The organism is Acinetobacter sp. SwsAc5, from assembly GCF_013391485.1.
Classification (GTDB): Bacteria; Pseudomonadota; Gammaproteobacteria; order Pseudomonadales; family Moraxellaceae; genus Acinetobacter; species Acinetobacter towneri.
Genome location: NZ_JACAXD010000002.1, coordinates 57672 through 115342, shown reverse-complemented (window position 1 = coordinate 115342; position 57671 = coordinate 57672). Strand labels below are relative to the sequence as shown.

The 57671-nt window shown below is 41.0% G+C and carries 53 protein-coding genes (2 of these 53 cut by a window edge); 14 read left to right on the top strand and 39 right to left on the bottom strand.

The genetic code is table 11. The annotated features are described in order from the left end of the window. The 14 genes from cysE to HYG89_RS01640 form a co-directional block, all read right to left on the bottom strand. Positions 1-57, bottom strand: the beginning of a protein-coding gene (gene cysE, locus HYG89_RS01705; protein WP_178865789.1) for a serine O-acetyltransferase. It extends 741 nt beyond the left edge of the window; only the first 57 of its 798 coding nucleotides appear in the window; its start codon is at positions 55-57; its stop codon lies off the left edge, out of view. After that, the gene (locus HYG89_RS01700; protein ID WP_004973119.1) at positions 50-898 is read right to left on the bottom strand and encodes an RNA methyltransferase; all 849 of its coding nucleotides are present in this window, start codon (positions 896-898) and stop codon (positions 50-52) included. Before HYG89_RS01700 ends, cysE begins: the two co-directional genes overlap by 8 nt. 28 nt (positions 899-926) lie before the next feature. Then, positions 927-4490 carry a DNA polymerase III subunit alpha gene (gene dnaE / locus HYG89_RS01695; protein WP_178865787.1) on the bottom strand — a complete coding sequence of 1188 codons (3564 nt, stop codon included), beginning with the start codon at positions 4488-4490 and terminating at the stop codon, positions 927-929. 244 nt (positions 4491-4734) lie between these two features. Further along, entirely contained in the window at positions 4735-5430 is a 696-nt protein-coding gene (locus tag HYG89_RS01690; protein ID WP_004973122.1) for a methionine ABC transporter permease, read from the bottom strand. Further along, positions 5427-6452 carry a methionine ABC transporter ATP-binding protein gene (locus HYG89_RS01685; RefSeq protein ID WP_178865785.1) on the bottom strand — a complete coding sequence of 342 codons (1026 nt, stop codon included), beginning with the start codon at positions 6450-6452 and terminating at the stop codon, positions 5427-5429. The genes HYG89_RS01690 and HYG89_RS01685 overlap by 4 nt, the downstream gene beginning before the upstream one ends. A gap of 74 nt (positions 6453-6526) precedes the next feature. Further along, complete coding sequence (locus tag HYG89_RS01680; RefSeq protein WP_004973124.1) at positions 6527-7399, bottom strand: MetQ/NlpA family ABC transporter substrate-binding protein; 873 nt, start codon at positions 7397-7399, stop codon at positions 6527-6529. Between the two features lie 785 nt (positions 7400-8184). Next, a complete protein-coding gene (purD, locus tag HYG89_RS01675) occupies positions 8185-9468 on the bottom strand; it encodes a phosphoribosylamine--glycine ligase (protein ID WP_178865783.1) in 1284 nt (427 codons plus the stop codon). A 171-nt stretch (positions 9469-9639) separates the two neighbouring features. Further along, complete coding sequence (gene purH / locus HYG89_RS01670) at positions 9640-11214, bottom strand: bifunctional phosphoribosylaminoimidazolecarboxamide formyltransferase/IMP cyclohydrolase (RefSeq protein ID WP_096900914.1); 1575 nt, start codon at positions 11212-11214, stop codon at positions 9640-9642. A gap of 92 nt (positions 11215-11306) precedes the next feature. Then, positions 11307-11576, bottom strand: coding sequence for a DNA-binding transcriptional regulator Fis (fis, locus tag HYG89_RS01665; protein ID WP_001086304.1), 270 nt, complete (start codon positions 11574-11576; stop codon positions 11307-11309). 389 nt (positions 11577-11965) lie between these two features. Next, positions 11966-12820 (bottom strand): DUF3426 domain-containing protein, encoded by an 855-nt coding sequence (locus HYG89_RS01660; RefSeq protein ID WP_004973129.1) that lies wholly within the window; start codon positions 12818-12820, stop codon positions 11966-11968. Positions 12821-12836: 16 nt separating this feature from the next. Beyond that, entirely contained in the window at positions 12837-13739 is a 903-nt protein-coding gene (gene prmA, locus HYG89_RS01655) for a 50S ribosomal protein L11 methyltransferase (RefSeq protein ID WP_004973131.1), read from the bottom strand. 254 nt (positions 13740-13993) lie between these two features. Then, positions 13994-14875: a bile acid:sodium symporter family protein gene (locus tag HYG89_RS01650; RefSeq protein ID WP_178865780.1), complete on the bottom strand. Its 882-nt coding sequence runs from the start codon at positions 14873-14875 to the stop codon at positions 13994-13996. A gap of 88 nt (positions 14876-14963) precedes the next feature. Then, a complete protein-coding gene (locus HYG89_RS01645; protein ID WP_178865778.1) occupies positions 14964-15875 on the bottom strand; it encodes a bile acid:sodium symporter family protein in 912 nt (303 codons plus the stop codon). A 184-nt stretch (positions 15876-16059) separates the two neighbouring features. After that, on the bottom strand, positions 16060-16416 hold the full coding sequence (locus tag HYG89_RS01640; protein ID WP_004973135.1) for a hypothetical protein: 357 nt from the start codon (positions 16414-16416) through the stop codon (positions 16060-16062). A 242-nt stretch (positions 16417-16658) separates the two neighbouring features. On the opposite strand from HYG89_RS01640, the gene mnmG reads away from it, so the two are divergent. Beyond that, on the top strand, positions 16659-18539 hold the full coding sequence (mnmG, locus tag HYG89_RS01635) for a tRNA uridine-5-carboxymethylaminomethyl(34) synthesis enzyme MnmG (RefSeq protein ID WP_096900911.1): 1881 nt from the start codon (positions 16659-16661) through the stop codon (positions 18537-18539). Between the two features lie 347 nt (positions 18540-18886). Here mnmG and HYG89_RS15955 read toward each other — a convergent pair whose 3' ends face one another. Continuing rightward, a complete protein-coding gene (locus HYG89_RS15955) occupies positions 18887-19885 on the bottom strand; it encodes a YafY family protein (RefSeq protein WP_004973137.1) in 999 nt (332 codons plus the stop codon). 398 nt (positions 19886-20283) lie between these two features. Here HYG89_RS15955 and HYG89_RS01625 point away from each other — a divergent pair, with 398 nt between their 5' ends. Then, positions 20284-20883 carry a hypothetical protein gene (locus tag HYG89_RS01625; RefSeq protein ID WP_004973138.1) on the top strand — a complete coding sequence of 200 codons (600 nt, stop codon included), beginning with the start codon at positions 20284-20286 and terminating at the stop codon, positions 20881-20883. Positions 20884-21050: 167 nt separating this feature from the next. On the opposite strand, the gene HYG89_RS01620 is transcribed toward HYG89_RS01625, so the two are convergent. The 5 genes from HYG89_RS01620 to alr form a co-directional block, all read right to left on the bottom strand. Further along, positions 21051-22229 (bottom strand): acetyl-CoA C-acetyltransferase, encoded by a 1179-nt coding sequence (locus HYG89_RS01620; protein WP_178865776.1) that lies wholly within the window; start codon positions 22227-22229, stop codon positions 21051-21053. 82 nt (positions 22230-22311) lie between these two features. Continuing rightward, positions 22312-24084, bottom strand: coding sequence for a class I poly(R)-hydroxyalkanoic acid synthase (locus HYG89_RS01615; RefSeq protein WP_178865774.1), 1773 nt, complete (start codon positions 24082-24084; stop codon positions 22312-22314). 125 nt (positions 24085-24209) lie between these two features. Further along, positions 24210-24554, bottom strand: a complete 345-nt coding sequence (locus HYG89_RS01610; protein ID WP_178865772.1) for a phasin family protein — start codon at positions 24552-24554, stop codon at positions 24210-24212. Between the two features lie 51 nt (positions 24555-24605). Next, positions 24606-25352 (bottom strand): beta-ketoacyl-ACP reductase, encoded by a 747-nt coding sequence (locus tag HYG89_RS01605; protein ID WP_178865771.1) that lies wholly within the window; start codon positions 25350-25352, stop codon positions 24606-24608. Positions 25353-25882: 530 nt separating this feature from the next. Next, positions 25883-26959 carry an alanine racemase gene (gene alr / locus HYG89_RS01600; protein WP_096900907.1) on the bottom strand — a complete coding sequence of 359 codons (1077 nt, stop codon included), beginning with the start codon at positions 26957-26959 and terminating at the stop codon, positions 25883-25885. A gap of 467 nt (positions 26960-27426) precedes the next feature. On the opposite strand from alr, the gene HYG89_RS01595 reads away from it, so the two are divergent. Then, entirely contained in the window at positions 27427-27993 is a 567-nt protein-coding gene (locus HYG89_RS01595; RefSeq protein WP_026438364.1) for a hypothetical protein, read from the top strand. Positions 27994-28014: 21 nt separating this feature from the next. On the opposite strand, the gene dnaB is transcribed toward HYG89_RS01595, so the two are convergent. The 11 genes from dnaB to ppsA all read right to left on the bottom strand — a co-directional run bounded on the left by dnaB (position 28015) and on the right by ppsA (position 39586). Next, positions 28015-29460: a replicative DNA helicase gene (dnaB, locus tag HYG89_RS01590; RefSeq protein ID WP_004973149.1), complete on the bottom strand. Its 1446-nt coding sequence runs from the start codon at positions 29458-29460 to the stop codon at positions 28015-28017. 232 nt (positions 29461-29692) lie between these two features. After that, entirely contained in the window at positions 29693-30139 is a 447-nt protein-coding gene (rplI, locus tag HYG89_RS01585; protein WP_004973150.1) for a 50S ribosomal protein L9, read from the bottom strand. Positions 30140-30148: 9 nt separating this feature from the next. Beyond that, positions 30149-30376: a 30S ribosomal protein S18 gene (rpsR, locus tag HYG89_RS01580; protein ID WP_004719336.1), complete on the bottom strand. Its 228-nt coding sequence runs from the start codon at positions 30374-30376 to the stop codon at positions 30149-30151. Between the two features lie 11 nt (positions 30377-30387). Then, positions 30388-30777, bottom strand: coding sequence for a 30S ribosomal protein S6 (gene rpsF / locus HYG89_RS01575; RefSeq protein ID WP_004973153.1), 390 nt, complete (start codon positions 30775-30777; stop codon positions 30388-30390). Positions 30778-31131: 354 nt separating this feature from the next. Continuing rightward, positions 31132-32010, bottom strand: coding sequence for a heme o synthase (cyoE, locus tag HYG89_RS01570; protein WP_167846069.1), 879 nt, complete (start codon positions 32008-32010; stop codon positions 31132-31134). Between the two features lie 10 nt (positions 32011-32020). Beyond that, positions 32021-32347, bottom strand: coding sequence for a cytochrome o ubiquinol oxidase subunit IV (locus tag HYG89_RS01565; RefSeq protein WP_004973158.1), 327 nt, complete (start codon positions 32345-32347; stop codon positions 32021-32023). Next, the gene (gene cyoC / locus HYG89_RS01560) at positions 32347-32964 is read right to left on the bottom strand and encodes a cytochrome o ubiquinol oxidase subunit III (protein ID WP_004973159.1); all 618 of its coding nucleotides are present in this window, start codon (positions 32962-32964) and stop codon (positions 32347-32349) included. The genes HYG89_RS01565 and cyoC overlap by 1 nt, the downstream gene beginning before the upstream one ends. A gap of 3 nt (positions 32965-32967) precedes the next feature. Beyond that, positions 32968-34956 carry a cytochrome o ubiquinol oxidase subunit I gene (gene cyoB / locus HYG89_RS01555; protein ID WP_096900904.1) on the bottom strand — a complete coding sequence of 663 codons (1989 nt, stop codon included), beginning with the start codon at positions 34954-34956 and terminating at the stop codon, positions 32968-32970. 3 nt (positions 34957-34959) lie between these two features. Next, on the bottom strand, positions 34960-36033 hold the full coding sequence (gene cyoA / locus HYG89_RS01550; protein ID WP_004973169.1) for a ubiquinol oxidase subunit II: 1074 nt from the start codon (positions 36031-36033) through the stop codon (positions 34960-34962). A gap of 302 nt (positions 36034-36335) precedes the next feature. Beyond that, the gene (locus HYG89_RS01545) at positions 36336-37133 is read right to left on the bottom strand and encodes an RDD family protein (protein ID WP_178865769.1); all 798 of its coding nucleotides are present in this window, start codon (positions 37131-37133) and stop codon (positions 36336-36338) included. Positions 37134-37207: 74 nt separating this feature from the next. Beyond that, positions 37208-39586 (bottom strand): phosphoenolpyruvate synthase, encoded by a 2379-nt coding sequence (gene ppsA, locus HYG89_RS01540; protein WP_178865767.1) that lies wholly within the window; start codon positions 39584-39586, stop codon positions 37208-37210. Between the two features lie 155 nt (positions 39587-39741). Here ppsA and HYG89_RS01535 point away from each other — a divergent pair, with 155 nt between their 5' ends. Beyond that, positions 39742-40578 (top strand): pyruvate, water dikinase regulatory protein, encoded by an 837-nt coding sequence (locus HYG89_RS01535; RefSeq protein ID WP_004973178.1) that lies wholly within the window; start codon positions 39742-39744, stop codon positions 40576-40578. A gap of 114 nt (positions 40579-40692) precedes the next feature. Here HYG89_RS01535 and HYG89_RS01530 read toward each other — a convergent pair whose 3' ends face one another. From HYG89_RS01530 to HYG89_RS01515, 4 genes are all read right to left on the bottom strand, one after another. Beyond that, positions 40693-41247 (bottom strand): hypothetical protein, encoded by a 555-nt coding sequence (locus tag HYG89_RS01530; RefSeq protein WP_004973179.1) that lies wholly within the window; start codon positions 41245-41247, stop codon positions 40693-40695. Positions 41248-41491: 244 nt separating this feature from the next. Beyond that, positions 41492-42496 carry an LLM class flavin-dependent oxidoreductase gene (locus HYG89_RS01525; protein ID WP_178865889.1) on the bottom strand — a complete coding sequence of 335 codons (1005 nt, stop codon included), beginning with the start codon at positions 42494-42496 and terminating at the stop codon, positions 41492-41494. Positions 42497-42716: 220 nt separating this feature from the next. Further along, on the bottom strand, positions 42717-43214 hold the full coding sequence (locus HYG89_RS01520) for a hypothetical protein (RefSeq protein ID WP_004973185.1): 498 nt from the start codon (positions 43212-43214) through the stop codon (positions 42717-42719). 245 nt (positions 43215-43459) lie between these two features. Further along, on the bottom strand, positions 43460-43885 hold the full coding sequence (locus tag HYG89_RS01515) for a glycine zipper 2TM domain-containing protein (protein ID WP_004973189.1): 426 nt from the start codon (positions 43883-43885) through the stop codon (positions 43460-43462). A gap of 386 nt (positions 43886-44271) precedes the next feature. Here HYG89_RS01515 and prfA point away from each other — a divergent pair, with 386 nt between their 5' ends. Then, positions 44272-45360 carry a peptide chain release factor 1 gene (prfA, locus tag HYG89_RS01510; RefSeq protein WP_004973192.1) on the top strand — a complete coding sequence of 363 codons (1089 nt, stop codon included), beginning with the start codon at positions 44272-44274 and terminating at the stop codon, positions 45358-45360. Continuing rightward, a complete protein-coding gene (gene prmC, locus HYG89_RS01505) occupies positions 45360-46190 on the top strand; it encodes a peptide chain release factor N(5)-glutamine methyltransferase (protein ID WP_167846066.1) in 831 nt (276 codons plus the stop codon). The genes prfA and prmC overlap by 1 nt, the downstream gene beginning before the upstream one ends. A gap of 114 nt (positions 46191-46304) precedes the next feature. Here the strand turns inward: prmC and HYG89_RS01500 are convergent, their stop codons facing one another. The 3 genes from HYG89_RS01500 to HYG89_RS01490 all read right to left on the bottom strand — a co-directional run bounded on the left by HYG89_RS01500 (position 46305) and on the right by HYG89_RS01490 (position 49056). Beyond that, the gene (locus HYG89_RS01500) at positions 46305-47216 is read right to left on the bottom strand and encodes a bestrophin family protein (protein ID WP_004973196.1); all 912 of its coding nucleotides are present in this window, start codon (positions 47214-47216) and stop codon (positions 46305-46307) included. A gap of 203 nt (positions 47217-47419) precedes the next feature. Then, a complete protein-coding gene (locus tag HYG89_RS01495; RefSeq protein WP_104852119.1) occupies positions 47420-47770 on the bottom strand; it encodes a hypothetical protein in 351 nt (116 codons plus the stop codon). 260 nt (positions 47771-48030) lie between these two features. After that, complete coding sequence (locus HYG89_RS01490) at positions 48031-49056, bottom strand: AraC family transcriptional regulator (protein WP_178865887.1); 1026 nt, start codon at positions 49054-49056, stop codon at positions 48031-48033. A 142-nt stretch (positions 49057-49198) separates the two neighbouring features. Between HYG89_RS01490 and HYG89_RS01485 the strand changes: the two genes are divergently transcribed. The 8 genes from HYG89_RS01485 (at position 49199) to HYG89_RS01450 (ending at position 57320) form a co-directional block, all read left to right on the top strand. Further along, a complete protein-coding gene (locus HYG89_RS01485) occupies positions 49199-49969 on the top strand; it encodes a 3-hydroxyacyl-CoA dehydrogenase (protein ID WP_004973201.1) in 771 nt (256 codons plus the stop codon). A gap of 148 nt (positions 49970-50117) precedes the next feature. Further along, positions 50118-51254 (top strand): acyl-CoA dehydrogenase family protein, encoded by a 1137-nt coding sequence (locus tag HYG89_RS01480; RefSeq protein ID WP_004973203.1) that lies wholly within the window; start codon positions 50118-50120, stop codon positions 51252-51254. A 276-nt stretch (positions 51255-51530) separates the two neighbouring features. Further along, positions 51531-53177 carry an AMP-binding protein gene (locus HYG89_RS01475; RefSeq protein WP_131260808.1) on the top strand — a complete coding sequence of 549 codons (1647 nt, stop codon included), beginning with the start codon at positions 51531-51533 and terminating at the stop codon, positions 53175-53177. Positions 53178-53432: 255 nt separating this feature from the next. Continuing rightward, positions 53433-54143 (top strand): hypothetical protein, encoded by a 711-nt coding sequence (locus HYG89_RS01470; protein WP_004973205.1) that lies wholly within the window; start codon positions 53433-53435, stop codon positions 54141-54143. Between the two features lie 164 nt (positions 54144-54307). Beyond that, positions 54308-55036 (top strand): HesA/MoeB/ThiF family protein, encoded by a 729-nt coding sequence (locus HYG89_RS01465; protein WP_096900943.1) that lies wholly within the window; start codon positions 54308-54310, stop codon positions 55034-55036. 58 nt (positions 55037-55094) lie between these two features. Further along, positions 55095-56393, top strand: coding sequence for an AarF/ABC1/UbiB kinase family protein (locus tag HYG89_RS01460; protein ID WP_178865885.1), 1299 nt, complete (start codon positions 55095-55097; stop codon positions 56391-56393). Between the two features lie 152 nt (positions 56394-56545). Beyond that, the gene (gene folB, locus HYG89_RS01455; protein WP_004973210.1) at positions 56546-56926 is read left to right on the top strand and encodes a dihydroneopterin aldolase; all 381 of its coding nucleotides are present in this window, start codon (positions 56546-56548) and stop codon (positions 56924-56926) included. Continuing rightward, on the top strand, positions 56883-57320 hold the full coding sequence (locus HYG89_RS01450) for a 2-amino-4-hydroxy-6-hydroxymethyldihydropteridine diphosphokinase (protein WP_178318661.1): 438 nt from the start codon (positions 56883-56885) through the stop codon (positions 57318-57320). Before folB ends, HYG89_RS01450 begins: the two co-directional genes overlap by 44 nt. A gap of 315 nt (positions 57321-57635) precedes the next feature. Here the strand turns inward: HYG89_RS01450 and coq7 are convergent, their stop codons facing one another. Next, on the bottom strand, positions 57636-57671 hold the 3' portion of the coding sequence (gene coq7, locus HYG89_RS01445) for a 2-polyprenyl-3-methyl-6-methoxy-1,4-benzoquinone monooxygenase (protein ID WP_004973212.1). It continues 600 nt past the right edge of the window; 36 of the gene's 636 nt are visible here — the last part of the coding sequence; its start codon lies off the right edge, out of view — the gene reads right to left on this strand; the stop codon is at positions 57636-57638.

The following is a 57671-nucleotide window of genomic DNA, read 5'->3' as shown; positions in this document are numbered from 1 at the left end:
AGCAGCAGGATCGCGCGCGAAGACAGCTTGAATGTCTTCTTTGAGCTGTTTAAGCATTAGTTTGATCCTCGTCCTGTGTTGATGTAGATTTTTTCCATGAACCGTTATTCATTGCTTGTACGCGGCTAAAAATACCGCGAAGTAAATGGTATTCCATACGATCTAATTGTATACGTCCGAAAAGCCGACGCAAGCGCAAAGGCAATAATCGTGGATTTTTTGGATCCATAAATTCAATTTCTGCCAGCATTTTTTCTAAATGTGGATAGAACTGTTGCATTTGTTCATGGTTGACCAAAGGTTCATCCCATTGCATCGCTTCAGAATCTGTCACTTGCATCGTCGCTGCAGGATCGGCAATTTTTCCGACAATATCGATGGCAGCCATACGCATTTCATAGCAAATCACTTGAATGGCTTGAGCAACATTGAGCACACCATATTCTTCATTGACAGGAATCGTCACGTGATAATTCGCCAAAGCCAGCTCTTCATTGGTTAAACCACGATCTTCACGTCCAAAAATAATGGCAACATTTTGCCCATGCTGTGCCACAGCATTTAACGACTTTTCTGCCGCAGGGCGTGCATCTAAGAGTGGCCAAGGAATAGTACGACTACGTGCACTGGTGCCAAAGACCAAATGGCAGTCGGCAATTGCATCTTCGAGCTGTTCAACCACTTCAATCTGTTCAATTAAATCGGTTGCACCTGCCGCCAAAGCATCAATATCTGGATGCGGATAGGTTTTTGGATCAACCAAAACCAATTTACATAGCCCCATGGTTTTCATGGCGCGTAAGGCGCTACCGATGTTGGCAGGCAGGGTGGTATTCACCATGACAATACGCACGTGGGAGAGGTGTGCGGCAACAGCTGCATTGTCGGTTTGACTCATAACAAATCCAGATGGGTTAAATTTTTAATTAAGAATATTGATCAACTTCGGTATGGTATAAATCCATAGCATCATCCATGCTCATATCAGCAGGTGGTGGAGCAATCGATGCAGGTTTCGCCACATCGACAGCTTTCGCGGCTTTGGATTTCACTTGATATTCGATATGCAGGCTTTCTTTACCAAAATAGTCACGCAATTTGACCAAGGCTTCATCTAAGGGTGCGATTTTCCACTGAATGCCCAAATGTAATTCTGCAGTGGCATAAGCATAGTCAAGGTGCAATAAAACAGGAATATGCGTGCATAAATCCACATTACAATAAGGCAGCAACATATTTTGTAAGTCTTGACTCAAGGTCTTGCTTAAATGTTCTGCATGCAAGTGAATTTGAATACTATTGGCGCGTTTTTGACGAATTTCATTCAAGCTAAACGCTTTGGTTAAGCGTCCCATTGGGCGGTCAAAACCTTCACGTTCGTAAATTTCGCCTTCAATCACCACCACTTTTTCAGTTTGTACAATATCTTTAAAGCGTTGGAAGCGCTCATGGTTGGCAGATACTTCAATACGTGCCGTGCCATCATCTAAAGTGACCACCATCCGATTTGGGAAGTTGGCGACATCCACCACCAAGCCTGCAAAGACGGTGGTCACGCCACGACGGGTTGGCGTCAGTTCATTAATTTTACTTGGAATAAAGGCTTTTAATTCATTGCGATAGACATCAATCGGGTGACCAGTGAGGTAAAGTCCAAGTGTGTCTTTTTCACCTTTAAGTCGGACTTCATCTGACCATGGTTTTACAGGTTTGGCAGGCTTACGTTGTAATTCTTCAACTTCACCAAATAAATCCATGATGCCTGTTTCACGGTTGGAACGTGCTTGTTCCGCCGCTTGTACCGCTTCTGGCAATTGTGCCATTAAACTTGAGCGTTCGATGCCTAAACAGTCTAATGCACCCGCACGAATTAAGGCTTCAAGGGTTCGTTTGTTGATTTTTTTCAAATCAATACGATGACAGAAGTCAAATAAATCGCGGTATGGACCTTCTTTTTGGCGAGAATCAATCACCGATTGCATGGCTTGTTCGCCCACGCCTTTAATTGCGCCAAGTCCGTAGACAATGGTGCGTTCATCGCTGGCGTGGAAATGATACAAAGACATATTTACCGAAGGTGGTAAAACTTCCAGACCATTGTGGCGACAGTCATCAATCAGGAACACCACGTTATCGGTGTTTTGCATTTCCGACGACATTACCGCAGCCAAGAATTCGGCAGGGTAATGTGCTTTCAGCCATGCCGTCTGATAGGCAACGAGGGCATAAGCAGCCGCGTGGGATTTGTTAAAACCGTAGCCTGCGAACTTTTCCATATAGTCGAAAATATGGTTGGCTGTGGCGGCATCAATGTCTTTTTTCGCAGCACCTTCAATAAAGATTTGGCGCTGTTTCACCATTTCTTCAGGTTTTTTCTTACCCATAGCACGACGTAGTAAGTCCGCACCACCGAGGGTATAGCCTGCACAATACTGTGCCGCCTGCATTACCTGTTCCTGATAAACCATAATGCCGTAGGTTGGTTCAAGCACACCTTCTAGCAAAGGATGCAGATACTCAAACTCGCCACCGTGCATACGGTGAATAAAGTCTGGAATGAGATCCATCGGGCCAGGACGATACAAGGACACGAAGGCAATAATTTCCTCAAATTTGCTTGGGCGTGCTTCTTTCAGCATCTTTTTCATGCCCACGGATTCAAACTGGAATACCGCTGTGGTGTTGGCATTGGCAAAGACTAAATAGGCGTCTTTATCGTCCAATGGAATATGGGCAATATCTAGCGGTGTATCGGCTTGGATGCGTTTATTGATATTTTGTACTGCATCTTCAATAACCGTCAGGTTACGTAAACCCAAGAAGTCAAATTTGACCAAACCTGCCGATTCAACATCGTCTTTATCGTATTGTGCAACACGGGCGGTTCCATCAGCATCGCACATAACCGCAGAAAAGTCGGTGATTTTGGTTGGTGCAATGACCACACCACCTGCGTGTTTGCCTGTGTTGCGGGTAATGCCTTCAAGTTTTAAAGCCATTTCCCAAATTTCTGAAGCATCGTCATAGTCTGGGTTAGATGGATTGGTCACCACATCTTTCAGCTGTGGTTCGGCTTCAATTGATTCTTCCAAACTAAGCCCTAAAGGTTTAGTTGGAATCAGTTTAGAAATACGGTCTGCCAAACCATAAGACTTGCCCAAAACCCGTGCGACATCTCGAATCGCACCTTTGGCGGCCATAGTACCGAAAGTGGCAATTTGTGATACCGCATCACGTCCATAGGTGCGTGCCACATAATCAATGACTTTATCGCGTCCTGCAATACAGAAATCGACGTCAAAGTCGGGCATGGATACACGTTCTGGGTTTAAGAAACGTTCAAAGAGTAGTTCATAACGCAATGGGTCTAAGTCGGTAATTTTTAAGCTATAAGCGACCAATGAGCCTGCGCCTGAACCACGACCTGGCCCAACAGGTACGCCATTATTTTTAGACCATTGAATAAAGTCCATGACGATGAGGAAGTAACCCGGGAAGCCCATCGAGTTAATAATATTAATTTCGTATTCAATTCGTTCATCATAAGGTTTGCGAATTTCTGCCCAGTCTTCATCGCGCTGTGTGACGGGATAGAGCACATTTAGACGTTCTTCTAAACCTTGTTTGGATAGGTGTGCGAAGTAGGTATCAATGGTGTGTCCTTCTGGAATTGGATAATCTGGAAGGAAATATTTACCCAATTGCAGCGTGACGTTACAGCGTTTGGCAATGTGATAGCTGTTTTCAATAGCACTTGGAATGTCGGAAAATAATTCCGTCATTTCTACAGCGGTTTTAAAATATTGCTCAGGACTGTAAGTTTTAGGACGACGGTTATCCCCTAAAACATAACCTTCGGCAATGCAGACTCGCGCTTCATGCGCTTCATAATCTTCACGGCGGACAAAGTGCACATCATTATGTGCCACCACACCAATATTATATTTTTTAGCTAATTTAACTGCTTCGGCAATAAAAGCATCTTCATCGGGACGATCTGTACGGGTCAGTGCCAAATAAACCCGATTACCAAATTTTTCGATCCATTCTTCCAGCAACGGTTCGGCTTTTTGCGGATTGGACGTGATCAGCATTTTGCCGACATCACTTTGAATGCCGAGTAACAGAATCAGATCATCGGCTTGTTCTAAAATCCATGCTTTATTGACGCAAGGGATATTGAGTTGCTGACCTTCAATATAGCCACGCGACACCAGTTCGGTCAGATTGCGCCAGCCGTGATTGTTCATCGACAATAAAGTCACACGATGATCGGCATCATTTAAACGCAGCACTGAACCTAAAATCGGTTTGATGCCTTGCCCCAAACATTTGCCATAAAACTTTACGGCAGCGTGCAGGTTAGAGAGATCGGTCAATGCCAAAGCAGGCATTTCTTCATTGACTGCAGCTTTAATCAAGTCAGGTACGCGTACAATCGACTCGGTAATCGAAAATTCTGTATGTATACCTAAATGAACAAAGCGCATGAATCAGTCCCTTAAAAAATCACGGGTTAGTTTAGCATGCTCTGCTCAAGACAAAACATGCTGCAAAGTTTTTCCTACGGTTTTCGATGATCTTGACCGTATATCAAAATTTCAGTTTTTTGGATGTTGATATGGCGCGAATCACGTATGCATGGAGAAGGAGTGTGGTTTTAACCCCTTACACACTCATACGAGTAGCAAGGAGTTAAATGGTGAATCTATTTCTGATGTGTAGATGAAAGATTTATCTGAGTTTAGATAACCAATCGCCTAAACTTTGCACCAATTGCACTAAAATTAATAAGACCACCACGGTTAGCATCACGACACTACTATCAAAGCGTTGATAACCATAAGAAATAGCAAGGTCACCAATGCCGCCTGCACCGACTGCGCCTGCCATAGCAGTTGCGCCAATTAAGCTAATGGTGGCTGTGGTTAGGTTCAAAATGAGTGAGCTACGTGCTTCAGGTAAAATAAATTTGAAGATAATCTGTAAGGGTGTAGCACCCATTGCCTGTGCAGATTCGACAATCCCTTCATTGACTTCAAGCAGTGAAGTTTCTACCAAACGACCAATATACGGGCCGACATAAATGGTCAGTGGAACAATGGCTGCCCAAGTTCCGATGGATGTACCCACTAACAATTTAGTCAGCGGAATCACCGCAATCAATAAAATAATAAAGGGTAGGGAGCGCAGTGCGTTTACAATCGGGTTAAGCCCGTGATAAATCACACGGTTTGGCAAAATACCTGTCGGACGAGTCACTACAAGGGTAATGCCCTGAATAAAGCCCCAGATACAACCAAACAACATGGCAAAGAACACCATGTGAAAGGTTTCTTGTAAGGCTGTAACAAACTGGTCAATAGATAAAGAGCTTTTCCAGAAAGGCGCAGTTACTGAGGTCAGCCACTGTACAATTAAATCTCTCATGCTTGTACTCCTGACTGTTCAACTTCAATACCATTGGCTTGCAGAAATTCAAGTGCTTGTTGAATGACGCTTGCATCACCGAGCAATTGTATAAACATTTGCCCAATCACAGCGCCATCAATTTCGGTCATATTGGCAAATAAAATATTCAGGCTGATATCAAACTGTTTAATGACGGCTTGAATTACGGTTTCCTGAGCTGATTTACCTAAAAACTTCAGACAATAAATGCTGTGCTGATTTTGATTTTCCAGATTATTCAAAATATTGATAGGCAATTGCTGCTGCAACACGGTTTGAATAAAGCTTTTGGTGGTCGGATGTTGCGGTTGACTAAATATTTCTAGGGTTGAACCTGTTTCAATGACTTTGCCTTGTTCCATCACCGCCACATAATCACAAACCGATTCAATCACATCCATTTCATGTGTGACCATTACAATGGTAATGCCTTGTTCGCGGTTAATTTTTTTCAGTAATTCCAGCACAGATTTGGTGGTTTGTGGATCAAGTGCTGAAGTTGCTTCATCGCAGAGTAAAATTTTAGGATGATTGGCTAGCGCACGCGCAATACCGACACGTTGTTTTTGTCCGCCTGAAAGTTCATCAGGGTAGGCGTCTTTTTTATGTTTTAAATCAATAAACTCAAGTAATTCATTTAAACGCTTTTCGCGTTCGGCTTTGTTCCAGCCTAACAGTTTCATCGGCATTTCAATATTGGCAGCCACAGTTTTGGTCTGCAATAAATTGAAGTGCTGAAAAATCATTCCAATATGGGCACGTTCTTGACGTAATTCGCGGGCATTGAGTGCAGTAAAATCTTTTTGATGAATGATGACTTGCCCAGCATTTGGACGCTCCAACAAATTGATCAAGCGGATTAACGTACTTTTACCTGCACCACTATAGCCAATAATGCCAAAAATACTGCCTGTTGGAATTTGTAGGTTAATTTGATCCAACGCACGCAGTGTTTGACCTTTGAGCTGATAGTGCTTTGAAATGTTTTTAAATTCAATCATATCGTCAAGAAATGTCCATAAATGAAAAAACAGGCAAAGTTCGCTTTGCCTGTTTTGTTTAACGCATTATATTACTATTTTGCTGCTTCAGTGAAATAGCTGACAGGTTTATTTACCGCAACTTTTGTTCCGCCAAAGTGCTGATCAATATATTGCTTCACCGCTTCGGTATGATACAACGCAGCTACTTTTTGCAAGATTGGGTCATTTTGACGATCTGCAGCAGTCGCGAGAATGTTGACATTCATTTTTGTGCTCTGGTCAATTGGCTCGTAATAAATTGAATCTTTAAGTACGTTCAAACCACCTTCCATTGCAAGAGTGTTGCCCAAAACAATTGCATCGACTTCATCTTTTACACGTACAGCCGTTGCCATTTGAATCGGTTTGATTTGAATTTGCTTCGCATTTTCTACGATGTCTGCAGGCGTGCCTTGAACATTGTCAAAACCATCTTTCAGTTTAACCAAACCAGCCGATTGAAGTAATAACAGTGCACGTGATTCATTGGCACCATCATTTGGAATAGCAATGGTTGCACCTGTTTTGAACTCATCCAACTTTTTCACTTTGCTTGAGTAAATACCCATTGGCTCTAAGTAAGTTGTCGCTACTGGTGCAATTTGATCTTTATTGTTGGCATTAAATGCCACCATATAGGCATAAGATTGGAATGCGTTAAGATCAATTTCTTTATTTGCTACCGCCGTGTTCATTGACACGTAATCGGTGAAGTTTTTCACTTCAAGTTGAATACCTGCTGCTTTGGTTTCAGGTAAGTCGGCAATAAAACGCCAAATATCTGCATCTGAACCAGTCGATGCCATAGTGACAGTGTGTAGAGCAGAAGAATCTTTTTGTGCCGCGTCAGTCGCAGGCGCTTCTTGTTTGCCACAGCCAGCCAAGCCAACTGAAAGACCAAGTACAAGACCAAGGAGCTTTTTCATGAATATATCCCGAGCAAGTTTAAGCAGTGCCTAAAGTTGCCAATGATTGAGAAGAATCAAATCAGCACGATGGATGGAATCGCATGATGATGATTTTGTATGTTTCTCAAATATGTTGTAGGTATTGTTTGAGTACTGAAAAAGTCAGCCCACAGCTCAATCAATAATTTTGAGATGGATGGGCAATTCACTTTTTCAAAAGATGCACCATCATAACAATAAAAAATAATTCTATATAGTGCTGTGTATGTTATGCATATCACTGTTTTTACAACAGAAAGCGAATAAGTCAAAATAAGTTCTTATAAATAAATATATTCTGTAAAGATTAAGGATTTGAACAAGTGTTTAAATATTTAGGTGCTTTAAAATTTATTCTGCAATCGATAGTAAAAAACGAGATATGAAATTGTCGGTATGAAATCGGCTTAGTTACAAGAATCAGAACATGGCTGTAAATACATAAAAGAAGTTATGAATGATTTTTCCAACGATAATATATCGCCCATATATAAGGCAAACAGAGTAACAATGAACCTATCCCTATAAAAACATAAGCCAAATATATTAATCCTGCAAAAATAAAAAGTATTTGCAATGTAAACTCAACGAATATTGAAATTAAAAATTCTTTGAAGCTTTTTATTTTTTGCATGTTTATTGATCTAAAGTATTTTATAAACGTAGATCATCACAATGTACATGGGTTACAACCTGATAAACAAAAAGCTCGTACAGTGACGAGCTTTTTTATGGACTTAAATTTTTAGGCTAAACTAAAAATTTTAAGCATTTTCACGAGCAATGGCACGATAGCCAATATCTTTACGATATTGCACACCATCAAAGGTAACTTTTTCGCACAGTTCAAGGGCTTTAGCTTGCGCTTCGCCAATGGTATTACCGAGCGCAGTTACACACAGTACACGACCACCATTGGTCACAATCTCACCATCGGCATTGCTTGCTGTACCTGCGTGGAATACTTTCGCATCTGCCATTTGTGTTTCTAAACCAGAAATCACATCACCTTTGCCTGAAGTTTCAGGGTAACCCGCAGTCGCCAATACAATCCCGACAGTTTTGCGTTCATCCCAGTCTGCTTCGGCAGGTAAGTTGCCAGCAATACCTGCTTCAACCAAATCTACCAAAGATGACTTTAAGCGCATCATAATTGGTTGTGTTTCTGGGTCACCAAAACGGCAGTTAAACTCGATCACTTTTGGTTGACCTTTGTCGTCAATCATTAAGCCTGCGTATAAGAAACCTGTATAAACATGACCGTCTTTTTTCATACCTTCAACAGTAGGACGCATCACTTCATTCATGGTTTTTTCAAATACGTCTGCAGTCACGACAGGGGCAGGAGAGTATGCACCCATACCACCAGTATTTGGACCTTGGTCGCCTTCAAAAATACGCTTGTGGTCTTGTGAAGTTGCCATAGGAAGGATGTTGTCGCCATCAATCATACAAATGAAAGAAGCTTCTTCACCTGCAAGGAATTCTTCAATGACTACACGTGAACCTGCATCACCAAATTTGTTGCCTGCTAGCATGTCATCAATTGCATCAAATGCTTCTTGATTGGTCATCGCCACGATCACGCCTTTACCTGCAGCAAGACCGTCCGCCTTGATCACGATTGGAGCACCATTTTTTTCAACAAATGCTTTTGCCGCATCAACTTCGGTGAATACGTCATAGAATGCAGTTGGAATGTTGTGACGATTTAAAAAGTGCTTGGCAAAGGCTTTAGAACCTTCAAGCTGTGCAGCAAACTGGGTTGGGCCCCAAATTTTTAAACCCGCTTCACGGCAGGCATCTACTACACCATTGACCAGTGGTGCTTCAGGGCCAACAATGATTAAATCAACAGCATTATTTTTGGCAAAGTCGATGATTGCAGGGTTATTTTGAATATCTAACGCTACATTCTCGCATTTGTTTTCTGTTGCCGTACCTGCATTACCCGGTGCAACGAAGACTTTAGCGACTTTGTCATCTTGTGCGATTTTCCATGCCAACGCATGTTCACGACCGCCGCTACCTAAAACTAAAATATTCATCTAAAAATCCCTCAAAGAATAAAATCCCCCTAGCGAAGCTATGCTTTTCACCCTTGAAAAGGAAGGAGATTGTGCATAAAAACACAGTTCCCTTACGTGAAAAGTCCCCCTTTTATAAAAAAGGGGGATTTCGGAGGATTATTAAATACGACTTCTAATTAATGAGTTTAATTAGTGACGGAAATGACGCATGCCAGTGAAGACCATTGCAATACCAGCTTCATCTGCTGCTGCAATCGTTTCTTCATCACGCATAGAACCACCCGGTTGAATAATGCATTTGATACCAGCTTTAGCTGCGTTATCAATACCATCACGGAATGGGAAGAATGCGTCAGATGCCATTACTGCACCTTCAACCACTAAACCTGCATGTTCTGCTTTAATGGCAGCAATACGAGCAGAGTTTACACGGCTCATTTGACCTGCGCCAACACCAATGGTCTGACGGTTTTTCGCATAAACAATTGCGTTCGATTTTACGTATTTCGCAACTTTCCAAGCAAAGATCATATCGTCAATTTCTTGTTCAGTTGGTGCACGTTTGGTCACAACTTTTAAGTCATCTTTCGTGATCATGCCCAAGTCTTGGTCTTGAACCAATAAACCGCCGTTGACACGTTTGTAATCCATTTGTGGAGCGCGTGCATCAATCGCAGGAAGCTCACCACATACCAATACACGTACGTTTTTCTTCGCGCCAGTCACTTCAAGTACGCCATCTGCAATGCTAGGCGCAATGATTACTTCAACGAATTGACGGTCTACAATCGCTTGTGCAGTGGCAACGTCTAACTCACGGTTAAACGCAATGATGCCACCAAATGCAGATTCAGGGTCAGTTGCATAAGCAAGGTCATAAGCCGCTTGAATACCGTCTAAAGATACAGCAACACCACATGGGTTCGCGTGTTTTACGATCACACAAGCAGGTTTTGCAAATGATTTCACACATTCAAGTGCGGCATCAGTATCTGCAATGTTGTTATAAGATAATTCTTTACCTTGAAGCTGTTTCGCTGTAGAAACAGAAGCTTCAGTTGCAGCAGGGTCTACATAGAACGCTGCAGATTGATGCGGGTTTTCGCCGTAACGTAAATCTTGCGCTTTGTTCAATTGTGTATTGAATGTACGTGAAAATTGGTCAGCAGTACCTTCTTCTTTACCTACACGTGCACCTAAGTAAGAGGCGATCATGCCGTCATATTGTGCAGTGTGTTCAAATGCTTTCACTGCCAAATCAAAACGAGTTTCGTAAGACAAAGCACCGTTGCTTTTCATTTCTGCAATAACAGTCGCATAGTCAGAAGCATTTACTACAATACCTACAGAAGCATGGTTTTTCGCTGCAGCGCGAACCATAGTAGGGCCACCAATGTCGATGTTCTCAATCGCATCTGCAAGTGAACAATTTGGTTTTGCAACAGTCGCAGCAAATGGATAAAGGTTAACAACAACCAAGTCGATGGCATCAATATTGTGTTCTGCCATGACTGCTTCGTCTAGACCACGACGAGCCAAGATACCGCCATGAATTTTTGGGTGTAACGTTTTTACACGACCATCCATCATTTCAGGGAAACCAGTATGCTCTGATACTTCTACGACAGCAATATTGTTGTCTTTAAGCAACTTATAAGTACCGCCAGTAGATAAAATTTCTACCCCAAGAGCAGCAAGGTCTTGTGCAAATTCAACAATACCTGTTTTGTCAGAAACAGAGATTAAAGCGCGTTTAATAGTCATGATCTTCGTCACAGTTTTCAATTACAGATTAAAACAAACTAGCAAAATGCAGGTAAAAAAAATGCCTGCGGAGGTCGCAAGCATTTTATCACTTATTCACTCATTAAACCGTGAGCTTTTAACTTTTTACGTAAAGTACCACGGTTTAGTCCAAGAATTTCAGCAGCGCGTGTTTGGTTACCGCGAGTGTATTCAAGAACAACAGATAAAAGAGGTTTCTCCATTTCTGCTAACACCATGTCATACACTTGTGAAGGTTGTTCACCTTGTAGTTGTGCAAAATAATGGCGAACTGCGCGATCTACGTGAATACGTAAAGCAACATCAGATTGTGCAGTAAAAATAGGAGATTTGCTATTCATGCGAATTAATCCGAAAATCAGATATCACTGGGATAAAGTGATATATCAATGTGGTCTATAAATTAAATGAACTCCGTTTTAGATCCTAAAACGGGAAGTTCTAAAACTGGAACATTTAGCTTGCCACAACTCTAGGCATTGGTCGAAATTTAAGCGTAACAATACATTAATAATTGTTACAGACCAAAATCAAAACAAAAAATCTACTCTGTACGCGATATATAAAAATAAAGCGCATTAGACAGATCTATATTTGTTGTGAATCTTGCGAGGAGTTTGCAGCACAAAGCTTTCGTGGCGCGTATGATACCATTGTATGAGAAAAAGTGAGCAAGAAAACTGCAATTTTTTTAATTTTTTTCGCTATTTTTTCACTATTTTTTTGTGAATTAAGGCTTGATAATTTCTAAAGTATAGGCATCGAAGTCGTTTCGTGATATTGGAACTAAAATGTCAAACTTAAATGGACTGTTTTTAGGAATACGTTGAATGCTCGAAAGACTTTCGACCAAATACTCCTGTGGGGAATAGATGTAAGTCGATAATGTTTGTTGTTTTTCTTTTAAAGTGACTTTGATATTAGGCAAAGCCAAGCTTTTATCATAGTAATTGATCAGCTCACCCGTAAATTGTGTATTCATACGATCTACACGTTTAACCTTCACGCGATTTGCTGAAATTAAGCTATAGCGTTCTTCTAAACTGCTACAGTTAAAAAATTGACAGACTTGGGTAAACACAGAATTCAGTGCAGGGCTGCTGTTTAAAAACTTTGGGTTAAACCACAAAATTTGGAAGATCAACAAGCCAATCAATAAAAGATTAATAATTCCCCAAAGTAAGTAGTAACCATTGCCATGCTTTTTTTCACTTTCAAGATCAGGCGCAGACAACTTCATGGCAGGAATGTTGCCAATCGGTTCAGTACTGAAATAATTGAGGTTATTCAGATAGGTTTTCAGATCAATATTGGAATGTTCAACTTTACGCTGAAAAATATCTAAAATATGTTGCGGTTGCGCAAGTTCAGCAGTTGCCTGCATAAAACTGCGGTTTTGAATGTGATGTAATTGTGATGTGACTGAGTTTTTATTTTGAGGAAAGGCAAATACCAAATGCGAAAGAGCATTAAAGGTATTGTCGCATTTAGGACAACAAACCATCCCTTGCGCAACGGTCAGCTGCGCAACGGATACTTTATAAACAGTTTGGCATTCAGGGCACTTGGTTTGCTTGTCACTCATAACTCAAAAATTACAGTTAGTGGGGATGGCGTTTCCCAGAAATTCGACACCAGTTTTCTTCACGTTTTTCGACTTGTACTATATCAAAAAATTCAGAATAAACACTAGAAACTTCAGCAACTTGCTCTTCAATTACACCTGCAAGTGCGAACTCGCCCTCAGATTTAATTAAAGTTGCAAACTCTGGCGCAAGCATCATCAATGGGCCTGCCAAAATATTGGCAACTAAAATGTCTGCTTTTTCATTACCGATGGTTTCATTGAACTCTTCTGGAAGTCCCACATATAAGTTTTTAAGTACACCGTTGAGTTCTGCATTTTGTTTGGTCGCTAAAACTGCTTGCGGGTCAATATCAGTCGCATAGACTTTTTTTGCACCGAGCAACAAAGCCGCTACTCCTAAAATACCTGAACCACAACCGTAGTCGATCACGACTTTATCTTTTACATTGGTTTTACCTAACCATTGCAGGCACAGGAACGTACTGGCATGGTTACCTGTACCAAAAGCCAAACCTGGGTCAAGTTTAATATTGACTGCATCTGCCTCAGGTGGTTCTAACCATTCAGGTACAATCCAGAATTTCTCTGCAATCTGGATTGGCTCGTAGTAATCCATCCATGAGCGTTCCCAAACCTGATCTTCCAAAAATTCACTGCGTAAAGGGGCATCTGGCATTTGCGCACGAATAAAGGTTTCTAAGGCTGCAACATCAATTTCTTCACCTTCGTCTTGTGCATAAATGCCTGTCACAATGACTTTGTTCCAAAGTGGTGTTTCACCTGGTAGTGGCTCAAGTAAGTCCTGATTTTCCGCATCATCTAAGGTTACGCTGACTGCGCCCAATGAACTGAGCAGGGTTTCAGTAAAATCGACTTGCGCTTGATCAACAGTAATATGTATTTGTAACCACTTCACGGAGATAACCTAAAATTTAATGCGTAAGCGCTATTGTAACTGAACTGCTGCAGGCGCTGTTATTTTTTATTAGGATTGCGAAAGGGAAAACTCTATACGATTGGAAGTTTCAAATTCGCTTTATGCTTATAGTCGAATAATGTGACAAAAATATAACTCTAAAAAATATAAGTTAAGAATTTGTTTGAACCATCATCGCTCAATCATCCCCAAAACAGTCAAATTGCTGGATTGGGGATGATTGAGAGACTTGTTTAGGATGCAGATTGCTCCGATGCAGGTGTCGGCACAAATTTATTTAGTAATGTGCCTAAAATTGCGGCAAAAATATACATGAAAATAGAATAAACCGCAGCAGGCATGGCAATGGTTGAGCTTGCCATAACGGTTAGGGCGATGGTCATTGCAAGGGTACTGTTGTGAATGCCAATTTCAAAGGCGCAGGCACGGGCTTGTTGGCTGTTCACACCAAAGAAACGCGGGACAAAATAACCAATCAATAAACTGCAGGCACAGAACAGAGCAGTGGCAAGTCCTACATCTGCCAAATAAAGCATGATGTTATTTCGCTCTTTGGCAATCGCGCCAATAATAATCACTATCAGAAAAACCACAGCAAAAATACGCACAGGTTTGTTTAAACGGTCTGCCGTTTGCGGGCTAAAATGGCGTACCAACATCCCCAAAGTGACAGGGATAATAATAATTAAAAACACCTGTAATACTTTGGCAAACTGTAAGCCGACTTGTTGCCCATCCTGCGTAAAATGTTGAATGGCAAAGTTGACAATCAGGGGCAAGGTAAATGCTGCAATCACGGAATTCACGGCAGTGAGGGTGATGTTTAGGGCAATATCACCTTTATATAAGTAGCTAAATAAGTTGGCTGTTGGCCCACCTGGAGATGCTGCTAGTAGCATGAGTCCGACTGCAAGCAGTGGTGGTAAATTCAGCAGTTTACAAATAAAGAATGCAATTGCTGTCAGGACGACCAATTGACAAAATAAAGCAATAAACACTGCTTTGGGGTGTTTGCTCACCCGTTTAAAGTCGTTAGGAGTGAGTTCTAAGCCAAGTCCAGCCATGACCACGGCCAAAGCCAGCGGCAAAAATATTGTGATTAATCCTGAATCCATAAACACTCCTTTGTTTTTACATCTATAATGATCTATTTAATATCTAACTATTTGTTTAATCTGTGGTTAATTGAATATTGCTCACATCTTAAATTGTATTTTTATTGTGGTTTAAACTCTGCTCCTGTTTGTTTTGAAGGGCAAGTTTGGCCGATTGTCTAGCTAACATACTCCCTAAAATAAAGCTGAACATATACATAAAAATGGTGTAAATCGCAGAAGGAATGGCAATTTCAGTGCTTTGCAAAACCGATAGCGCAACGGTTAAAGAAACAGCAGTGTTATGAATGCCAATTTCAAAACAACAAGAGCGTGCTTGTTGATCAGGCACACCCGCCAAATACGGCACAAGATAACCAATAAGTAAACTTAAAAAGCAAAAAAGCGCTGTGGCGATACCAATCGCACTGAAATAGTCAAAGACATTGGCGCGTTCGCGGAAAAGCGCATAAAAGAATAAAGCGAAAATGAAATAAATGGACATCAAACGCATAGGTTTGCCCAACTGTAATGCAATTTGTGGCATTGCATTACGCACCGCCATTCCTACACAAACAGGCACAATAATCAGTAAAAAAACCTGTGCCATTTTTTCAATTGGCATGCCAATTTGTTGTTGATCGGTCATAAAATACAGAAAAGACAAATTAACAATAAAAGGCAGCGTAAAGGTCGCCATCACAGAGTTCATTGCGGTTAGGGTAATATTTAGGGCAACGTCACCTTTATAAACATAGCTAAATAAGTTAGCAGTAGGCCCCCCTGGTGAGGCAGCAAGCAGCATTAAGCCAATTGCCAAGAGCGGTGGCAATTCTAAAAATAAACAAATTGAAAATGCTAAAACAGGCAAAATGACCAATTGTGAAAAAAGCGTTAAAAAAATGACTTTAGGAAATTGATTGACCCGAATAAAGTCTTTAGGCGTGAGTTGTAAGCCTAAGCCCATCATCATCACAGCTAAGGTCAGTGGTAGAAAAAAGGTAAAAAAGCCTGAATCCATAGCACATCCTTTATTTTTTTCTTATGGGTATAATTTTCCCTCTCTTTGCAGTGTAATTGTTTTTTGAGCTTGTGCAATAAACAAAGCAGTCACTTCTTATAAATGACTGCTTTGGTGTTATTTTCATGCTTTCAGTTTGAATGAATACCCGATCTGTTCATGAAAATATAGATTAACTGATTGATCACATTGCAGCAGGGCGTGGTGGCGTAAAGCCTAAGGCACATTTGCCTTTTAACTCAGTACCATTGACTGTAATGACGGTACTTTGCGCATCTGCCATACAAGAACGGTATAATTCAGGCTCATTGCCTTGTAATTGCACTGCTTTAGATGAACTAAAGAATTGTGGTTCACAGGTACCATTCCAGATAATCCCACGATAAGCAAAGCTTACAGGTGCGCCCTGAGTTTTACCTTTACAGACTTGCTGGAATTTTTGCGCGTTATAGACGGTTTCTACTTTATCATTTGCCTGCACTGCAAATGGACTGAAAAATAAGCCACAAAGCATAGAGGACAGCAAAATTTTCTTATTCATGATGTTTCCCTTTGTTTCTCATATCTGTGCTATTAGGATAAAAAATAGACAAATTAAAACAACGGTGATCTGGTTAATTTTTAGGTCTAAATGTTTTTATGTACAGTAAAAATGCAAATTTGGATTACAAAATATTAATTTTGTAGCGCGGTTAAGCCAATAAAATCGACTGAATCTGTCAACTTATGCCACAAGTTTTGCTATAATATTCCGTCTTTATTTTTTATCTCTCATTGACCATTATGCACTATCCTAAAGTTTACGATGTCATTGTTATTGGTGGCGGTCACGCAGGCACCGAAGCGGCGCTTGCAGCAGCACGTATGGGTCGTCAAACCTTACTCTTAACTCATAACATTGAGACTTTAGGGCAGATGAGCTGTAACCCTGCAATTGGCGGGATTGGTAAGTCGCATTTGGTACGTGAGATTGATGCCTTAGGCGGCGCAATGGCATTGGCTGCCGATAAAAGCGGGATTCAATTCCGTATTTTAAACTCGCGTAAAGGTGCTGCTGTTCGTGCAACACGTGCGCAGGCAGACCGAGTTCGCTTTAAAGCTGCGATTCGCGCCACTTTAGAAAACCAAGCCAATTTAGATATTTTCCAACAAGCAGCCGATGACCTGATTGTAGAAGGCGATACTGTAAAAGGTGTAGTCACTCAAATGGGGATTCGTTTTGATGCGAAAACCGTGGTATTGACCACAGGTACATTCTTGGGTGGTGTGATTCACATCGGTTTAGAAAAATCGAGCGGTGGTCGTGCAGGCGATCCTCCATCAATTGCTTTGGCGGCACGTTTACGTGAATTAAATTTGCCTGTTGGGCGTTTAAAAACAGGTACGCCACCACGTATTGATGCACGCTCAGTCGATTTTTCGGTCATGATTCCGCAGCCAGGTGATTTCCCATCACCAACCATGTCATTCATGGGTGATGTGTCGATGCACCCTGAACAAGTGAACTGCTATATCACCCATACCAATGAACGTACTCACGAAATTATTCGTGGTGGTTTAGATCGTTCACCGATGTATACAGGTGTGATTGAAGGTGTTGGCCCACGTTACTGCCCATCGATTGAAGATAAAATTCACCGTTTTTCTGATAAAGACTCGCATCAGGTATTTTTGGAGCCTGAAGGTTTAGATACACATGAATTGTATCCAAACGGGATTTCAACCTCTTTACCGTTTGATGTGCAGTTCGAGTTAGTTCGTTCAATTCGTGGTATGGAAAATGCGCATATTTTGCGTCCAGGTTATGCGATTGAATATGATTACTTCAATCCACAAGCCTTGAAATTCACTTTGGAAACCAAAGCCATTAATAACTTGTATTTTGCAGGTCAAATTAATGGTACGACTGGCTATGAAGAAGCGGGTGCGCAAGGTGTGTTAGCTGGTTTGAATGCGGCACGTCGCGCTTGGGATCAGGAACAATGGACACCAAAACGTGACGAAGCTTATATTGGTGTATTGGTTGATGATTTGATCACGCTAGGTACCAAAGAACCGTACCGCATGTTTACCTCACGTGCGGAATACCGTTTGATGTTGCGTGAAGATAATGCCGATCAGCGTTTGACGCCAATTGGTCGTGAGCTTGGTTTGGTGGATGACACTCGTTGGGCAGCTTACTGTGAAAAAATGGAAGCAGTAGAACGTGAAACAGGGCGTTTACAACATTTGTGGGCTGCACCAAACAACCCAATGGGTAAAAAATTTGTTGAAATGACAGGTGCAGATTTATCCAAAGAATGTTCTGCGATTGATCTGTTAAAACGTCCAAATATCAGTTTTGCGCAAATCGCAGAATTAACGGGTTCAGACGTTTCTGCACAAGTGGGCGATCAAATTGAAATTGCAGTGAAATATGCTGGTTATATTAACCGTCAGCATGAAGATGTCGCACAGTTAAAACGCTTGGAAGAAACTAAAATCCCTGCCGATTTTGATTATGATGCAGTGTCAGGTTTATCGCGTGAAATCACGCTAAAATTGAAGCATGTTTTGCCTGAAACTTTGGCACAAGCCAGTCGTATTCCAGGTGTAACACCTGCCGCAGTTCAATTGGTGATGATCACCATTCGTAAAAATGCACAGTCACGTAAATCTGCTTAAGGTTTGATGGATTGATGAAGAAGCCCACAATTTAAATTGCGGGCTTTTTTATGCGCCAAAGTAAATCAGATGCTAAGCAAAGAAGAAGTTGCGTATAAGAATAAATCTGATTTCGACTGCATATCTTATGATTTCACAGCTAGATCAGGAGCATTTAAAGTGACACTTATCAACATAGATAGGAGCAAAATATGACTTTAAAAAGCATTCGTTATAGTACAGCTGAACTGGCATGCCCACGCTGAACGATGCCGAGTCAATTTTAATTTTAACTTCAATCAGCAATCACAATAATTTGATTTAAAAGAGAACGATAATGCTATCGCCCCAATATATTTGGGGCTTTTTTATTCCTGAGTTTGATGCACCGCATTGGCAACTTCTACAGGTTCAATCTGAATTAGCTTTTTACCAAAACTACGCAACCACCAAACCAATTGTGAGGTAAACGGCACAGTGGCAGTCACCAACACATTACCATTTTCCAGTGTTTCCATAGTTTGATCTTTGCTTAATTGGCTTTCATCGAAGTATATGGCATCAGCTTTTTGCATGGTAAGTTTGAGCTGAATATTTTCAGTAGCTTTACTGAAATCGACTCTAAAACCTAATTCGCCAGATTCAATATAGGCATCAATATCAAAATTAACAGGATGCAAGGCGCGTGAATCTAAAACTTTGGCTGCTTTAAAACGATGCAGGGCAAAGGTTTGAATGTCGGTTTTGTCAAATCGAGTACAGATTAAATAAATCACCGCACCTTTTTGCACCAAAGCCAAAGGATTCAGCACATAAGTTTTTTCTTCGCCTGAATTGCTGCGTGATTGATAAATACATTCTAGTTGTTTGTCTTGGAGCAAGCCTTCATATATCGCCTGTTGTGCATTGCGGTCTACGACTGGTGGAATTAAAGGTTGTGTTGCAGGCACAATTCGCACACGATTAATCCATTGGCGGACATTGTTTTGGGTCGATAGACTGCGTCGTGCCAAATCAAACCATGGGTTCATTTCTTCAATCAAACTTGGCGGCAGCAGATGTTTTAAATGTTCCTCGACCATCATAAACGTTACCGCTTGAGAGCTGGTCATGTGCGGTAAACTTTGAATCGGTGCATCTGAACGCCAGCGCCAACCTTGTGGTACGGTACCATTACTTTCAATTGGAAAGCGCTGAGAAATTTGATTTAAGTCACGTTGAATCGTACGCAAACTAATGTCGATACCTTCACGTTGCAGGACATCGTGTAATTCACGTGTGCCCATCCATTTACCTGTAGAAAGGCGCGATAAAATTTGCCATTGGCGATATAAACTATTCGATGTTTCTTTTTCTTGTATAGACATATTCAATATTTACTAGGTCAATTCATACGGATGAAAACTTGTTCTTCCACACAATAAGAAAACTCGGAATGATTAGCAAGTTTTTTACTGAAAAAGGGCAAAATATAACCGCAGATTTTGCAGTAAATATCACAAAATTTGGACGGGCAAAGTTAATCAAATAATAGAAGTGAATCAGAAACTATGACCTCAAGCCATACTTGGATCAATTAGAAAAGCAAGATTGAATAGTTGTGTTTAAGTGAAAACCCGTCATTGTTTTGTATGGTAGATACAGGTTTATGTAAATAAAAGCGGTCTGAGTGGATGAGTGCTGTAGGTTAATTGGGCAAGGCGATTGAGGTGCTTTATCGCGATGAATTATCAACAGACCTTAGAGTTAGGAGGATGAAACAACCGTGAATTTATCTAGCAGCGATGCGCGAGAAATTTTTTGGTTAGCCCGATATTTAACCCGTATTCAATATGTATGTCAGCAATTTCCATTTAAACAAAATGATGCTGCTTTGACTTATGCACATGCCTTTTGTTTGCCTGCATTTGATGCAGCTTCTTTAAATGAATTGATTTTAAACGAAGAACAGCCTGCTTCATTTGCGATGCAGTTTGAGCAAACACGGACAAAAATTCAAAACTTGGCACAGGTGTTTTCTAAAGCTACTTATGTTGAATTACAGCAATGTATTCAAAATGCGTGCGATAACGCGAGTTATATTTGTGATGTGGTACAAGACTGCGAAGCACTATTAGATGCAGAACCACAGCAGATATATTTATTTTTCCAATTGGGGCAAAAAATTGAACAATTAGACCGACAAATTCGGTTAAAACAATCGACTGAAAAGACTTTGTCGCAATTGGAAATGATTGTGCAATGCCTAAAAGATTTAGGTTGGACGTCGTTTGTAGACGCATGGCAACAGCTGAAACAGCAACCCGATACCATGCATTTTTATCACTTTAGTGATCATATTCAGCACTTACTTTCGGTGGATTAAGCAGAACTTGTCATGTCAAATTAATCGACAACAATATTATTTTAAGCTCTGTGTAGTTAAAAAAATAGTGGAAGCCGAAGCTCCCATTATGTCTTAACTTATTACTGGCTTTGAACAGCTATCAAATTCAATAGCTTTGACTCGTGCAGTACTTTCGGCTCGGTTACTTAGTCGCGTTCAACCGCAAGTGCAACACCCATACCACCGCCGACGCAAAGCGTTGCGATGCCTTTTTTTGCATCACGGCGTTGCATTTCGTGTAGTAACGTCACAAGGATACGGCAACCAGAAGCACCAATCGGGTGACCGAGGGCAATTGCACCGCCATTCACGTTTACTTTATCTAAGTCTAAGCCTAGTTCTTTGGCAACGCCTAAAGCCTGAGCGGCAAAGGCTTCGTTAGCTTCAATCAAATCAACTTGATCTAAGCTCCAGCCTGCTTTATTCAGGGTTTTCTTTACCGCTTCAACAGGGCCAAGACCCATAATTTCAGGCTCAATACCCGACATTGCATAGGCTTTAATACGTGCTAAAGGTTGTAGATCTAAGGCTGCAGCTTTGTCTGCACTCATCATCAACACTGCTGCTGCACCATCGTTAATACCAGAAGCATTGCCTGCGGTTACGCTGCCATCTTTTTTGAACGCAGGGCGTAATTTATTCAGGCTTTCAAGGGTAGTATTGGCTTTGATGTATTCATCTTCAGCAAATACAATTGGGTCGCCTTTACGCTGTGGAATGCTTACAGCCGCAATTTCATCTTTAAATTTACCAGCCGCTTGTGCTGCAGCCGCGCGTTGTTGTGAAGTCAGTGCCAATTGGTCTTGTTCTTCACGGTTTAAACCAAGTTTTTCTACAATATTTTCTGCAGTAATACCCATGTGATATTGGTTATAGGCATCGGTTAAACCATCAGCCACCATGCTGTCGATCAACTGGGCATTCCCCATTTTTTGACAGTTTCGCAATTGCATATAGTGTGCGCTTTGTGACATTGATTCTTGACCACCAGCAACCACAATTTCTGCTTCATCACACTGAATCGCTTGTGCAGCCAAATGTACGGCACGTAAACCTGAACCACACACCACGTTAAGCGTTGATGCAGGTACTTGCACAGGAATACCTGCAGCAATTGCGGCTTGGCGTGCAGGGTTTTGTCCTACACCTGTAGTGAGTACGTTGCCCATAATCACCTGATCGACTTGTTCAGGCTGTACTTTGGCACTGTCTAATACCGCACGAATTGCTGTTTGCCCCAATTGTGGTGCAGATAAAGAAGCGAGGCTACCTAAAAAGCTACCAATTGCAGTACGTTTTGCAGCAACAATGACAACATCTTTCATTTTATATCCTTAAATCTTATGTTCACGTTTCTGTGGATGCACATGATATATAGCATGTGCATTACTGATGTTATATGACTGATTAAAATAAATTTACCAAAACATAGCGACCTGGTGCTGCTTCTATCATTGGATATTGCGCATTACCTAAGGCGCGGGCAGGGACTTGTTCGCCTGTATACGGTGTGACCCAAGCCTGCCAGCGTAGCCACCAAGATTCAGGATGATACTCTGCACCATCAAGCCATTGCTTGGTATTTTCAAACTTGGCAGTATTGGTATAGCAACCGTATTTATTACGACTTGGCGGATTCACAATGCCTGCCACGTGTCCAGATTCACCAAGTACCAGTGTAGATTCACTACCTAAGTAATCTGCACCACGGAAGCAGGTATCCCAAAGCGCGATATGATCTTCCTGCGTAGCAATAAAGAAGCTTGGAGTTTTGACACGAGAAAGGTTGAGTCCAACACCGTTCACTTTTACTGCATTTGGTGAAATCAATTCATTATTCAAATACAAATTACGCAATAAGAAATTATGAATTTTGGCAGGAATATTGGTGCCGTCGCTGTTCCAATACAAAATATCGAAATCTGAAGGCTCTTTGCCTTTTAAATAGTTCTCGATGTAGTAGTTCCAGTACAGGGTATTTTCACGTAACAAACTGAACGTGACTGCCAACTGGCGACCATCAAAATAACCCAATTGATTATTTAAGGTTTCTAAACCACTAATCACAGGTTCATTAATAAATACGCCTAAGCTGCCTGGGTTTTCAAAGTCGATAATGGTTGCCATATACGTGGCAGATTTCACATGACTTTTCAGGCGTTTTGCCAGGTAATAAGCCTGCGTTGCAGCAAGTAAAGTACCACCAATACAATAGCCGATACAGTTGGCTTCTTTTTCGCCTGTAATTTCTTCAATAACACGCAAAGCTTCAACTGCACCTGCGGTAATCAGATCTGCGAAAGTGAGTTCTTTTTGTTCGGCATTTGGGTTACGCCAAGACATTAAAAAGACCGTATGACCTTGCTGACGTAACCAGTTCACCAATGAGTTTTGTTCGCGTAAATCCAGCACATAATATTTATTAATAAATGGCGGCACGATTAGAATCGGGGTTTGATATACATTTTCCGTGGTTGCTTCATATTGCAACAACTGGAAAATTTCATTTTCAAATACTACAGCACCTGGCGTGTAGGCTAAATCTTTACCCAAGCTAAAAGAGTCACTATTGACCATGCGAATAGATAAATATTTTCCGCTATTGACCACATCATCATGGAAAATTTGCATGCCACGGACAAGGTTTTCACCTTGTTCGGTAATGGTTTGCTGAATCACTTCAGGGTTAGTCCAAAGAAAATTGCTTGGTGATAAAGCATTAATCATTTGGCGGGTAAAAAAGTGAAGGCGGTAACGCACTTTGTCTGGAATGCCTTCTACGACATCCACCATATTTTGTACCAGTTGGCTAAACAACAAATATGACTGCGATAACAGGTCAAAATTGGGTTGTTCTTGCCATAATGGGCTGTTAAAACGACGATCACCACTTTCAGGTTGAATGAATGGTTCGATGTCTTTTGCCACACTGCGCATCATCACATTTTGGTAGATTTGCATTTGACCTTGCCACCAGCTCCATTGCATTTCCATCAAGCGTGCTGGATTTTTAGACAAAGCTTCAAAGAACATCGACATATCTTCTTTGTTGAGCTGTGTTAAGGCGTCATTAATAGGGCTTTGCCCATAATAAAATTCTTGTAGTTTTTTCCAGATATCATCGTGGCTAGAGAAAAATTGTAATATATTTTCTTTGAATTGAAATGAGTTCTGTTTCATTTCATCGCTCCATGGCACATGGCTTTTAGCAATCAAATTGAGTGCAAGGCTGAAACTAAAACGGGGAAATTTTCACACTTCCCCGTAACATTCGTCCTGATAACGCATGGTTTTCAGAGCAGTGTTTATTTGTTATTTGGCATTGAATCGCTGACTAACTTTTCAAATTCAGCTTTGAATTCTGAAGTCAGTGTTGCTAATTTTTTGCCATCTTCAATCATTTGCTGACTGAGTTTGTTCATGGTTTCTAATTGCTTCGTGGTGCAGTTCACCATGCTTTGCATGTCTTTCACTTCGCTATTGGCAAACATTTGTGCTAAACCAATGTTGGCATAGTTGCGTGCTGCTTCTAATTGTAAGTTGGTTAAGTCAGCAAAATTTTTTGCAACTAAACTGTTGAATTTGGTGTACGGTTCAAACATGTTTTTGTATTGAGCATTCATGTTTGAAAATAAGTCGCCGTATAGCATGGGTGTCACTCCAGTAAATAAACTTGTAGATTCAAATGAGGTGTTACACGCTTAGTGCATGTATAAGCCGCCGTTGATTGATAAGGTTTCGCCTGTTACGTATGCAGCATGATCACTCACTAAATACATAACTGCTGCCGCAATTTCGGTAGGGGCGGCAAGACGTTGCAGAGGAATTTGTGCTTCAATGCTTTTAATTACTTCTTCGCGCATCGCTGTGACCATCGGGGTTGCGGTATAACCTGGTGCAACGACGTTCACGCAGATATTTGAACGTGCGCCTTCTTGCGCCAAAGCTTTGCTAAAGCCGATGATGCCTGCCTTAGTTGCAGAGTAGTTGGCTTGACCAAATTGACCTTTTAAACCGTTCACCGAACTAATGTTCACAATCCGACCAGATTTTTGTTCTAACATTTTGTTAAATACAGGCTGAGTCACTGTAAAAAGTGTTTTTAAATTGGTATCAATCACTTCAGACCATTGTGCATAGCTCATTTTTTTGAAAGTTGCATCGCGGGTAATACCTGCATTGTTGACCAACACATCTACACGACCTTCAGCATCAATCGCTTCTTGAATGGCTGCTGTAGCCGCTTCATGCTCATTTAAGTTGGTTAAAACAAAGCGCACATCGCTTTCTGTAAAGCCTTTGCTTTCAAGCCATTGTTTTTCGCGATCTTCTTCTCTTGGTACAACCGTTGCAATAATTTTATAGCCTGCTGTAACCAGTTGACGGCAAATCTCACTGCCAATACCACCTAATGCACCCGTCACTAAAGCTACTTTTTGTTCAGACATATTCTTTTCCTAAGCAGAATAAGGTTATAAAAATTAAGGAGTTTTTCCTCTTTATTCTTGTTTAGAAATTAAGCGTTTTATATTTCAAAGAGGCTACAGTTTGATGATGCTTTGAAGTCAAAAGTAAACAAATATTGGTAATAGATTATTTTCTTATCATGTGGATGCTTTTATAAATGGCTTAAATAGTCGTGAAGTCATTGATTCATCGTAGCGCGCAGCACAAACTTCTGAGAACTGGTGAAATGTGATTAATCCATGAATTTGAAGCGATGTGGCAGTTTAAAGACAGTGCGCGAGCATATTGTTTTTTCTTGAGATTTTGAGTGTGATTTTCAGCTAAATATTTGGATGACTGTAAAGCGCTAAATGCAAATGTGGGTGACCACAAATTTTTATCAATATGAATGGAAATAAAGTGAATTTAAGAAAATAAAAAGCGAAAAGAAAAATATAAGAAAGAAAAAGAGAATGGCTTAGACGATTGCATGCAGCAAAACTGCTACATGCAACAGATCGAAAAAAGAAAGTTAAATGCTGGTTGCCTTGCGCTGTGGGCGAGGGCTTAAACGACACAACAACTCATAGCCAATCGTACCATTGGCTGTGGCAACATCATCCACCAAACGGTGTTTGCCCCATAGTTCAACTTGTGTGCCTAATTCAACGTCTAAACCTGTGACATCAATGGCAATCATATCCATAGACACACGACCAAGCACAGGCGTTAATTTTGCACCAATCGCAACAAAATTTGGCTGAACAAATGTACGTGGATAACCATCGCCATAGCCAATTGAAACAATCGCAATTTGCATGGCTTGTTCTGCAGTAAAGGTTGAACCGTAGCCGACGTGTTCGCCTGCATCAATTTCATTTAGTGCGATCACTTCTGCGCTTAAAGTCATCACAGGCTTTAAGTCGAGTGTATGCACATTATGTGCGGCAAAAGGCGTTGCACCGTAAAGCATAATGCCTGGGCGTACATAATCAAAATGCAATTCGGGATAACGATAGATTGCAGCAGAGTTACAGCAAGAAGCAAGAATAGGGCTGCAATTGTCTTTGACATGCAAAAATTGCGCGACTTGTTGATCATTTAAAGCATGATCACCATCGGCATTGGCAAAATGCATGGTTAACACACAGGTAAAACCTTCGGCTTTGAGCATGTGAATCACATCAATAATTTCAGGAATTTTAAAACCTAAACGATTCATGCCACTGTTGAGTTTGACCCAGACTTTTAAGCCTTGTGTGATGTAATCAGCTTTATGTTGTAGTAGCCAATCGAGCTGTGCTTGATGATGCACTACACATTCTAATTTGTGTGCTAACACACTTTGCATTTCATCGGCAGAAAAAACACCTTCAATCAGGGTGATGGGCTGCGTATATCCCAATTCACGAATTTCTAAGGCTTCTTCAACGCAAGCGACACCAAAGGCATCGCTGTCTTTTAAGGCTGCTAAGCAGTCTTTTACACCATGTCCGTAAGCATTGGCCTTGACCATGCTAACAATTTTCGCTGTTGGGGCAAGTTGTTTGACACGGTTTAAATTATATTGCAGTGCCTGACTGTCAATATAAACTGTTGCTTGGCGCACCCTCGTTACTCCTTGGGAATGACAATTGGTAATTTGTGTTAGATACACTGTGGAGTGATAAATAAATACTAAAAATAGTTCTATTTAAAAATATTCACTATTGTAGACCTATCAACCTCAAATAGACATGAACATTTAAGTTTTTGATCATAAATTAACTTAAGATCGAAAAATCTATTAGGTTATTGATTGCAAATAATTTGTAAAAGTTTCAGGCTTTATTTTTCATATAAAACTATACGTTCTAAAAGCTATTATGGCGTTAGATGCTCTCACTTAGGAAAATTCTGAACTGTACGAGTTATGGCAAGACTCAGAAGATTGTGGAGAGTGGGTTCGTAATTTAAATGAACTCAAAGAGAGATTAAACAATGCATTTTAAACTTGGATATGTTGAATAAATGATGAAAATATTTTGTTATCTGGGATGGAGTACTTTATTTTTTTGTCAGTCAGTTATGGCTTGTATGCCACATTCACCCAATGACGTTTTTATTGCCCGTTACCAAGGTTCACTGGCAGTACAGGAGAGTTCAGACTTCATTTTTGAACTCAGTTCAGGTCAATTTATTTTTCGCTCAATACTAGATGAGGTTAAATATAAAAAGCCTACTCAATGGTACAGTGGATTTTCAGGTAAAAGTACAGCTAAAAACCAATTAATTATTGGTTTAGCTTATGCACCAGATGGTGCTAAACCCCAGCAATATCAAGTAGTTTCATTTGCAACATTAAACTGTAAGAATGACCAGCTTGTTTTATCTAAACCGATTGTCCCATTTTTAGCTTGGAATAAGCAGACCTCAAATTGTTCTACAGTCGATAGATCAGAGGTTGGGATTTTAGATGGTTTTATAGACTATGATCAGACACATTATTTGGCGCAACTGCAACAAAAGTATCCGACATGCAAGCAATTAAATAAAGCATTTCCATCACTTGAAATGGAAGAAAATAGTCAAGATTATAATTTACTCTCAAGTTGGAAACTATGGTGGGCAAAGTTAATAAGTCAGATTAAAACATGGTTTTAATAAAAAAGAGCAATGCAAGCATTACTCTTCATCATCATACTGAGCATAATACTCAGGAGATAAGTTACTAAAACGCGTATATTGCCCTTCAAAAGCAAGACGTACCGTACCAATTGGGCCGTTACGCTGTTTACCAATAATAATTTCGGCAGTACCTGCTTCTTTAGATTCTTTATTGTAAACTTCGTCGCGGTAAATAAACATGATTAAATCCGCATCCTGCTCAATTGCACCAGATTCACGCAAGTCAGACATCACAGGGCGTTTATTAGGTCGGTTCTCTAATGAGCGGTTGAGCTGTGACAAAGCAATCACAGGGCAGTTCATCTCTTTGGCCAAGGCTTTTAAGCTACGTGAAATTTCTGAAATCTCGCCGACACGGTTATCGCCCATGCCTGGAACTTTCATTAACTGCAAGTAATCGACCATGATGCAGCCAATTTTACCGCCATGTTGTTTGGCAATGCGTCGTGCACGTGCACGTACTTCCGTAGGTGGTAGGGCAGATGAGTCATCAATATACAAATGCTTTTCTTGCAGTTGTAAAATCGTGCCTGTGACTTTTGACCATTCATCGCCACTGAGTTTACCTGAACGTAAATTCCCTTGATGCACTTTGCCGTATGCAGAAATTAAACGCATTGCGATTGAGTCTGCAGGCATTTCCATAGAGTAGACAAGGGCAGGCAAATCATTGTTAAACAAAACACTTTCGACCAAGTTCATGGCAAAGGTGGTTTTACCCATAGATGGACGCGCAGCGACAATAATCAAGTCACCCGCTTGCATGCCCGAAGTTTTATTATCTAACTCCACAAAGCCTGTGGTTAAGCCTGTGATGTTACCTTCCATTTTAGAAAGTTCATCAAGTTTGTCGAATACATCGGCAACCACGCTCGAAATGGCTTTTGGGCCTTGTGCTTTGGCATTGTTATTATGTTGTTCGGCAATTTGGAAAATATTGGTTTCGGCCAAGTCTAAAATTTCACTTACGCTACGACCTTTGGTGTCATAGGCATTTTGTAAAATTTCAGAACTGACTTTAATCATGTTTCTGAGGGTCGAGAATTCTTTAATTTTCGTGGCATAGGTTTCTAGGTTATAAAAACTAGAAGGCGAGTCTGCCATGAGCTGCATTAAGTATTCTTCCCCGCCTGCAGCTTCAAGTAAATTTTGTTTAATCAGCCAGTCATTCACCAATACGGCATCATAAGGTGAGTTTTCTTTAGACAAAGAATCAATGGCGCGGAAAATATATTTGTGGCGTGTCGCGTAAAAATCAGATTCTTGTAGCACATCACCCACTTGTTCAAAAGATTCGGCCACAGTCATTAACGCAGCCAAAACAGCTTGTTCGATGGCTAAGTTATGCGGTGGGGTACGAAACTCTTTAAGCGGGCTGTTCTCATTTGGTTTTAGATCAGACTTTGCAGTATGTTGCTTTGCGCTAGCAGTCGCCTGTGACATATAAATCCCTGATTTTTAAAACAGTAAATGCTGAATAATGCACTGGGATAGAATTTGAAACTCATATTCTTTCCACTTCCCGATGATACGCCCTCTAGAAAAAAAAGCGAGTAGATTTTGGCGAAGGATAAGTCAAAGCGTGCAGGACGATTTAGGAAAATTGTACTAATCGTATATTCTAAAGACAAAAAAAGAGCATGCGATTAGGCATGCTCTTTTCTTTTGCAGCAAATTACTCAGATACGATAGTAACGAGAACTTCAGCAACAACATCATGGTGCAATTGGATTGCGATGTTGAATTCACCAGTGTGACGAAGCGCACCGTTTGGTAAACGAACTTCTGCACGGTCAACTTCAAGACCAGCATTCGTTAACGCGTCAGCGATGTCACGAGTACCGATAGAACCGAAAAGTTTACCTTCATCACCAGCTTTAGCAGTGATTACGATGTTAACTTCGTTCAATTGGTCAGCACGTGCTTGAGCAGCAGCTAAAATTTCAGCTTCTTGCTTCTCAAGTTCAGCACGACGAGCTTCAAATGCAGCAGTGTTTGCTTCAGTTGCAGCAACTGCTTTACCTTGAGGGATCAAGTAGTTACGGCCGTAACCAGCTTTAACTGAAACTTTATCGCCTAATTTACCAAGGTTCTTAATGCGTTGTAATAAGATAATATCCACAGCTCAACCTCACTTATGATTGTCAGTGTAAGGGATCAACGCTAAGTAGCGAGCTTGTTTAATAGCAAGCGCTAATTGACGTTGGTAACGAGCTTTAGTACCTGTAATACGGCTAGGAACAATCTTGCCATTTTCAGTGATGTACTGTTTTAGTGTATCGATATCTTTGTAGTCGATGTACGTAACGTTCTCAGCTGTAAAGCGGCAGAACTTGCGACGACGGTAAAAACGTGCCATTGATGTTCTCCTTAAGCTTCAGCAGAGTCTTGGTTAGCGTGTTGTGCTTCTTCACGTTGAGCTTTACGCGCACGTTTTTCTTCAGCACTCTTAGCCAATAATGACTCTTCAGTGATAGCGTTTTCACGACGGATGATCAAGCTACGAAGGATCGCGTCGTTATAACGGAACAATTCTTCTAACTCGTCAAGCGTAGTTTGACCACATTCAACGTTCATAAGAATGTAGTGCGCTTTGTGAATTTTGTTAATTGGGTAAGCCAATTGACGACGGCCCCAATCTTCTAAACGGTGAATTTGACCTTCAGCTTCTTTGATGTGAGTTAGGTAACGTTCTACCATACCCACAACTTGATCGCTTTGGTCTGGGTGTACCAAAAGTACGATTTCGTAGTGACGCATTGTCAGCTCCTTACGGTTTATGCAGCCCCTGACTAAATTGAGCCAGAAGCAAGGAGTCACAACCGAAGTTGTGTCGCAAAATTGCGAAGCGTGAATTTTAGAGCTTTTACCAAGTAAATACAAGGCTTGGTCTAAGAAAAGATCGGCTTGGGCAAAAAGGGAATGTAATATTTTGCATCTATGATTGGAATTTAAATTTTATACTTTGTATTTGTATGTCACTAACTTTTAGAGTGTTTAATTCGAAAATTATTAAGGACGAATAAATCAAAGACAGATAAATTGTTATTATTTAAATATTGAAGTGTGGAGAGGGTAGGCACTCCATTAAAAGATAGAGCTAAACTCTATCTTTTAAAAAAGTATGATTTGCGTGCTTGGTGCGGTTGCTGTAAAGCTAAAACATAAACTCACAACAGTAATTAAAATAACCGAAAATAGGAAAAAGCGTTTTGCCCATAATTGATCATTTTCTGCTTTGAAGCCAATGACGCCAATATAGAACCAATAAATACAAAGTGTATTCAAAATAACCAGATATAGCCAGTTTGCATAACCAAATACAAACAGTCCATTCATGGCAACGGTAAATAACACCACATAAATTAGTGATTCAATTTTCGTTCGTAAAATTGAACGAGCAACTGGCAAAATTGGAATCCCCGCATTTTTGTAATCATCAAAACGGTAAATTGCAATCGCCCAAGAGTGGGGCATTTGCCAAAGTGCATAACCTAAAAAGATAAGTAGTGCAGCTAAGTCAAATTGATTTGCAACAGCTGTATAACCAATGACAGGTGGGCTTGCGCCTGAAATACTGCCAATAATGGTTTGATGAATTGTTGTGCGTTTGGTCCATAGACTGTAAAAGCCGACATAAACCACGAAACCAATCAGTGCAAAAAGAAAAGCGTATGCGTTAACTCCAAACCATAAAATGCTAAAACCAATTATGCCCAATACCACTGAATAAATCAGCGCAATAGGAACAGAAACAGTTTTTTTCACTAAAGCACGGTTTTGTGTGCGTTGCATTTTTTGGTCGATGTCTTGGTCAATAATATTGTTGACCACACATCCTGAGGCGACAACAAGCGTTGTACCAAGCAGAGTAAGCAGTAGGAGAAGGAAATCTACAGAACCTTGGGCAGCTACAAAGTAGCCACCCAAAGTGGTAATAAAATTACCAAAGAGAATTCCTGGCTTTGTCAGGAATAAATACTTTTTCAGCATGACAACCAGTTTAGATCATCATGTTGTAGTGTAGGTAGTTCATGATCCATACAGAACCAACCAAAAGGATGGCAATGGTCAGAATGGTATACACGAATGCAATCACGTTCCAACGTTGCTCTGAAGAAGAATTCATATGCAAGAAATAAATTAATTGAATAAGAATCTGAGCAACTGCTGTAATCGAAATAACAGTAATCAAAATACCACGGCCAAAACCACCTGCCATAACCATACCAAAAGGAATAATGGTAAGGATAACAGAAAGGATAAAGCCAATCGTATATTGCTTAGTGTTACCGTGTGATGCACCAGCAGAGTTGTGATCGTGACTCATTAGAGAACTCCCATCAAGTAAACTACGCTGAATACACAGATCCAAACGATGTCAAGGAAGTGCCAGAACAAGCTTAGGCAAGCTAAACGACGCATGTTCGGAATAGTCAAACCATATTTCTTGATTTGAACCATTAACACGATCATCCAAACTAAACCTGAAGTTACGTGAATACCGTGCGTACCAACCAAAGTAAAGAACGCAGATAAGAACGCACTCGCACTTGGACCATGTCCAGCGTGAACTAAATGGTTGAACTCATAAAGTTCCATACCAATAAAGATCGCACCGAAAACCCAAGTCACGCCTAACCAAGTTAGAACTTTAGCAACATCTTTCTTGTAAGCAGCTAAAACGGCAAAACCGAAAGTTACAGAAGAAATCAACAGGGCAAAAGTTTCTGTTAAAACGAAGCCTAATGACTCGCCAAACAAATCTTTAGCTGTTGGAGTGCCTACTGGAACGTGGCTACTTAATACAGCGAACGCGATGAAAAGTGTACCAAAAATTACAAGGTCACTCATCAAGTAGGTCCAGAAACCAAAGACGGTGATGTCTGTATCATCGTGGTGATGATCATCATGTCCGTGGTTGTCGTGATGAAGTACTTCAGCCATGTCTTAGTCCTTCTTCAAGTGTTTTTCAAGGATCGCATAGCGTTCGTTTTCAATACGCTCAACTTCAGCAGCAGGAACATAGTAGTCCACTTTCTTCGTGAAAGAACTCACGATGAAGCTGATGATTGCCGCAATGAACGTAACGATTGCTAGCCACCAAATATGCCAGATTAATGCGAAGCCCATAGTTGTAATAAACATTGCAATTATGAAGCCAGCTGCACGGTTAGTTGGCATATGGACATCTTCATACTTCGTTGGACGAGCGTATGCAACACCATTTTCTTTGTCAGTCCAGAAAGTATCAATACCATTGATCTTTGGAAGGTGAGCAAAGTTATAGAACGGTGCTGGAGAAGAAGTAGCCCACTCAAGCGTACGGCCATCCCATGGATCTCCAGTAAGGTCTAAGCGTTGGTTGCGTTGTAGGAAGCCAACCACAATCTGCATAACGAAGCAGAATAGACCAATAGCAATTAACACAGAACCGAAGAACGCAATTGCCAAGTATGGATCCCATTCTGGGTTGTCATATGTATTCAAACGACGAGTCATACCCATGAAACCAAGGATATAAAGTGGCATGAATGCAAAGTAGAAACCGAAGAACCAGAACCAGAATGCTGCTTTACCCCAAGTTTCATTGAGTCTCCAACCAAACATTTTTGGCCAGTAGTAAATGATACCTGCGAACATCGCGAATACTACACCACCAATAATTACGTTATGGAAGTGAGCAATTAGGAATAAAGAGTTGTGTACAAGGAAGTCCGCTGGTGGAACTGCCATTAATACACCTGTTAAACCACCGATACCAAAAGTCACAAGGAAGCCAAGTGTCCAAAGCATTGGGGTAGTGTAGGTAATACGACCCTTGTACATGGTGAATAACCAAGAGAAGATTTTCACACCAGTAGGAATCGCAATAATCATGGTCATGATACCGAAGAACGCGTTAACGTTGGCACCTGCACCCATGGTAAAGAAGTGGTGAACCCATACAACAAGTGATAACACACCAATTGCAACAGTTGCGTACACCATTGATTTGTAACCGAACAATGTTTTGCGAGCAAAAGTCGCAGTTACTTCTGAGTAAATACCAAATGCTGGTAATACTAAGATATAAACTTCTGGGTGACCCCATGTCCAAATCAAGTTTACATACAACATTGGGCTACCACCCATGTCGTTCGTAAAGAAGTGGAAACCGAAGTAACGGTCAAGCGTTAACATTGCAATTGTCGCAGTTAAAACTGGGAATGTTGCAATGATAAGTACCGCAGTAACTAATGTTGTCCAAGTGAAAACAGGCATGTCCATAAGTTTCATGCCAGGCGCACGCATTTTTATGATGGTAACGAAGAAGTTAACACCAGTAAGAAGCGTACCTAGACCAGAAACCTGAAGTGCCCAAATATAGTAGTCAACACCAACACCTGGAGAGTATTCGATACCAGATAGAGGAGGATAAGCCATCCAACCTGTAGCAGCGAATTCACCTAATGCAAGTGAAACCATCATTAAACCTGCAGCACCAGCGAATAACCAGAAGCTTAAAGAGTTTAATAACGGGAAGGCTACGTCACGAGCACCAATCTGTAATGGTACAGAGATGTTCATTAAGCCAACAACAAGACCCATTGCCACGAAGAAGATCATGATCACACCGTGTGCGGTGAAAATCTGGTCATAGTGTTCTGGGTGTAAATAGCCTTCACCACCACCTTTCGCAAGGAACTGTTGAAGACGCATCATGATCGCATCTGCGAAGCCACGAAGTAACATGACTACAGATACAAAGATATACATGATACCAATTTTTTTATGGTCTACAGATGTGAACCATTCGTTCCACAAGTAGCCCCATTTTTTGAAGTAGGTAATACCAGCAATCGCTGCAAGACCACCTAAGATCATCGCTGCAACAGTTACCAATACGATTGGATCGTAAGGAATTGCATCTGGACCTAACTTACCTAATAAGCTCATGTCTTATTCCCCTTGAGAAGCAGTCGCATGTTCAACTGCTACATGAGTTTCAGAAGCAGGCGCTTCACCAGCCACTACAGGAGCTGAATGGTCAGCACCATGGTAGTTACTCATATAGTTATTGATCACTGATTCAAACAAGCCTTGCTCAACAGAAGAGTAATAAGTCACAGGATGTGGCTGAGTCTTATATGGACCTTCTTTTAAAGCCGTTGCAGCAAGTTTTTTCTCTAATTCAGTTTTGGCGTTACGAACCATTGCATCAATTTGTTTCTGTGAACGGTTACCGTCACGTAAAGAAGCAAATTCAGCTTGATCTAAAACTGTTTTTTGAACAGCTTGAGGATTGATAGTCGTACCTTGACCTGCTTTAACAGCTGTTACCCATTGCTCAAAATCAGCTTGAGTTACAGAGTGAGCTTTAAAGCGCATTTGCGAGAAACCATAACCTGAGTAGTTAGATGAGAAACCACGGAATTCGCCCGTGTTGTCTGCTAAAACGTTCAAGTGAGTTTGCATACCCGCCATTGCATAAATCTGACCAGATAATGCAGGGATAAAGAACGAGTTCATTGTGAAGTTAGAGGTTAAACGTAAGCTTACAGGCGTTTGCTCTGGGAAGCGTAATTCGTTAACAGTAGCAATGTTCTGTTCTGGGTAGATGAAGATCCATTTAAATTGTTCAGCAATAACTTGAACAGTTAAAGGAGCTTTTTCGGATTCTAGCGGACGGTAAGGGTCGTACTTGTGGGAACCCCACCAAGTTAACCAAGCTAAAATACAAATAATAATAACAGGTATACCCCATACTACAATTTCAATTGCAGTAGAGTGTGACCATGTTGGTTGATAGTCTGCGTCTTTATTCGATGCGCGATATTTCCAACCGAACCACAATGCCATAATTGCAGATGGAATAACCACCAATAGCATTAGGTAAATCGCAGTCATCATCAGGTTACTTTGACCTGCTGCAACTGGACCTTTTGAGTTCAGAAGTACTAAATCACCGCCACACCCAGTTAAGAGTGCAGCCATCGTAGATAAAGACAATACAGCTAAAATCGTTTGTCTCATTTTACAACCTCGGTGAAGAGTCCCATTCCCTAATTTAATATGGGATAGCGATTAAAGTGTCGCATGATTAAAAAGACATCAAAAAAGATGAAAAAGTCTTCTTAATCATCGGACACCGCTACGTTGTAGGGCATTATGCCTGATATCGACAAACTAAGCTACACATAAAGCGGCTTTAAGTGGAGGGAATAAAAACCAATTTTTATACTCGGAATTATTTGTGTTAATTTTAATTTATTTATATTTATCAATATTATAAGAAAAAAGGGATGATCAATCATCCCTGAATAAATAAAATCAAATTATTGCTTTACGACTTTGGTTTTGGCGAGTTTATCGTGCAAAGCCTGTCGTTTTGCACCAAATGCAAAGCCATAATCTAAAATTGTGATGAAGGGCATAAACATCATATTCAAAATAATGAAAATGATAGAGCGAATAGTAAACACACGCATTAGGCTGACTTTTTCATCGGTTTCAGCATCGACAATCTTAATTTTAGTCAGACGTTTGCCAATACTTTGTCCAGTTTTAGCCAGCAGGAAGGCTTGTATGCCCAGCATAATCAATAAATAAATTGCCACCGCTTGCCAAGCTTGCATTGGAATGAGCTGAAAGAGTTCAGTTTGCAATTGCATGGCTTGATCAGACGTTGTCGCTGCCTGCATTTTTTTTTGTAAACCAGACAATTGTTCAAACTGGTCCGCATTTAAGAAAAAAGAGGGAAGTGCTGCTGCAGGCAACCATAACAACATGTCTATAATTTTGGCTAAAGCACGTTGGTTAATGCTTGCCAATTCATTTTTTGTTGCCTGTGTTCTTGAATTTGATGATGCTGAGCTTGGTCGTGATGTGTTTGTAGCCGTGTAATCTGTATTTTGAAAAGGTGAATGTTCAGGGGCAGGTGGTGTGCTGACGTAGCCTTGTGGTTCATATACAAGTTTACCTTGGGTGAGTTCACCTAAAGCTTTCCATTCGCTCATGCCTTGGTGCCAAGCCAAATCTGTCAGCAACACTTGTTGGCTGGCGAGCATTTGGTTGAGCTGCTCTAAGGTGTATGGCCCAGCTTGTTGATTATTTCGTGCCAAGTAAATTTGCATAAATATAAAATCTCAAAAAATGAATTTGAAAAAAAACCCACGCAGGTGCATGGGTTTTCTTTTAACACGTTTTACTACGCTTGTTGAGCTTTTTCTTCAGAAAGGAAGAACCAAGTGTCTAAAACTGAGTCTGGGTTTAAAGATACAGATTCAATACCTTGTTCCATTAACCAACGTGCAAGGTCAGGGTGATCTGAAGGGCCTTGACCACAGATACCGACATATTTACCTGCTTTACGGCATGCGTGAATTGCCATAGAAAGTAATGCTTTCACTGCAGGGTCACGTTCATCGAACAGGTGAGAAACAATGCCTGAGTCACGGTCTAAACCAAGTGTTAACTGAGTTAAGTCATTTGAGCCGATAGAGAAACCATCGAAGTGCTCAAGGAATTGTTCAGCCAACAATGCGTTGGTTGGTAATTCACACATCATGATCACTTTCAGACCATTTTCACCACGTTTTAAACCATTCAGCGCAAGCAATTCGATCACACGTTTTGCTTCAGCAACGGTACGTACAAATGGAATCATAATTTGTACGTTGGTTAAGCCCATTTCGTCACGTACTTTTTTCAAGGCACGACATTCAAGCTCGAAGCAGTCACGGAAATTGTCAGACACATAACGACTTGCACCACGGAAGCCCAACATTGGGTTTTCTTCTTCTGGCTCATATAACTTACCACCAATTAAGTTTGCGTATTCGTTTGATTTGAAGTCAGACATACGCACAATCACTGGTTTGTCAGCGAATGCAGCAGCAAGGGTAGAAATACCTTCAACCAATTTTTCTACATAGAATTCGATTGGCGATGAATAGCCCGCAGTACGCGCCATAACTGCTGCACGTGTTTCACGTGGTAAGCTGTCAATATTAAGCAATGCTTTAGGATGCACACCAATCATACGGTTGATGATGAATTCTAAACGTGCAAGACCAATCCCTTCGTTTGGAATTTGAGCAAAGTCAAATGCGCGGTCTGGGTTACCAACGTTCATCATGATTTTGAACGGAAGTTTAGGCATAGATTCGATTGAGTTCTTTTGAACTTCAAAATCTAAAGCACCTTCATAAATGAAACCTGTGTCGCCTTCGGCGCAAGAAACTGTAACTTCCTGACCATCAGTCAAAACTTCAGTTGCATTACCACAACCTACAATTGCAGGTACGCCTAATTCACGGGCAATAATTGCAGCGTGACAAGTACGACCACCGCGGTTAGTGACAATTGCAGCAGCACGTTTCATCACTGGTTCCCAGTCTGGATCAGTCATGTCTGAAACAAGAACGTCACCTTCCTGAACTTTGTCCATTTCTTTAATAGACGTTACAACGCGGACTCTACCAGAACCGATACGCTGACCAATTGAACGACCTTCACAAATGACCGTACCTTTTTGTTTCAATAGGTAGCGTTCCATAGTACCGACGTTTTCACGGCTTTTTACAGTTTCAGGACGTGCTTGAACGATGTAGATTTGACCGTCATTACCATCTTTTGCCCATTCAATATCCATAGGCGCTTGATAATGTTCTTCAATAATTAACGCTTGTTTCGCTAATTCTTGCAGTTCGTGATCATTTAAAGAGAACTGTTGGCGATCTTGTTTTTCAACATCGACCACAACTACAGATTTACCAGCCGCGCCTTCTTCACCATAAATCATTTTTTGGTGTTTAGAGCCAAGGTTACGACGTAAAACTGAGTGTTTGCCTGCTTTTAATAAAGGCTTAGAAATATAGAATTCATCTGGGTTAACTGCACCCTGAACCACCATTTCACCCAAACCATAAGAAGCAGTAATGAATACAGCATCACGGAAACCAGATTCTGTATCTAGGGTAAACATTACACCAGCAGCGCCAGTTTCTGAACGTACCATACGTTGTACGCCTGCAGACAAAGCAACGACATCGTGGTCAAAGTTTTGGTGTACACGGTAAGAAATCGCGCGGTCGTTGTACAAAGATGCAAAAACTTCTTTAATGGCAATTAATACGTTGTCAATGCCACGGATGTTTAGGAATGTTTCTTGCTGACCTGCGAAAGATGCGTCTGGTAGATCTTCTGCAGTTGCAGATGAACGAACGGCAACCGCGATGTTTGGGTTGCCGTTAGAGAGTGCTTCAAAAGCAACTCGGATTTCTTGTTCTAGTGATGCAGTAAGCGGAGTGTCGACAATCCATTGACGAATTTTTGCACCAGTTTCAGCAAGCGCATTCACGTCATCTACATTGAGTGTTTTTAGCTCTGCTTGAATTTTAGCGTTTAGGCCACTTTGCTCGAGAAATTCACGATAAGCAGCAGCTGTTGTTGCAAAGCCACCTGGTACCGATACACCAGCATTAGATAAGTGGCTGATCATTTCGCCCAAAGATGAGTTTTTCCCACCCACGAGCTCAACATCGTGTTTCCCTAATTTTTCCAGACCAATTACGCGCGCTTCCAAAGTTGTTACTCCACTTTTGCAGTATTAATCACTATCTTGTCATGAAATTATAATAAATCTACTTAGCAATTTGGTTTTACTAAGCGACAGTCATGTAAGATCGGTTTACTATAAAGATTATATAGCACTAAGACAAATGTTTAAGGAGAATTTTAATGTCAGATGGTAAACAAATTAAGCGGAGTGTTTTTTTTATTTCCGATGGAACTGCAATTACGGCTGAAACCCTTGGACATTCACTCTTAGCGCAATTTCCAAATGTGGACTTTGATATTCATATTCATCCTTATATTACGTCTGAAGAAGCGGCTATGAATGTGGTGGCAGAGATTAATGCCCGAGCACAAATTGATGGTCAATTACCTTTGGTGTTTGATACCTTGGTTGACCAATATGTGCGTGACATTATCAACACTGCCAAAGCAATTAATTTAGATGTATTTGAAGGCTTAATTAGTAAGCTTTCTGAAGAGTTAGGAACACCACCAACCACTTTGGTCGGGCAGACGCATGCCGTAACAGATTCTGAATCTTACAAGGCACGTATTGATGCGGTGCATTTTGCCTTAGATAACGATGATGGCGCACGTACACGTCATTACGACAAGGCCGATCTGATTCTGATTGGGGTGTCGCGTTCGGGTAAAACGCCAACTTCCATCTACCTTTCTTTACAGTTCGGGATTCGTGTGGCGAACTATCCATTGACTGAAGAAGACCTCGATGACAACCGTTTGCCAGCCGTATTAAAGCCGCATAAACATAAGTTATTTGGCTTGATGATTGATGCTGAACGCCTTGTGGCAATTCGTACTGAACGTAAAGCCAATAGCCGTTATGCAAGTTTTAATCAATGCCAAATGGAATTGCGTGCGATTGAAGGTATTTATATTTCAGAAGGGATTAAATATTTAAATGTTTCAGAAATGTCGATTGAAGAAATTTCAACACGTGTTTTACAAATGACAGGTTTAAAACGTCGTATTGGTTAATGAAACTATATGTATTAAAAGAGCCAAAATTTTATTTTGGCTCTTTTTTATTGGATTTAAATAGAATAAAAATCAAGCTACTATTTATTTAAATGATAATGCTTTTAGTGTGACTTAAAATGTAGTGATAATGGTATCAATTGGATGTTCTTGTCCATCAATACTATGCACGCTATGTGCACAGACTTTGACAATTGGCCAAGTAATCAAATGGCAATTTTCGCGTTGTAAAGCTGAATAATAATGATCAGATTTAAAATAGCGTTGATGTGTATCTGCAATGTTTGGTGTGAGTTGACGTTTAAGCCACGTGTCTTTGACTTGAGCATCTAAAAAGCGTAAAGCCAAAATATTTTTGACGCGGTTATTAAACAAACGTCGATTTTTAAACACCAAAGGATGGCTAATTAGGCGATGGATGCCACGTTCTGTACTTGGCAGGACAAAATGCGGTGCAATTTGAAAGACTTGAACAGATGTTGCTTGCTGACAAATTCTATCGAGTTGTGCCACGCTGTCCTGATTTGCACCAATAACTGCAACGCGTAAACCTGTGAAGTCATGCTGTTTGATTTCAGTTGCAGGAATGCATTCGCCTTGGAATTCTTGAAAATCTGCCAAGCAGTTTTGAAAAGCGTGTCTATGTACGTCGTGTTTAGGACTGACCATGCTGAATCTCTTGATATATTCATTTTATAAATTAGAACATTTACTCTATTTTGTTGGGGCAGTACTGTTTGGTAAAGTCTTTTGTGCAGGCGAGCCAGTCATTCCTAAAGATTGAAAATTAATTCAACTGAGATTACTGAGATTTAAGCGAAAGAGAACAAGAAAACGGATTTAAGTTATTTATTTTAAATGTTTTTAATTGATGAAACCTTGTAGCTCAATAGAACTACAAGGTCGGAGCTAATTAAGTATCTAACTTCATTTGCATGAGCAAATCAAAGTTATGTAAGCGTTTTTCTGTGTCATAGATGTCACAGGTAAAAATAAACTCATCGACATCATACTTCGCCAATAAGTTTTCCAATCCTGCTTTGACAGTCGCCTTTGAGCCAATTTGCGCCATGGCATAAAAACTATCAACTGACATTTTTTCTGCAGGTGACCATAAGCCATCCATACTTTCGACTGGAGCTTTGAGTTTTAGGCTTTGTCCACGCATTAAACCTAAAACACGCTGATAGGCACTAGTCGCCAAAAATTCTGCTTCTTGGTCGGTATCTGCAACCACTGTTGGCACACCCATAGACACATAAGGCCGCTCTAAATATTCTGAAGGCTCAAAATTGTCACGATATAACTGAATGGCTTGAGCAAGCATACGCGGGGCGAAGTGTGAGGCAAATGAGTAGGGTAGTCCTAATTTTGCAGCAAGTTGTGCGCTAAATAAACTTGAACCAAGCAACCATACTGGAACGTGTGTCCCTTGTCCTGGTGTGGCAACAATACGTTGTTGTGGTTCTGCATCTTTAAAATAATGCAAAATTTCTAAAACATCTTGCGGAAATTGATCTTCAGTTTCCTGACGCCCACGACGCAGTGCGCGCATGGTCACTTGATCTGTACCTGGTGCGCGACCTAAACCGAGTTCAATACGGTTAGGATATAAAGTCGCTAAAGTTCCAAACTGTTCAGCGACCACTAACGGTGCGTGGTTGGGGAGCATAATACCGCCAGAACCGAGTTTAATTTTTTGCGTATTTGCTAATAAATAACCCAAAAGAACTGCGGTTGCTGAGCTGGCAATGCCATCCATATTATGATGTTCCGCCAACCACAAACGGTCATAGCCGAGTTGTTCTGCATGTTGTGCTAATTCAAGTGCATGATGCAGCGAAAACTGTACTGATTGATCATCACGTACAGGTGCGAGTTCAAGAATGGCAAATTTTGTGTCTTGCAGGGAACGCATCATTTATTCCAGCTTGATAAAGAGAGTTTTATCATACGATGCTGCACTGATTTTGTATATCGAAAATTTTCGATATATGGGCGAGTCATGAGATATTGCCATTTAACAACGCGCGACATTCATCCAAAAAGCACGCTTTATAAAAAAACATTTATCCAAGCAAGTAGTCAGCAAACAAAAAGCACCCGAAGGTGCTGATTGTTAGAAGTATCGTGAGAAATTAACGACGTTTACCATTTTTATAGTGACCTAAATGTAAGCCATTGTCTTTGCGGTAACGGTCATTATAACGGTAGTCATTGTAGCGATAGCCACGGCTATCATAGCGGCGGTCATAACGATCATCACGACGGTCTTCACTAACTTTTTGACCTAATACTGCACCACCTGCAGAGCCGAGTCCTGCACCGACATAGCCACCATTGTTGCCTGCCATATTGCGACCAACGCTATATCCACCTGCACCGCCCAAGGCAGCACCAATCATGGCACCGTTACGGTCACGTTTATTGGCAGAAGCTGCAGCACCGCCCGCACCACCAATGGCTGAACCAATCATCGCGCCTGTTTGTCCACCCATTTGTTGACCAATTGCTGCTCCGACAGCACCACCCAAGGCAGAACTTACGGCAACACGTGTATCGTTTGCATGCGCAGTACTCATAAGCAAGGCAGAACTTGCGATAACGCTACCCAATAAAATACGATTAAGTTTCATGCGGATGCTCCAAATATTGATTAATATGTTTTGTAATGAAGATATAGAAACAGATGGCAAAGATCGTGAAGGGCAATGAGGTAAATCTGCAAAGTTTGGTAAAGACTTTGTAATTGCACTGCTAAATTTCTTGATATTGATTATGGTCGTTTTTTTGAACTGATATATGAAGAAAAATTAATCCTATAAAAAAGCATCAAACCTGTGTTGATGCTTTTTTGCTGCTCTATGCCTATCGTTCAAGATTAACGACGGTTGCGTTTTTTCTTCCATTTACGTTCTTGATAGCGGTCATATTCTTTATCTTTCGAGATTTTATTGCCGAGTGCTGCACCACCTGCTGCACCTAAAGCTGAACCAATATAACCACCATTGGTACCGCCCATATTTTTACCTACGGTATAACCCGCACCACCACCCAAAGCACCACCAATTGCAGATTCAGTACGATGACGCTTATCACTCGCCACGGCTGCACCACCAGCACCGCCTAAGGCAGCGCCTAGTGTTGCACCCGTAGTACCACCCATATTTTTACCAATAGCTGTACCTGCAACACTGCCTAAAGCACTGGCTGCGGCAACGCGCGTAGTATTGTCTGCATAAACGTTGGCACTGAGCATTGAAGCTGTGGCTAAAGCTGCTGTCATTAACATTGCATTAAGTTTCATGTTGAACTCCATGTCCATTTATAGGACTTATTTATGATCAATTTTGATGGGCTCAATTTAACAAAGCGCCGCTTTTAAAATGTGGAGAGTGCAGACGAGATTGGTGTTCTTTGGTGTGGGCTTTGTATGAGTTTGATTAAAATTGCTAAAAAAATGTCCAAATGCGGATGCTAATTGCGGTACTTGGTGAGTTGTACATTCACCGCAATGCACAGCATCATCAAGCAGAAATACTGCTAGAACATCTGCAGATAGGCATTTCAAACATCGTACAGACTTAATAATGATGTTATTTGGGTGGTAGAATCGGTAAACTATGCGCAATTTTTTATTTCGCTGTGCTGCGTGTTGCATGTAACAGCCTTTGCATTGAGATTTTTTAAACAATGAAAGAATCGTTACGTTTACGATTAGATCAGCTTTCTGACCGCCATGAAGAATTGACTGCTTTGTTGGCAGATGTTGAAGTGATTTCAGATAACAAGCGTTTTCGTCAATTATCACGTGAACACAGTGATTTAGACGAAATTACGGCAGTGTGGTCACAATACACACAAGCCGAAGCCGATATTGAAACAGCCGAAGCAATGTTGTCTGATCCTGACTTTAAGGAAATGGCGCAAGAAGAAATTAAAGACAATAAAGCGCTGATTCAGCAACTTGAAGCTGACTTAAATATTTTAATGATTCCAAAAGACCCGAATGATGCCAACTCGGCTTATTTGGAGATTCGCGCAGGGACAGGTGGCGATGAAGCCGCGATTTTCTCGGGTGACTTATTCCGCATGTATAGCAAATATGCCGAAAGTCAGGGCTGGAGAATCGAAATTTTATCTGAAAATGAAGGTGAACACGGCGGATATAAAGAAGTCATTTGCTTGGTGAATGGCGAAGGCGTGTATGGCCGTTTGAAGTTTGAAAGTGGTGCGCATCGTGTGCAACGTGTTCCTGCGACTGAATCGCAAGGTCGTGTGCATACATCAGCGTGTACTGTGGCAATTTTACCTGAAGTAGATGTAGACACCACGGTAGATATTAACCCTGCCGATTTGCGTATCGATACCTATCGTGCTTCGGGTGCGGGTGGTCAGCACGTTAACAAAACCGACTCTGCAGTGCGTATAACCCACATTCCGACGGGTACTGTGGTGGAATGTCAGGAAGAGCGTTCACAGCATAAAAACAAAGCGAAAGCGATGGCGTTGTTGGCATCACGTTTGGAAAATGCCAAACGTGCTGCAGCAGATGCAGCAACTTCAGAAATGCGTCGTGATTTGGTGGGTTCGGGTGACCGTTCTGAGCGTATTCGTACCTATAACTATCCGCAAGGACGTATGACAGATCATCGTATTAACCTGACTTTATATAAGTTGGATGCGGTGATGGAAGGTGATTTAACTGAACTACTAGATAGTCTGCATCGTGAATATCAGGCAGATCAGTTGGCGATGCTTGCTCAACAAAACGGTGGTTAATGAATATTGCGCAAGCCTTGGCGCTACGTGGTGAAGTCGATAGCTATGAGCGTCAAGAAAATATTTGGTTGTTAGAGCATTTTTTAGGACTCAGTGCGCTTGAATTAAAATATCGTGCAGATCAGGAATTGAGTGCCGCGCAAGAGCAGATGTATGTGCAGGCTTTGGCACGTATAGCAGCAGGCGAGCCTTTGGCGTATATCACAGGTTCACAGCCATTTTGGACACTGGATTTAAAAGTCACGCACGATACTTTGGTGCCACGTCCTGATACCGAGGTTTTGGTCGAAACTGTGTTGGCTTTGTCATTACAACGTGATGCTGTAATTGTCGATTTAGGCACAGGTACAGGGGCGATTGCTTTGGCTTTAGCATCTGAACGTCCAGATTGGCAGGTAACCGCAACCGATATTTACCTGCCAACGCTTGCAGTTGCTCAAGAAAATGCAAGCAAGCATGCTTTAAATCAGGTGCAATTTGCCCGTGGTGCATGGTTTGAGGCATTGGGTTCAGCAGCCGAGCCACGTTTTGATTTAATTGTATCTAATCCGCCGTATATAGATGCTAATGATGCACACATGTCTGCTTTGGCAGCAGAGCCTGAACGTGCATTGGTGGCAGCAGATCAGGGTTTGGCAGATATTCTGCAGATTATTTCGCAGGGTAAGCACTGGCTGAAAGCAAATGGATGGATTGCACTAGAGCATGGCTATGACCAAGCTTTAGCAGTGCAAGCGATTTTTGCAGAACACGGTTTTTCTGACATTCGTACAGTCAAAGATTATGCAGGCAATGATCGGGTGACTTTAGCACAATGGCTTGCTGGCTGATGTGTTATATCAGTTAAAAATCTTGTGAGATCTATTTATCAGCTTGCAAACATAGACGAATGATTAGCAAAGTTTAAGTGCAAGACCAATTTATGAGCCTCAACTCAACTGATGTCAGCTTAGGTTGCCTTTCACTGCCAAAATTGCAGGTGGCAGTTCTTCGCCAAGTGAACTCAGCATTTCCCGTTCAATTAATCGCACCATGGAGTTGAGCGGTAAATCATTGTCTTGCAGGCCAAAAGGTTCTTCAAGTTGTTCGCTGAGAGCATCTAAACCTAAGAATAAATAGGCAATTAAACCCACCAAAATTGGTGTCCAGATTCCTAAACTTGCTTCTAAACTAAAAGGCAGAATAAAGCAGAAGCAATACACAGTGCGGTGCAACAAGACTGAATAAGAAAAAGGCAAGGGTGTGCTGAGAATTCGATCGCAACCTGCTTGCACATTACCCAATTCAACAATATGTTGATTCAAGCCTTGATAAATAATATCGGAAATTTCACCTGTTTTCAGTGCGCTGACTAACTCTTTTTGAATGCTTTCTAAAATAAACTGTGCGGCATTAATATGCGGAAATAATGCTTCATAATCTGCAGATGTGAGGTTGACTTTGTTTTGATAAAAATCGATAGGTTGGTTTTGATTGCGTAAACGGTTACGCAATAAATTACTAAACAACATGACCCGATACATCAAGACCCGACGCTGTTGATCTGGCAGTACGTATGAGTCACGTGAAATATGCCGTGATGTTGCAATTAACGTCCCCCACAATTTTCGACCTTCCCACCAACGTTCATAACTGGCGTTATTTCTAAAACTGAGGAAAATAGACAAAATAATACCGAAAATGGTAAAGCCAATGGCTGGTACGCTCGGCACTTGAAAAAAGTGGTGAGAAGACAAATACACTAAGACCGTAGAAAGGAAGACCACAATTGCAAGTGCAGGTAAGACCGTGGGTAAAATTGTCCCATACCATGCAAACAGTAGGGTAAAACTGTTGTTTTTATTGCGAATAATCATCTTGATGCATCCTTGAAGCTGTCCTTAGTGTTTCATAGACAAACAACGCTTGGCAAGATGATAGCTAGCTTTTGATTCAAAAAGCAGCAAGCGGCTTAAAGTCAATTTTTCTTATTTATTATTGCAACAGCCAATAAAAAAGTGATGCCATGAAGACATCACTTTTTAAATACTTTCAGCAACTGAATGCTCAAAGTTTTAGCTTACATCGGGTAATCTTGCAAACAGTCTGGAATTTCAACTTGTGCCAAACTGTCTGTTTCTAAAGCTAAACATAGTGCAACAATTTTAGCGGTATCGCACAGGTGTTCATCTTTGAGTGCTAAACCTGCTTGTAAAGATTGTAAATCTTCTTGGCAAATATCTAGGGCTTGCGCTGCTTCAAGTGCATCTTCACGTTTGAAAAACGCAGACATGACATTGCGTAACTGTTCTTCTGAGGTATTTAGAATACTTTGATTGAGTAATTCATCTAATTGGTCAGAAGCTTGGTTGAGGGAGTGAGAGAAATTTTGAACTAGATTGTGTTCAAGTACATCCATCATCTTAAGCATGGGGAAACCTCCAAAGATGCTCGTACATTTAATATTACAGGGGGAGTATGACAGCCGAATTGCATAAAATTTATGCTTTAAATTGATTGAAAAGTAAACTAAATTTAATACTTTGACAATGCAGTGCCGATGAACGTCCAGTTCACTGCTCAACCTTGAAATCACAGCGATGAGTTTTCTTTTATAATTAAGTTGTTTGTAAAATACACAAAATAGTGGCTGAGTAGTAGCTGATAAGTCACGCAATTATGAGCTTTCAATTATGAGCTTTCGGTATATTGTCGATATGCACCAGGATTGACCCCAGTCCATTTTTTAAAGGCACGATGAAAAGCGCTAGGATCATGGAAATTTAATTGATCGCTAATTTCCTGAAGTGATTGTTGGGTTTTGCTCAACAATTCAATTGCCGTATCTCGACGGATTTCATTTTTTAATTGCTGATAGCTGGTGCCTTCCTGCTTTAAACGCCGTTGGAACGTCGCTTCAGACATATTGAAATGTTGGGTTAATTCGTTCAGTTCTAACCACTCACTCGGCGGCAATCGCATTAATTGTTTACGGATTTTATGACTCAGCGCATGTGGGTTTTTATAACGCACCAAAAGGTTAAAAGGTGTTTGTTTTAAAAAGCGTTTCCAACTTTTTTTATCCTGCTTGATTTTTAAATCAAGATGTTTTGCCTCAAAATAAATCTTATGCGCTGTACACGCATATTCAATTTCATCACAGAAACGGACACGATAATCAGCATCATCCTGCGGGGCAGCACATTTGAGTTGCATGTTTAAAATAGCGATACGTTGTCCTGTCAGCCAGCACATCAAGCCATGAATCAGCATTAAATAAGTGGCATAACTAAACATCGGTTTCACTTGATCTTTATCGTGAATGGTTAAGATTGCATATTCACCATCTACGTTTAATTCACCTGAAAAATCATCCAGTATTAAATTAAAGAAGTTTAAAATGTCCTGTAATGCGGCCTTTAAATGCTCTGCTTGGTACACCCATTTAGACAAGAGTTGATAACTGCCACGACGCATAGCATGGCTGTCCATGCCAAAAAATTCATCGTTCATGGCATCTGCCAGTGCAATCCACAATTGACCATATTGCAGAATTGACACCCTCGCTTTGTTGGAATGTAACAGCTCTGCAGGAATACCCGCCGTCTGCAAAATCGCATGCGTATCCATACCGCGTTGCTGTGCAGTATGCAAAGCTTCATGGACTAAAGCAATTGAAATTGTACCTTTGCTGTAAGTGAGCTGAGTTGCATTCATGGGATGGCGTGGTATTCCATTTACAAGTTGAGTGTTCAAATACATCATAGTCGATGCAGGGTTTGGAAATTGTACTCTAGCTTGAGTGTGATTAATCTGTTTCTTAAGTTGTATCAACCTGAAAATTTATAAGGAAAATAAAATGAAAATTCAAGGAAAAGTCTGTGTGGTCACGGGTGGTGCATCGGGTTTAGGCGCTGCGACTGCACAACATTTAGTTGCGCAAGGTGCAAAAGTTATTTTGGTTGATATGAATCAAGAACTTGGGCAGCAGCTTCAACAGCAATTGGGCGAAAATGCAGACTTCGTAGCTGTAGACGTGACCGATGAAAACCAAGTACAGCAGCTTTTTAACCATATTGAGCAAAAATACGGACAGTTAAATGGCTTGGTGAATTGTGCAGGCATTGCACCGTCTGCTAAAGTCTTGGGACGTGATGGTTTGCATGATTTGGCAATGTTCCAAAAAGTGCTGAATATTAATGTCACGGGCAGTTTTAATATGATCCGTTTTGCGGCACAACTGATGGCGAAATATGACTTAGCCGCCGATGAAGAAGAGCGTGGTGTGATTGTGAATACTGCTTCGGTTGCAGCATTTGATGGGCAGATTGGACAAAGTGCGTATTCTGCATCGAAAGGTGCAATTGTGGGGATGACGCTGCCTTTGGCACGTGAATTGGCACGTGAAGCCATTCGGGTGATGACGATTGCCCCCGGTATTATGGAAACCCCGATGCTGAAAGCATTTCCACAGCATGTGCAAGATGCTTTAGGGCAAATGGTGCCATTTCCACCACGTTTGGCAAAGCCTGAAGAATTTGCGCAATTGGTGGGTCATATTTTTGAAAATGGTTATTTAAACGGTGAAGTGATTCGTTTGGATGGCGCAATTCGTATGCAACCGAAATAAGTTATGACGATGTTATATCCATAAAATAGCCTAAGCAAAAATTCAAGTATTGAAAAACTGGATACTAAAAAACCGTTGCAATACAGAACAAGGATGTTGCGCGCATTCCTGACAAAAACAACATCTACCATATAAACAGAGGGTCACCATGATTTTAAGCCATGAACAAAAAATGATTCAGGATATGCTGCGCAGTTATGCACAGGAAAAGCTTAAACCAACTGCAGCGGCACGTGATAAAACTGCTGAATTCCCTGCAAAGGAGTTAAAAGAACTGGGTGAGCTAGGTGCTTTGGGCATGACCGTTGCAGAAGAATGGGGCGGTGCAGGTTTAGATTATGTATCTCTCGTTTTAGCCTTAGAAGAAATTGCTGCGGGTGATGGTGCAATTTCAACGATTGTGAGTGTGCAAAACTCATTGCCATGCGGAATTACACAACGCTACGGCACAGAGGCGCAAAAACAAAAATATTTAACTAAACTGGCAACAGGCGAATGGTTAGGCTGCTTTTGTTTAACTGAACCACAAGTCGGCTCTGATGCCAGCGCGATTGAATGTAAAGCTGAAAAAGATGGAGAGGATTGGGTTTTAAATGGCACCAAGCAGTTTATCACCACAGGCAAATATGCAGATGTTGCTTTAGTTTTTGCTGTAACGGACAAAACTGCGGGTAAAAAAGGCATTTCCTGCTTTTTAGTCCCGACGAACACACCAGGTTATATCGTGGCACGTTTAGAAGACAAAATGGGACAGCACTGTTCCGATACCGCCACCATCGTGTTGGAAAACTGCCGTATTCCTGCAGAAAACCTATTGGGGCAAGAAGGTGAAGGCTACAAAATTGCACTCTCTAATTTAGAGTCGGGGCGTATTGGTATTGCCGCGCAATCGGTGGGTATGGCGCGAGCAGCTTTAGATGCAGCCGTGGACTATGCCAATGAGCGTAAAGCTTTTGGAGTTGAAATTGTGCAACATCAGGCAGTCGCGTTTCGCTTGGCAGATATGGCAACACAGATTGAAGCTGCACGACAGCTTATTCTACATGCCGCAAGCCTCAAAGATGCAGGCTTACCGTGTTTAAAAGAAGCATCTATGGCCAAGCTTTTTGCTTCAACCATGGCAGAGCGTGTGTGTTCAGATGCGATTCAAATACATGGGGGCTATGGCTATGTATCTGATTTTCCAGTTGAACGTATTTACCGCGATGTGCGCGTTAGCCAAATTTATGAAGGTGCATCCGATATTCAGCGTTTGGTGATTGCACGTGAAGTGACTAAGCGTTAAAGCTGAGTATCTAAAACTTTAGTCGGTGTCCAAAGCTTGCAAGGTTATTGCAGGATGTGGAAATTGAGAAAATGTTCAAATCATGTTTAGCTAACTTGATTGAAAAATACGCGAAGATCATGTCGTGATTGCGTTGCATGATCGACTTCAACACAGCAAACCTAATTTAAATTTTAAAGAGCGATTCAATCCTAACTTGTAAAAACGGTTAAAACAATAACGCATATTGCTGCAAATGAATTGCAGTGTCATCAGTTTAAGACGGAGCTTAAAAGAATGAAAACTTTGCAAGAGGCATATCAACAGTTTGATATTGAGCAACTGATTCAAACCCAATTGGCAGGAACGCCAACGGCACTTAATGCCTATGAAGAATGTTGCGGACGCTATACGGGTACTCAACAAACTGCCTTAATTTGGGAAGGCAAACACGGTCAAACTGCATCGTGGACATTTGATCAACTGGCAGAAGCATCTGGAAAATTGGCAAATTATTTTACTCAACTGGGCTTAAAAGCAGGTGATTGTATTGCAGGATTATTGCCGCGTACGCCTGAATTGTTAATTACGGTTTTTGCCACATGGCGCATTGGGGCAGTGTATCAGCCTTTATTTACAGCCTTTGAATCTAAAGCGATTGAGCACCGTATTCAAACTGCAAAGACGCAGCTCATTGTGACCAATACTGAGCAGCGTCCAAAACTAAATGCCTTGTCTAATGTGAAAATTTTAACTGTGGACGCAGCAAATCAAGCTCAAAACCATGATACAGATTTTTGGCAAGTTCTAAGCACTCAAGACACTTACTTTGAAACCGTGTATCGCAGTTTTGAAGATGATTTTCTGATGATGTTTACATCAGGCACTACGGGTTTAGCTAAATCTGTACCTGTGCCTTTAAAAGCCATTGTGGCATTTAAAGGTTATATGCAGCATGCAGTCGATTTAAGAGCAGAAGATTCATTTTGGAATTTAGCCGACCCTGGTTGGGCTTATGGCTTGTATTACGGTATTACAGGGCCACTGAGTTTGGGGCATAGCATTATTATGGATGAACGTCCATTTAGTGTTGATCATGCACTGGAAATTATCCGTAAATATCAGGTGAGTAATTTAACAGGTTCACCAACCGCATTTAGAATGTTCTTTGGTTTTAAAGAAAAGTTTGATGGTGATATTCAACGACATCTGCGTGTGGTTAGCAGTGCAGGCGAGCCGCTCACACCAGAAGTGATTCATTGGTTTAAGCATGATTTACAAGTCAATATTTATGATCAATATGGACAAACCGAATTGGGGATGGTGATTGCCAATCATCATGCACTGGAACATCAGAAAAAAGTAGGTTCTGCGGGTTATGCTATTCCCGGACATCGTTTCGCGGTTTTAAATGCACAGCATCAGGAAGTCGCTCACGGCGAAATTGGCACACTTGCACTGGATGAATCACAATCGCCTTTAATGTGGTTCAAAGGTTACGATGGGGATGACCGTAAATCATTTGTGGGACAGTATTATTTAACGGGTGATACGGTACGTTTAAATGAATTTGGTGGGATTGATTTTATTGGTCGTGCAGACGATGTCATTACAACTTCGGGTTATCGTGTCGGGCCTTTTGATGTAGAAAGTACTTTGCTTGAATGTGAGGAAGTGCTTGAATCCGCAGTAATTGGTAAGCCAGACCCAGAGCGTACAGAAGTGGTAAAAGCCTTTGTGGTGTTAAAAAATCAATATCAACCAAGCACTGCATTGCAGGAAAAGCTGCAACAGTATGTGCGTTCACGCTTATCGAAACATGCCTATCCTAAAGAAATTGAATTTGTCAGCAGTTTGCCTAAAACATCCAGTGGAAAAATTCAGCGTAATTTATTGAAGCAACAAGAAATTGCAAAACAAAATGCTTTTAAAAAAGTGAGCTAAATTCAGCCAATAGGCCCTGTTAATTATTGCGCCATAAGAAAAACGCCATTCATACAGATTGGCGTTTTTTTAAATCTGTATTCTTTATTTAAACCACCCGATTATGCAAGCACGAACTCAATCGATAGAAAATGTGTGCATCATATTGGTGATGTGATATTTTCAACTTTATGCTGACACAATGAACAAGGCTGCATGTACTTCGATTACGATAAAAGCATGTAGGCAGCGCAATACATATTGGGGGAGAACATCATGGTAACAGCTCATTTAAATTTCACGCAGCCGTCAAAGCGGATATTTACGAAGTCGATATGGATGGGCGCAGCTTTACTGTTGTGTGCCTCTGGCAGTTATGCACAAAACTGGAACCCAGCGCCAACTGCTGAAAGTACAGCCTATTCCAGCTATCCAGCAGCAAAAACGCCACAAAAAAATTATGCAGTCTTTGCCGAATACGCCAATTTTGAAGCAGATTTTGACAGTGGCGATACAGTAGAACTAGATGGTTTTGCTTTGGGTGTTTCCACCACGCCACATCGCTCAGGTTTTTATGGCAGATTGGAATTCTTAAAAAACAATGAATACGATTTGGATTATTATGAATTCAATATGGGCGGGAATTTAAACCTGATCAGCTATCATGGTTTTTATTTCAATACATACGCAGGTCTAGGTTATAGCGGCGCAAGTTCAAAGCTGCTTGCCAATGATGTCAATTTTGTCACTTTACCTGTGGGCGTAGAAGTCGGTTTGAACTTTGTTCCTGATTTCTCGATTTACGCCACTGCCGGTTATAAATGGTTATATGACAGCACCTCGAATACCACCTGTAAAGATGGGACAACCTCAGACAAAGTCGGGAATACGGCATGTTATTGGAATGGTGGAATTGCTTATTATAACGAATATATAGGCGATGCCGATGGCGTTACTTATAACGTAGGCATGCGGATGCACTTTTAAGCAAGTCGTTGCACATCTCCCATCTGTGCAAATACGCAACAATTCAACCGCCGTCATGGAGGTTTGCTTTGAATAACCGTTATACTTGGCGTTTTGGTTTTGCAGAATAGGGCATTTTCTTGGAAAGCATATTCGATACTCAGTTGGAATTGAGCGATGCAGAAATGCATCTATATAGCCGACAAATTTTATTGGATGGCTGGGATATTGAAGCCCAAGAAAAATTAAAACTGGCCAACGTACTTGTTGTGGGGTGTGGCGGGATTGGCTGTTTAAGCGCAGAATTACTAGCGCGTGCAGGCGTAGGTAAAATCACTCTGATTGATGCTGATGTGATTGAAACCAGTAATTTGCAACGACAAATCGCCTATACCCCCGCAGATTTAGGCTTTTATAAAGCCGAAATTCTCGCAAAAAGATTAATGCAAATTAATCCTTATATCGAGATTGTTTGTTTAACCACGCTGTTAGATGCGCAAAATGCAGGCACTTTAGTTGCCCAACAAGACCTAGTTTTAGATGGTTGTGATAATTTCAGTACCCGATATTTGGTCAATCAATATTGCCGACAATTGAATGTACCTTTACTCAGTGCCTCTGCCATTGGTTTTCAAGGGCAAATGTTCATGGTCGAAGGTGATTCTGCTTGCTATGAATGTCTGTTCCCGAAAGAACAACATGCCAATGAGAGTTTGCGCTGCGCTGACAGTGGCGTATTGGCAACCACTCCCAACGTCATGGCCAGTTTACAAGCGCATCATGCCTTATTGTACTTGGGTTTAGGCAACACCGCGCTGAAACAAAAGCTATTACTTTGGGATGGTTTAAGCATGAAACAACGCTTATTGTCGTTTGATCAAGACCACAACTGTCCAGTTTGTCAGGCAAGATAGCCTTTTTACTTGGCAATTTTTTGTTAAACTCTCACTACTTTAATATGACTCAGACATGATGAAAAATAATATCTGGTTAGATGGTTTACGTTCAGTTGCTCGCATGGGTGAAACTGCCGTAGTGGCAGCCAAAGCAGGCATTAAATATGCCACTGAAAAGCCAAGTAATGCCAAACTCATGCGCGAAACATTTGAATCTTTAGGTTCAACCTACATTAAACTTGGGCAGTTTATTGCCAGTACACCGTCATTGTTCCCGCGTGAATATGTCGAAGAGTTTCAAGGTTGTTTAGACCAAACTCCAACTTTACCGTTTAGCTATGTGCAGCAAGTATTGGCATCTGAATTTGCAGGGCGCAATTTAGATGAAATATTTGCCTCAATAGATGAAAAGCCTTTAGCTTCAGCATCTATCGCACAAGTGCATGCTGCAAAATTGGTAAGTGGAGAAGATGTGGTGATTAAAGTGCAAAAACCGGGTGTAGAAACTATTCTCTATACCGATTTAAACGTCTTGCACTGGGCGACTAAACTGCTCGAAAAAGCTGTACCTAAAGTCAAATTTGCGTCATTGGCCGATATTGTCGAAGAAATCAAAACCCGTATGGTGCGTGAAGTCGACTTTATTGAAGAAGCACGTAACCTAGATGATTTTATTAATTATCTGAATTTAACCCAAAATACAAAAGCCACTGCACCTAAGGTCTATCATCAATATTCCACCCGTCGCGTATTGACCATGCAGCGTTTGTATGGCGTACCTTTGACCGATTTTGACGTGGTGAAACAAGTATCTAACGATCCATCGCAAGTGTTGATTACTGCCATGAATACATGGTTTGGTAGCTTGATGATGTGTAACAGTTTCCATGCCGATTTACACGCAGGCAACCTGATGTTGCTTGAAGATGGGCGTGTCGGCTTTATTGATTTTGGTATTGTCGGACAGCTAAATCCTGAAGTGTGGACTGCTTGTATGGCCTTTATGGATGCCTTGCAAAATACCAACTACACGCTTATGGCGGAAAATATGCTCAAAATGGGCATGACTGACACGCAAATTGATACTCAGGTTTTGGCAGCAGATTTAGAGCGTTTATTTAGTGGCGTATTGCTGGCTGATCCTCAAGAATTGCTGACTTCTAACCCTGCAGATTTAAATGACATCATGCTTGATATGGTTGCTGTGGGTGAGCGTCATGGGATTCGTTTCCCACGTGACTTTGCTTTACTGTTCAAGCAAATGTTGTACTTTGACCGTTTCATGCGCGTTTTAGCACCTTATACCGATATTTATGCCGATCAACGACTGCAGATGGTACAAAGTATTGATCCGAATTTGTTGTTAAAGCATTAATTATCCATATTGGGCGAATCAAGCCTTCTGGTTGCATATTTTAAAGCCACCGATCTTTTGTTTTATGAGTTCAATGTGGCTTTAAAATACGGCAAATATGCCTTTCAATAGACAGAGATAGAAGGATTTAAAATGAAATATAGAGTGTGGTCATGGATGCAATTATCATTGAAGGCTTAAAGGTAGAAACAGTCGTCGGCTGTTTTGCATGGGAGCGTCAAATTCAACAACCACTCATGTTGGATTTGATTATTGCCACCAATTTAAGCCAAGCTGCAGCTTCAGATGAGTTGCAAGACACGCTCAATTATGCAGAAATTTGCAGCATTTCAGCGCAAGTGATTCAGCAGGCTGCGCCCAAATTGATTGAGCATGCCGCACAATTGGTATTGGATGCACTTTTTACGACTTTTGCCGCCATTGAATCCATTACCATCACCATTCGCAAACCTGCCATTATTCCAGAAGCCAATTCTGTAGGAATTCGTCTTGAACGCCACCGAAACGATTTTTGCCCTCGCTCTGGCGAGTAACTGCGAAGCACCGCGTCAGTTTAAAAATGCCTATCAGCAAATTGCTGCATTGGGTGAAGTGCATTTTTCGCACATTTATCTGATTCCATGCCGTGATGGAATTGGTGCAGACTATTGGAATTCTGCTTGTTTGCTAAAAAGCCGTTTAAGCTTTGAGCATCTAAACGTCATCCTTAAGGAATTGGAAGTTGCAGCAGGGCGTGTGCGTCCATCGCATGATATTCCGCTGGATATTGATATTATTGCGTGGGGTGAAAATTTAGCTCAAATGCAATTCAATCCGAAAAAACTGCCACTGGCTTTAGATGTTAAAATTCCAATGTGGGATATTTGGCAAGATGAGGCTTTTGTGCATCCAGAACATGACTACCCAATTGTGAGTTGTGAAGAATAAATCAGCCAATAAAAGGGGTAGATTCGTACTACACATCTTTAAATTTTGGCTGTGATCTGTGATCTCGTTTCGGTTAACATCACCGTGTCATATCTTTCTGATATATTTGTATGAAAAACCATCAAAAACAATATTTTTCTGTATTTATACGGCTTTGCACTTAAAAAATATCCACAAAATCTGCGGATAAATCTTGGGATAACTCAAAATCGGCTCTTTCTCTGTTATTTTTTGATCGTTTTAATCGAGATGTTTTCTATTCCAATGACATAAAAAAACGCCCACAATTGTGAGCGTTTAAGTGTTATCAATTCATTAAATATAATAACTGGTCTTGGTCATGAGCTTGGA

Excerpts from the sequence above, each read along its gene's own strand:
- HYG89_RS01700 (WP_004973119.1), bottom strand. The coding sequence starts at position 898 with ATGAGTCAAACCGACAATGCAGCTGTTGCCGCACACCTCTCCCACGTG.
- dnaE (WP_178865787.1), bottom strand. The coding sequence starts at position 4,490 with ATGCGCTTTGTTCATTTAGGTATACATACAGAATTTTCGATTACCGAG.
- HYG89_RS01690 (WP_004973122.1), bottom strand. The coding sequence starts at position 5,430 with ATGAGAGATTTAATTGTACAGTGGCTGACCTCAGTAACTGCGCCTTTC.
- HYG89_RS01685 (WP_178865785.1), bottom strand. The coding sequence starts at position 6,452 with ATGATTGAATTTAAAAACATTTCAAAGCACTATCAGCTCAAAGGTCAA.
- HYG89_RS01680 (WP_004973124.1), bottom strand. The coding sequence starts at position 7,399 with ATGAAAAAGCTCCTTGGTCTTGTACTTGGTCTTTCAGTTGGCTTGGCT.
- purD (WP_178865783.1), bottom strand. The coding sequence starts at position 9,468 with ATGAATATTTTAGTTTTAGGTAGCGGCGGTCGTGAACATGCGTTGGCA.
- purH (WP_096900914.1), bottom strand. The coding sequence starts at position 11,214 with ATGACTATTAAACGCGCTTTAATCTCTGTTTCTGACAAAACAGGTATT.
- fis (WP_001086304.1), bottom strand. The coding sequence starts at position 11,576 with ATGAATAGCAAATCTCCTATTTTTACTGCACAATCTGATGTTGCTTTA.
- HYG89_RS01660 (WP_004973129.1), bottom strand. The coding sequence starts at position 12,820 with ATGAGTGACAAGCAAACCAAGTGCCCTGAATGCCAAACTGTTTATAAA.
- HYG89_RS01650 (WP_178865780.1), bottom strand. The coding sequence starts at position 14,875 with ATGGATTCAGGATTAATCACAATATTTTTGCCGCTGGCTTTGGCCGTG.
- HYG89_RS01645 (WP_178865778.1), bottom strand. The coding sequence starts at position 15,875 with ATGGATTCAGGCTTTTTTACCTTTTTTCTACCACTGACCTTAGCTGTG.
- HYG89_RS01640 (WP_004973135.1), bottom strand. The coding sequence starts at position 16,416 with ATGAATAAGAAAATTTTGCTGTCCTCTATGCTTTGTGGCTTATTTTTC.
- mnmG (WP_096900911.1), top strand. The coding sequence starts at position 16,659 with ATGCACTATCCTAAAGTTTACGATGTCATTGTTATTGGTGGCGGTCAC.
- HYG89_RS15955 (WP_004973137.1), bottom strand. The coding sequence starts at position 19,885 with ATGTCTATACAAGAAAAAGAAACATCGAATAGTTTATATCGCCAATGG.
- HYG89_RS01620 (WP_178865776.1), bottom strand. The coding sequence starts at position 22,229 with ATGAAAGATGTTGTCATTGTTGCTGCAAAACGTACTGCAATTGGTAGC.
- HYG89_RS01615 (WP_178865774.1), bottom strand. The coding sequence starts at position 24,084 with ATGAAACAGAACTCATTTCAATTCAAAGAAAATATATTACAATTTTTC.
- HYG89_RS01610 (WP_178865772.1), bottom strand. The coding sequence starts at position 24,554 with ATGCTATACGGCGACTTATTTTCAAACATGAATGCTCAATACAAAAAC.
- HYG89_RS01605 (WP_178865771.1), bottom strand. The coding sequence starts at position 25,352 with ATGTCTGAACAAAAAGTAGCTTTAGTGACGGGTGCATTAGGTGGTATT.
- HYG89_RS01595 (WP_026438364.1), top strand. The coding sequence starts at position 27,427 with ATGCCACATTCACCCAATGACGTTTTTATTGCCCGTTACCAAGGTTCA.
- dnaB (WP_004973149.1), bottom strand. The coding sequence starts at position 29,460 with ATGTCACAGGCGACTGCTAGCGCAAAGCAACATACTGCAAAGTCTGAT.
- rpsR (WP_004719336.1), bottom strand. The coding sequence starts at position 30,376 with ATGGCACGTTTTTACCGTCGTCGCAAGTTCTGCCGCTTTACAGCTGAG.
- rpsF (WP_004973153.1), bottom strand. The coding sequence starts at position 30,777 with ATGCGTCACTACGAAATCGTACTTTTGGTACACCCAGACCAAAGCGAT.
- cyoE (WP_167846069.1), bottom strand. The coding sequence starts at position 32,010 with ATGCTGAAAAAGTATTTATTCCTGACAAAGCCAGGAATTCTCTTTGGT.
- HYG89_RS01565 (WP_004973158.1), bottom strand. The coding sequence starts at position 32,347 with ATGAGTCACGATCACAACTCTGCTGGTGCATCACACGGTAACACTAAG.
- cyoC (WP_004973159.1), bottom strand. The coding sequence starts at position 32,964 with ATGGCTGAAGTACTTCATCACGACAACCACGGACATGATGATCATCAC.
- cyoB (WP_096900904.1), bottom strand. The coding sequence starts at position 34,956 with ATGAGCTTATTAGGTAAGTTAGGTCCAGATGCAATTCCTTACGATCCA.
- cyoA (WP_004973169.1), bottom strand. The coding sequence starts at position 36,033 with ATGAGACAAACGATTTTAGCTGTATTGTCTTTATCTACGATGGCTGCA.
- HYG89_RS01545 (WP_178865769.1), bottom strand. The coding sequence starts at position 37,133 with ATGCAAATTTACTTGGCACGAAATAATCAACAAGCTGGGCCATACACC.
- HYG89_RS01535 (WP_004973178.1), top strand. The coding sequence starts at position 39,742 with ATGTCAGATGGTAAACAAATTAAGCGGAGTGTTTTTTTTATTTCCGAT.
- HYG89_RS01530 (WP_004973179.1), bottom strand. The coding sequence starts at position 41,247 with ATGGTCAGTCCTAAACACGACGTACATAGACACGCTTTTCAAAACTGC.
- HYG89_RS01525 (WP_178865889.1), bottom strand. The coding sequence starts at position 42,496 with ATGCGTTCCCTGCAAGACACAAAATTTGCCATTCTTGAACTCGCACCT.
- HYG89_RS01520 (WP_004973185.1), bottom strand. The coding sequence starts at position 43,214 with ATGAAACTTAATCGTATTTTATTGGGTAGCGTTATCGCAAGTTCTGCC.
- HYG89_RS01515 (WP_004973189.1), bottom strand. The coding sequence starts at position 43,885 with ATGAAACTTAATGCAATGTTAATGACAGCAGCTTTAGCCACAGCTTCA.
- prfA (WP_004973192.1), top strand. The coding sequence starts at position 44,272 with ATGAAAGAATCGTTACGTTTACGATTAGATCAGCTTTCTGACCGCCAT.
- prmC (WP_167846066.1), top strand. The coding sequence starts at position 45,360 with ATGAATATTGCGCAAGCCTTGGCGCTACGTGGTGAAGTCGATAGCTAT.
- HYG89_RS01500 (WP_004973196.1), bottom strand. The coding sequence starts at position 47,216 with ATGATTATTCGCAATAAAAACAACAGTTTTACCCTACTGTTTGCATGG.
- HYG89_RS01495 (WP_104852119.1), bottom strand. The coding sequence starts at position 47,770 with ATGCTTAAGATGATGGATGTACTTGAACACAATCTAGTTCAAAATTTC.
- HYG89_RS01490 (WP_178865887.1), bottom strand. The coding sequence starts at position 49,056 with ATGAATGCAACTCAGCTCACTTACAGCAAAGGTACAATTTCAATTGCT.
- HYG89_RS01485 (WP_004973201.1), top strand. The coding sequence starts at position 49,199 with ATGAAAATTCAAGGAAAAGTCTGTGTGGTCACGGGTGGTGCATCGGGT.
- HYG89_RS01480 (WP_004973203.1), top strand. The coding sequence starts at position 50,118 with ATGATTTTAAGCCATGAACAAAAAATGATTCAGGATATGCTGCGCAGT.
- HYG89_RS01475 (WP_131260808.1), top strand. The coding sequence starts at position 51,531 with ATGAAAACTTTGCAAGAGGCATATCAACAGTTTGATATTGAGCAACTG.
- HYG89_RS01470 (WP_004973205.1), top strand. The coding sequence starts at position 53,433 with ATGGTAACAGCTCATTTAAATTTCACGCAGCCGTCAAAGCGGATATTT.
- HYG89_RS01465 (WP_096900943.1), top strand. The coding sequence starts at position 54,308 with ATGCATCTATATAGCCGACAAATTTTATTGGATGGCTGGGATATTGAA.
- HYG89_RS01460 (WP_178865885.1), top strand. The coding sequence starts at position 55,095 with ATGAAAAATAATATCTGGTTAGATGGTTTACGTTCAGTTGCTCGCATG.
- folB (WP_004973210.1), top strand. The coding sequence starts at position 56,546 with ATGGATGCAATTATCATTGAAGGCTTAAAGGTAGAAACAGTCGTCGGC.